Annotated in this window: 47 protein-coding genes and 1 riboswitch (1 of these 48 running past the window's edge); of the genes, 33 read left to right on the forward strand and 14 right to left on the reverse strand. The window is 36.5% G+C overall.

Annotation, left to right across the window (positions count from 1 at the left end; genetic code table 11):
* Positions 1 to 137 precede the first annotated feature (137 nt).
* A complete protein-coding gene (locus tag D0T53_RS02450) occupies positions 138 to 494 on the forward strand; it encodes a hypothetical protein (RefSeq protein ID WP_163264726.1) in 357 nt (118 codons plus the stop codon).
* Between the two features lie 7 nt (positions 495 to 501).
* Here the strand turns inward: D0T53_RS02450 and D0T53_RS02455 are convergent, their stop codons facing one another.
* Positions 502 to 1,995, reverse strand: a complete 1,494-nt coding sequence (locus D0T53_RS02455) for a lipopolysaccharide biosynthesis protein (RefSeq protein WP_163264728.1) — start codon at positions 1,993 to 1,995, stop codon at positions 502 to 504.
* 201 nt (positions 1,996 to 2,196) lie between these two features.
* On the opposite strand from D0T53_RS02455, the gene D0T53_RS02460 reads away from it, so the two are divergent.
* The 3 genes from D0T53_RS02460 to D0T53_RS02470 all read left to right on the forward strand — a co-directional run bounded on the left by D0T53_RS02460 (position 2,197) and on the right by D0T53_RS02470 (position 4,885).
* Complete coding sequence (locus tag D0T53_RS02460; RefSeq protein ID WP_163264730.1) at positions 2,197 to 3,390, forward strand: pyridoxal phosphate-dependent aminotransferase; 1,194 nt, start codon at positions 2,197 to 2,199, stop codon at positions 3,388 to 3,390.
* 150 nt (positions 3,391 to 3,540) lie between these two features.
* Positions 3,541 to 4,323 carry a threonine/serine exporter ThrE family protein gene (locus tag D0T53_RS02465; RefSeq protein WP_163264732.1) on the forward strand — a complete coding sequence of 261 codons (783 nt, stop codon included), beginning with the start codon at positions 3,541 to 3,543 and terminating at the stop codon, positions 4,321 to 4,323.
* Between the two features lie 13 nt (positions 4,324 to 4,336).
* A complete protein-coding gene (locus D0T53_RS02470; RefSeq protein ID WP_163264734.1) occupies positions 4,337 to 4,885 on the forward strand; it encodes a threonine/serine exporter family protein in 549 nt (182 codons plus the stop codon).
* A 40-nt stretch (positions 4,886 to 4,925) separates the two neighbouring features.
* Here the strand turns inward: D0T53_RS02470 and D0T53_RS02475 are convergent, their stop codons facing one another.
* On the reverse strand, positions 4,926 to 5,528 hold the full coding sequence (locus D0T53_RS02475; RefSeq protein ID WP_163264736.1) for a SagB/ThcOx family dehydrogenase: 603 nt from the start codon (positions 5,526 to 5,528) through the stop codon (positions 4,926 to 4,928).
* Between the two features lie 148 nt (positions 5,529 to 5,676).
* Here D0T53_RS02475 and D0T53_RS02480 point away from each other — a divergent pair, with 148 nt between their 5' ends.
* The 12 genes from D0T53_RS02480 (at position 5,677) to D0T53_RS02535 (ending at position 26,199) form a co-directional block, all read left to right on the forward strand.
* Positions 5,677 to 6,876: a DUF4105 domain-containing protein gene (locus D0T53_RS02480; protein ID WP_163264738.1), complete on the forward strand. Its 1,200-nt coding sequence runs from the start codon at positions 5,677 to 5,679 to the stop codon at positions 6,874 to 6,876.
* A gap of 21 nt (positions 6,877 to 6,897) precedes the next feature.
* Positions 6,898 to 8,487, forward strand: coding sequence for an alkaline phosphatase family protein (locus tag D0T53_RS02485; protein WP_163264740.1), 1,590 nt, complete (start codon positions 6,898 to 6,900; stop codon positions 8,485 to 8,487).
* A 25-nt stretch (positions 8,488 to 8,512) separates the two neighbouring features.
* A complete protein-coding gene (secA, locus tag D0T53_RS02490) occupies positions 8,513 to 11,812 on the forward strand; it encodes a preprotein translocase subunit SecA (protein ID WP_163264742.1) in 3,300 nt (1,099 codons plus the stop codon).
* Between the two features lie 268 nt (positions 11,813 to 12,080).
* Positions 12,081 to 13,391 carry a Na+/H+ antiporter NhaC family protein gene (locus tag D0T53_RS02495; RefSeq protein WP_163264744.1) on the forward strand — a complete coding sequence of 437 codons (1,311 nt, stop codon included), beginning with the start codon at positions 12,081 to 12,083 and terminating at the stop codon, positions 13,389 to 13,391.
* A gap of 149 nt (positions 13,392 to 13,540) precedes the next feature.
* Complete coding sequence (gene gyrA / locus D0T53_RS02500; protein WP_163264746.1) at positions 13,541 to 16,090, forward strand: DNA gyrase subunit A; 2,550 nt, start codon at positions 13,541 to 13,543, stop codon at positions 16,088 to 16,090.
* Positions 16,091 to 16,131: 41 nt separating this feature from the next.
* Positions 16,132 to 17,403 carry a lipopolysaccharide assembly protein LapB gene (locus tag D0T53_RS02505; RefSeq protein WP_163264748.1) on the forward strand — a complete coding sequence of 424 codons (1,272 nt, stop codon included), beginning with the start codon at positions 16,132 to 16,134 and terminating at the stop codon, positions 17,401 to 17,403.
* Between the two features lie 187 nt (positions 17,404 to 17,590).
* Positions 17,591 to 18,283, forward strand: a complete 693-nt coding sequence (locus tag D0T53_RS02510) for an NUDIX domain-containing protein (RefSeq protein WP_163264750.1) — start codon at positions 17,591 to 17,593, stop codon at positions 18,281 to 18,283.
* Positions 18,284 to 18,448: 165 nt separating this feature from the next.
* A complete protein-coding gene (gene araD / locus D0T53_RS02515) occupies positions 18,449 to 19,132 on the forward strand; it encodes an L-ribulose-5-phosphate 4-epimerase (RefSeq protein WP_163264752.1) in 684 nt (227 codons plus the stop codon).
* Between the two features lie 18 nt (positions 19,133 to 19,150).
* Positions 19,151 to 21,142: a glycoside hydrolase family 127 protein gene (locus tag D0T53_RS02520; RefSeq protein WP_163264754.1), complete on the forward strand. Its 1,992-nt coding sequence runs from the start codon at positions 19,151 to 19,153 to the stop codon at positions 21,140 to 21,142.
* Between the two features lie 40 nt (positions 21,143 to 21,182).
* Positions 21,183 to 22,688, forward strand: coding sequence for an L-arabinose isomerase (gene araA / locus D0T53_RS02525; RefSeq protein WP_163264756.1), 1,506 nt, complete (start codon positions 21,183 to 21,185; stop codon positions 22,686 to 22,688).
* An 86-nt stretch (positions 22,689 to 22,774) separates the two neighbouring features.
* Positions 22,775 to 24,442 (forward strand): ribulokinase, encoded by a 1,668-nt coding sequence (locus tag D0T53_RS02530; protein ID WP_163264758.1) that lies wholly within the window; start codon positions 22,775 to 22,777, stop codon positions 24,440 to 24,442.
* 11 nt (positions 24,443 to 24,453) lie between these two features.
* Positions 24,454 to 26,199: a sodium:solute symporter gene (locus tag D0T53_RS02535; protein ID WP_163264759.1), complete on the forward strand. Its 1,746-nt coding sequence runs from the start codon at positions 24,454 to 24,456 to the stop codon at positions 26,197 to 26,199.
* Between the two features lie 124 nt (positions 26,200 to 26,323).
* On the opposite strand, the gene D0T53_RS02540 is transcribed toward D0T53_RS02535, so the two are convergent.
* The 3 genes from D0T53_RS02540 to D0T53_RS02550 form a co-directional block, all read right to left on the reverse strand.
* Complete coding sequence (locus D0T53_RS02540) at positions 26,324 to 26,629, reverse strand: hypothetical protein (RefSeq protein ID WP_163264761.1); 306 nt, start codon at positions 26,627 to 26,629, stop codon at positions 26,324 to 26,326.
* Positions 26,630 to 26,784: 155 nt separating this feature from the next.
* The gene (locus D0T53_RS02545) at positions 26,785 to 27,432 is read right to left on the reverse strand and encodes a hypothetical protein (protein ID WP_163264763.1); all 648 of its coding nucleotides are present in this window, start codon (positions 27,430 to 27,432) and stop codon (positions 26,785 to 26,787) included.
* Positions 27,429 to 28,004 carry an RNA polymerase sigma factor gene (locus tag D0T53_RS02550; protein ID WP_163264765.1) on the reverse strand — a complete coding sequence of 192 codons (576 nt, stop codon included), beginning with the start codon at positions 28,002 to 28,004 and terminating at the stop codon, positions 27,429 to 27,431. The genes D0T53_RS02545 and D0T53_RS02550 overlap by 4 nt, the downstream gene beginning before the upstream one ends.
* Before the next feature lie 205 nt (positions 28,005 to 28,209).
* Here D0T53_RS02550 and D0T53_RS02555 point away from each other — a divergent pair, with 205 nt between their 5' ends.
* A complete protein-coding gene (locus D0T53_RS02555; RefSeq protein ID WP_163264767.1) occupies positions 28,210 to 28,551 on the forward strand; it encodes a carboxypeptidase-like regulatory domain-containing protein in 342 nt (113 codons plus the stop codon).
* An 87-nt stretch (positions 28,552 to 28,638) separates the two neighbouring features.
* Here the strand turns inward: D0T53_RS02555 and D0T53_RS02560 are convergent, their stop codons facing one another.
* Positions 28,639 to 30,090, reverse strand: coding sequence for an aminoacyl-histidine dipeptidase (locus D0T53_RS02560; protein WP_163264769.1), 1,452 nt, complete (start codon positions 30,088 to 30,090; stop codon positions 28,639 to 28,641).
* 272 nt (positions 30,091 to 30,362) lie between these two features.
* Here D0T53_RS02560 and D0T53_RS02565 point away from each other — a divergent pair, with 272 nt between their 5' ends.
* The 4 genes from D0T53_RS02565 to nhaD all read left to right on the forward strand — a co-directional run bounded on the left by D0T53_RS02565 (position 30,363) and on the right by nhaD (position 34,573).
* Positions 30,363 to 30,971, forward strand: coding sequence for an OmpH family outer membrane protein (locus tag D0T53_RS02565; protein WP_163264771.1), 609 nt, complete (start codon positions 30,363 to 30,365; stop codon positions 30,969 to 30,971).
* Between the two features lie 145 nt (positions 30,972 to 31,116).
* Positions 31,117 to 31,848: an HAD family phosphatase gene (locus D0T53_RS02570; protein ID WP_163264773.1), complete on the forward strand. Its 732-nt coding sequence runs from the start codon at positions 31,117 to 31,119 to the stop codon at positions 31,846 to 31,848.
* 392 nt (positions 31,849 to 32,240) lie between these two features.
* Positions 32,241 to 33,182 carry a type I pantothenate kinase gene (coaA, locus tag D0T53_RS02575; protein WP_163264775.1) on the forward strand — a complete coding sequence of 314 codons (942 nt, stop codon included), beginning with the start codon at positions 32,241 to 32,243 and terminating at the stop codon, positions 33,180 to 33,182.
* A gap of 47 nt (positions 33,183 to 33,229) precedes the next feature.
* Positions 33,230 to 34,573: a sodium:proton antiporter NhaD gene (gene nhaD, locus D0T53_RS02580; RefSeq protein WP_163264777.1), complete on the forward strand. Its 1,344-nt coding sequence runs from the start codon at positions 33,230 to 33,232 to the stop codon at positions 34,571 to 34,573.
* Positions 34,574 to 34,599: 26 nt separating this feature from the next.
* On the opposite strand, the gene cobC is transcribed toward nhaD, so the two are convergent.
* The 8 genes from cobC to D0T53_RS02620 all read right to left on the reverse strand — a co-directional run bounded on the left by cobC (position 34,600) and on the right by D0T53_RS02620 (position 42,491).
* Positions 34,600 to 35,130 carry an alpha-ribazole phosphatase gene (cobC, locus tag D0T53_RS02585; protein ID WP_163264779.1) on the reverse strand — a complete coding sequence of 177 codons (531 nt, stop codon included), beginning with the start codon at positions 35,128 to 35,130 and terminating at the stop codon, positions 34,600 to 34,602.
* The gene (gene cobS, locus D0T53_RS02590; protein WP_163264781.1) at positions 35,127 to 35,882 is read right to left on the reverse strand and encodes an adenosylcobinamide-GDP ribazoletransferase; all 756 of its coding nucleotides are present in this window, start codon (positions 35,880 to 35,882) and stop codon (positions 35,127 to 35,129) included. The genes cobC and cobS overlap by 4 nt, the downstream gene beginning before the upstream one ends.
* Positions 35,883 to 35,891: 9 nt before the next feature.
* Positions 35,892 to 36,929, reverse strand: a complete 1,038-nt coding sequence (cobT, locus tag D0T53_RS02595; RefSeq protein ID WP_163264783.1) for a nicotinate-nucleotide--dimethylbenzimidazole phosphoribosyltransferase — start codon at positions 36,927 to 36,929, stop codon at positions 35,892 to 35,894.
* Between the two features lie 18 nt (positions 36,930 to 36,947).
* The gene (locus D0T53_RS02600) at positions 36,948 to 37,460 is read right to left on the reverse strand and encodes a bifunctional adenosylcobinamide kinase/adenosylcobinamide-phosphate guanylyltransferase (RefSeq protein ID WP_163264785.1); all 513 of its coding nucleotides are present in this window, start codon (positions 37,458 to 37,460) and stop codon (positions 36,948 to 36,950) included.
* Positions 37,445 to 38,392, reverse strand: coding sequence for an adenosylcobinamide-phosphate synthase CbiB (cbiB, locus tag D0T53_RS02605; protein ID WP_163264787.1), 948 nt, complete (start codon positions 38,390 to 38,392; stop codon positions 37,445 to 37,447). The genes D0T53_RS02600 and cbiB overlap by 16 nt, the downstream gene beginning before the upstream one ends.
* Complete coding sequence (locus D0T53_RS02610) at positions 38,374 to 39,390, reverse strand: threonine-phosphate decarboxylase (RefSeq protein ID WP_163264789.1); 1,017 nt, start codon at positions 39,388 to 39,390, stop codon at positions 38,374 to 38,376. The genes cbiB and D0T53_RS02610 overlap by 19 nt, the downstream gene beginning before the upstream one ends.
* Positions 39,391 to 39,396: 6 nt before the next feature.
* Entirely contained in the window at positions 39,397 to 40,881 is a 1,485-nt protein-coding gene (locus tag D0T53_RS02615; protein ID WP_163264791.1) for a cobyric acid synthase, read from the reverse strand.
* Positions 40,882 to 40,916: 35 nt separating this feature from the next.
* Positions 40,917 to 41,132, reverse strand: a riboswitch (cobalamin riboswitch).
* Positions 41,133 to 41,162: 30 nt separating this feature from the next.
* The gene (locus D0T53_RS02620) at positions 41,163 to 42,491 is read right to left on the reverse strand and encodes a glycoside hydrolase family 28 protein (protein ID WP_163264793.1); all 1,329 of its coding nucleotides are present in this window, start codon (positions 42,489 to 42,491) and stop codon (positions 41,163 to 41,165) included.
* A gap of 221 nt (positions 42,492 to 42,712) precedes the next feature.
* Between D0T53_RS02620 and D0T53_RS02625 the strand changes: the two genes are divergently transcribed.
* The 12 genes from D0T53_RS02625 to D0T53_RS02680 all read left to right on the forward strand — a co-directional run.
* A complete protein-coding gene (locus tag D0T53_RS02625; protein WP_163264795.1) occupies positions 42,713 to 43,969 on the forward strand; it encodes a PLP-dependent transferase in 1,257 nt (418 codons plus the stop codon).
* Between the two features lie 2 nt (positions 43,970 to 43,971).
* The gene (locus tag D0T53_RS02630; RefSeq protein ID WP_185152964.1) at positions 43,972 to 44,481 is read left to right on the forward strand and encodes a mechanosensitive ion channel family protein; all 510 of its coding nucleotides are present in this window, start codon (positions 43,972 to 43,974) and stop codon (positions 44,479 to 44,481) included.
* Between the two features lie 59 nt (positions 44,482 to 44,540).
* The gene (locus D0T53_RS02635; RefSeq protein WP_163264797.1) at positions 44,541 to 45,020 is read left to right on the forward strand and encodes a single-stranded DNA-binding protein; all 480 of its coding nucleotides are present in this window, start codon (positions 44,541 to 44,543) and stop codon (positions 45,018 to 45,020) included.
* 13 nt (positions 45,021 to 45,033) lie between these two features.
* Positions 45,034 to 45,648 carry a hypothetical protein gene (locus tag D0T53_RS02640; RefSeq protein ID WP_221411484.1) on the forward strand — a complete coding sequence of 205 codons (615 nt, stop codon included), beginning with the start codon at positions 45,034 to 45,036 and terminating at the stop codon, positions 45,646 to 45,648.
* A gap of 191 nt (positions 45,649 to 45,839) precedes the next feature.
* On the forward strand, positions 45,840 to 47,234 hold the full coding sequence (locus D0T53_RS02645; protein WP_163264801.1) for a family 43 glycosylhydrolase: 1,395 nt from the start codon (positions 45,840 to 45,842) through the stop codon (positions 47,232 to 47,234).
* Positions 47,235 to 47,418: 184 nt separating this feature from the next.
* Positions 47,419 to 48,567, forward strand: coding sequence for a glycoside hydrolase family 88 protein (locus D0T53_RS02650; RefSeq protein WP_163264803.1), 1,149 nt, complete (start codon positions 47,419 to 47,421; stop codon positions 48,565 to 48,567).
* A gap of 129 nt (positions 48,568 to 48,696) precedes the next feature.
* On the forward strand, positions 48,697 to 49,485 hold the full coding sequence (locus D0T53_RS02655) for a family 16 glycosylhydrolase (RefSeq protein WP_370457778.1): 789 nt from the start codon (positions 48,697 to 48,699) through the stop codon (positions 49,483 to 49,485).
* 16 nt (positions 49,486 to 49,501) lie between these two features.
* Positions 49,502 to 51,958, forward strand: a complete 2,457-nt coding sequence (locus D0T53_RS02660; RefSeq protein WP_163264807.1) for a glycoside hydrolase family 2 TIM barrel-domain containing protein — start codon at positions 49,502 to 49,504, stop codon at positions 51,956 to 51,958.
* Between the two features lie 113 nt (positions 51,959 to 52,071).
* The gene (locus D0T53_RS02665; protein WP_163264809.1) at positions 52,072 to 54,399 is read left to right on the forward strand and encodes a beta-galactosidase; all 2,328 of its coding nucleotides are present in this window, start codon (positions 52,072 to 52,074) and stop codon (positions 54,397 to 54,399) included.
* A gap of 11 nt (positions 54,400 to 54,410) precedes the next feature.
* Positions 54,411 to 55,457, forward strand: coding sequence for a glycoside hydrolase family 43 protein (locus tag D0T53_RS02670; RefSeq protein WP_163264811.1), 1,047 nt, complete (start codon positions 54,411 to 54,413; stop codon positions 55,455 to 55,457).
* A gap of 671 nt (positions 55,458 to 56,128) precedes the next feature.
* The gene (gene miaB / locus D0T53_RS02675) at positions 56,129 to 57,490 is read left to right on the forward strand and encodes a tRNA (N6-isopentenyl adenosine(37)-C2)-methylthiotransferase MiaB (protein ID WP_163264812.1); all 1,362 of its coding nucleotides are present in this window, start codon (positions 56,129 to 56,131) and stop codon (positions 57,488 to 57,490) included.
* A gap of 153 nt (positions 57,491 to 57,643) precedes the next feature.
* Positions 57,644 to 57,671: the 5' portion of a YtxH domain-containing protein gene (locus tag D0T53_RS02680; RefSeq protein WP_163264814.1), read on the forward strand. The gene runs 179 nt beyond the window's last position; 28 of the gene's 207 nt are visible here — the first part of the coding sequence; the start codon lies at positions 57,644 to 57,646; its stop codon lies off the right edge, out of view.

Below are 57,671 nucleotides of genomic sequence, written 5' to 3' on the forward strand. Positions count from 1 at the left end.
GATAGACTAAAGACTACCGATTCTTATTATATTTTAGTATAAATCCTGTCAACCTATATTAGGACGGGACAGTATATAAATACAATATATAACCATTTGATCTCGTTTCTTAAATATAAATCTTAAACGGGATGAATATGAAAAGAGTTAAACAGATTTTATCTTACTTACCGGAAGCTTCTATTATAGTAATGGCTACGTATTGGTTTCTGGAAAACCTATTGTCATCACCCTCTTTTGTAAATTATGTTATGGTAGGTATTGTTGGACTTGTCTCGATTCTTCTGATTTGGAAAAACAAAATAATGGCACTGCTTTTGTCAATAATTATGGGGTTGGCCTGTTTTTACATGCTATTAGCTGTGTTTTCAGAATATAAGAAGTTTCTAAAAGGTGACCCTGATGGCTTAAACTTATTATTAACAGGCTCTCTTATATTTGTAACTTTGATTGTGTTTTCGTTTGTAATGCCTGTAAAATATCTTCGCAAATAATTAAACTCTACTTTCTAAAATGTTTACCTATTACAGGCAATTCCGATAGCGGTAAATCTTTCTTCACAATGTAGAATAGGAAGATAAAGAATAAAATTGTACGGAACGATAATCTCAGAAATATATTTTCGATAGGCACATATGCTCCTATGAGGTACAAAGCAAGAGCTATAACAAAGTATGACAAAATTCGTCTTTTTTCGTAATAAATAGGGAATTCACGTTGCTCAAATATATACGATAACAACATCATCACTACGTTACATATAAGCGAAGCCCAAGCACTTGCTATATATCCATAGCGTGGCACAAATATAATATTGATGGCAAAAGTTAATATACATCCCACTGATGAAAAAATTGCTCCGTAGTATGTCTTGTCGGCCATTTTATACCAAAAAGAAAGATTGAAATATATGCCATAAACAATGTATGATATCATTACAATAGGTACTACCCTTATTCCGGCAAAAAATTCTTCTCCCACAAAGAACTTTAAGATATCGATATAATACATTACTCCGAGAAATATAATCAACGAGAATATCACGAAATATTTCATAGCATCGGAATACGATTGCAGGTCGTTTTTATTTTTTTTGCCAAAAACAAAAGGTTCGTAAGCAAAGCGGAATGCTTGTGTAAACATCATCATAACGACAGCGATACGGGTACATGCGCCATATATGCCCAATTCGGACATAGCCTCTTCTCTGTTGTCGAACAGAAAAGGATATATTATTTTATCAATATTCTGGTTTAACATACCAACTAAACCTAACAGCAACAAAGGCATGCTGTATTTCAACATCCGTTTTAGTAAGTTAAAGTCGATGTTTAGTTTTATGTTCTTTATATAATATGGCGAAAGTAACACTAGTTGGAAAAATGAACCGAAGATATTAGATAGAAAAACATATCCGGCCTTGTAATCGGTATCATAAAACCAGTCGATAGTATAAGCATAGGCCGATTTATGTATTTGAGGGCATACTACAAGAAAGAATAGGTTTAGGAATATAGTAAAAAATATATTCGACATTTTGATAATCATAAATGTCTTGGCTTTCTTCTTATAACGTAAATAAGCGAACGGAATACTCGAAAATGCATCAATAGCTATAACAATTGCCATTATCAAAACAAAATCGCTATTGTGCTGATAACCTATCGCCGTACTGACAGGCGACAAAAAAATAAAGCTTAAAACGATAAATATAATAGATGTTATAGCAATAGATCCTAAAGTTGTGGAATATACAGTCGAAGGTTTTTCTTCTTCTTTATTTATAAACCGAAAAAATCCGGTTTCCATTCCATATGTTAATATAACGCCTAATACGGCTACATAAGCATATATGTTAGTTGTAATTCCAAATTCGGCGGTAGTAAGTATACGTGTATACATTGGTACTAAGCACCAATTCAGAAATTTACCGACAATGCTGCTAAGACCGTATATTGCAGTTTCCTTAGCTAATAATTTCATTCCACTTGCCATCAGGAAAATCGTTTTTTATGTAAGTGGAGCAAAGGTAATAAATTCATTATGTTTTAGCTTTTTGTTTTATCAATGTTTTGGGTTAAAGTATTAGAATTTGTTATAATAGCAAAATATCAGTAGTAAGTGTATATTTTGTGTCGAGAAGTATTTGATAGCGGATTTTTATTTACATTTGCATATTGAAAAATAGAAGATAATATGCCAAACATTTCGGAACGTGGCAATGAAATGCCCAATTCGCCAATCAGAAAACTTGTACCATTGTCAGACTCGGCAAAGGCAAGAGGCTTAAAAGTATATCATTTGAATATAGGACAGCCCGACCTGCCAACTCCCGATGTCGCGTTGGATGCCGTTCGTAACATAGATCGCAATATTTTAGAGTACAGTCCCAGTGATGGGTTTTTATCGTACCGAAAAAAGTTAGTTAATTATTATGCAAAGTTCGATATAAATGTATCGGCCGACGATATAATAATAACAACAGGAGGTTCCGAAGCTGTTCTGTTTGCATTTTTGGCGTGTTTGAATCCGGGAGACGAGATAATAGTTCCCGAACCTGCCTATGCTAATTATATGGCTTTTGCCATATCGGCGGGCGCAATAATAAAAACAGTACCGTCTTCGATAGAAGAAGGTTTTGCTTTACCTCCTATCGAGCGTTTTGAAGAGTTAATAACCGAACGCACGAAGGGTATAATGATATGTAACCCCAATAATCCTACAGGATATTTGTATTCGCGTGCCGAGATGAACCAGATTAAACATTTGGTACAAAAATACGACTTGTATCTTTTCTCCGATGAGGTGTATCGTGAATTTATTTATACCGGATCGCCTTACATATCGGCTTGCCACCTTGTTGGTATCGAAGATAATGTAGTATTGATTGATTCTGTATCGAAACGTTACAGCGAATGTGGTATAAGAATAGGGGCACTTATAACTAAAAATAAAGAACTGCGTAAAACTCTTATGAAGTTTTGTCAGGCAAGATTGAGCCCTCCCTTGTTAGGGCAAATTGTAGCCGAAGCATCGCTCGATGCCGATTCTGATTATTTAAGAGATACATATGAAGAATATGTTGAGCGTCGTAAGTTTCTGATAGACCGTTTAAATCGCATACCGGGAGTATACTCTCCAATACCTATGGGCGCATTTTATACGGTGGCCAGACTTCCTGTTGATGATGCCGATAAATTCTGCGAGTGGTGCTTGTCCGATTTCGAATACGAAGGGCAAACAATATTTATGGCTCCTGCTTCGGGTTTTTATACAACACCGGGTTTGGGTAAAGATGAAGTACGTATTGCATATGTATTAAATAAGGAAGATTTAGGTAAAGCTTTAATTGTATTGGAAAAGGCACTTGAAGCGTACAATAATATGTGATATTCGGGATATTTATATTTTCTATCGATTATTATAACAAACCATTTCAACATTGAAATGGTTTTTGTTGTTTAAATGTATAATCAGATAAAATAAATATATATACTTTTTAATTTTGCAAAGCCATTTTAAACAGAGCTTTTATTCGTTATGAAAAATAAAGAAAACACAAGATTGGTAAGATTTGCCAATTTAATATTAGATATTGGTACATATTTGTTAGCATCGGGCGCACATTGCGGACGCGTAAATTCAAATATAAAGCGTATCGCAAATGCTTGGGGTTTTAATGTAGATATGCAACCAACCTTCAAAGGTTTACTGGTTTCTGTATATAACCGGAATAACCCTTCGGATAATGTAACGTTGTACAAAGAAGCTCCGCCATATAATGTTCATCTCGAAATATTGACGAAAGTGAGTAAGCTATCGTGGTCGGTGGTCGAAGATGGTTTAAGTATGGAAGATACCGAAAAAGAACTTGAAAAAATAAAAAACACAACTCATTATAAGCCTTGGATTGTATCTGTTGCTGTCGGGCTATCTTGTGGTGGGCTATGTTTGCTTTCGGGGGGCGACTTGTTTAATATGTTGGTTACTATTTTGGCAGCTTTTGTGGGGTCGTTGTTAAGATTTCAAATAGTGAAAATGAATTTTAATGGTATGATTTCGGTAATCATAGCTGCTTTTGTTACAACAATGATTACGGGGATAGGCACTATTGCCAATATAGGTGTAAGTCCGCAAGCGGCAATGGCCACCGCTGTTCTTTACCTTATACCGGGTGTTCCGTTAATAAATTCGGTAATAGATTTGATAGAAGGTTATTTATCGGCGGCAATGAACCGAATGCTTTTTGCAGGTTTCTTTTTGTTGTGTATAGCCGCAGGTATGACTCTAAGCATAACGCTTATAGGTATCCGTAATTTTTAAAAGAGTATTGTTTATGGAATTTTTGCTTATAGTTTTGCGTGATTTTATAATCGCATTTATTGTTGCTGTTTGTTGGGGTATTTTGTTTGGTACGCCCAAAAAGATATTGTTAGTTGCCGGATTGTTAGGTGGCATGGGGCATTCTATCCGTTTCATAATGCTTCAGCTCGACATGGGACTTATAACAGCCACTCTTATAGGATCGGTATTTATCGGGCTGATTGGTATTTTTATTGCACATAGGGTACATAATCCTCCCGTAGTGTTTACAATGCCGGCCTGTATAACAATGATTCCGGGTATGTTTGCTTATCGGACTATGTTGGCCGGTATAAAAATTACAGATTTAGATACAGTAGCGTCTTCTCCGGGAATTGTTACAGATATGCTGCACAATTTTATGCTCACCGTATCGCTGTTGTTTACCTTAGCAATAGGCATATGTATTGGTGCATTGCTTTTCAGGAAAGGTAGTGTTAAAGAAATTTCGTTGGTCGAAGAATTTAATAAGGTAACATCGTTTCATCTTATAAAGAAAAAAGAAGAGGAGCAAGACTCTTGATGAATCTTGCTCCTTTGACATCTATTTTAATAATAATTTCTTACTTAAGAACGCCAACAGGTTGAACAAGTGTAACTTCTTGTTTATCGGTCAATCCAATCATTTTGGGCAACAACTCCCTGTTGAATGAACCTCTGGCAACTGTGCCTAATTTATTTGCTGCGGCAAATAAATAAACATTCTGACTGATATATCCGGTATCGGTATATGCAGCTTGTCGGTTCGAGGCTTTGTCCAGATTTGCTACATAAACAATTGATAATGCAGCCTTAGATGTTATGTGTGGTTGTCCCAAAGCTTCTGAAAAATCTCCTTTTTTATGTAATTTCAATAAATTTGTTTTTGCGTCGTAAAAATACATAGCATTTTTTATTACTACATAAACGTCAATCTCCTGCCTGTTTTGAGAAGATGGAACTGTTCTTTTATCTTCACGATTGAAGCCATAAGCGGCCCAAAGCAAGTTCGATAAGGTTTGTTTATCTAATTCAGCTCCGGTATATTCCCTTTCTGTTTTTCTTTTCGACAGAACATCCATAAGGGGGGCTCCTCCGGTTTTTATAGGCGTAGGCAGTTTAATATCCTGTGCAAAAAGCGAAACACTAAAACACACTAAAAAGGCGGCAAATGCAAACTTTTTCATATCTGATGATTTTTAATGATTTTCTAGTGGTTAAAATTACGAATTAATCTCTAATAAACTGTATTTTGAAAAAGTTACTCCCTTATATTTTATTTTTTTAGTTTTTATATAGCTATTTTTGTAGCCTTATGAAATACTTATGTGTGTGATGAAATTAAAAAAGCTGTATATACTATTTTCTTTATTGTTTATTTCCGTTAACACTTTTTCGCAGCAGATACAATTGTCCGATTCGGCAAAAATAAGTTTGCTAACCAATTATCCTTGGGATAAGCAGGTTTATGCATTGTTTGGACATACAGCCTTAAGAGTGCAAGATGAGGTTAATGGCATAGATGTCGCCTTTAATTATGGTATATTCGACTTCGATAGTTCTGATTTTTTATATAGGTTTGTTAAGGGAGAAACCGACTACATGGTTGTGCCCATTAAGTATAGTTACTATATTGGAGAATATAATAATCGAGAAGTATCAACTTTCGAACAGGCGTTAAACCTCACACATCCCGAAAAGCAAGCTGTTTGGGATGCGTTGTGCATAAATGCACTTCCCGAAAATCGAGTGTATCGTTACAATTTCTTTTTCGATAATTGTTCAACCCGGCCACGCGATATTATAGAGAATAACCTATTGGGAACAGTGCAATATGGATCGACGGGCGATGATATGACTTTTAGAGATTTATTGTATACTCATTTGATAATGCATCCGTGGACTAGGTTTGGTATTGATTTGATTATAGGAAATGGTGCCGACAGGATAGCTACAGAAGATGAAAAAATGTTTCTTCCTTTATTCTTGAAAAAGTCATACGAAAATGCCGTGATTATTGATGATGAAGGATATGAACGCCCTCTTGTTGAGGACCAGCATTTTGTAAGCCGATTTAATGAATCGGGCGATAGTTTCAGAACACCTGACTATCCGTTTATAACCGGATGCTTTGTATTTGCTGCATGCCTTTTACTTCTAATGTGTGTATGTTGCAAAGAAAAGCCCTCGCCCATAGGTCGGATATTCGATGTTTTACTGTTTGGGGTTGCGGGAGTAGCAGGATGTATAATATTCTTTTTAATGTTTTTTTCGGAACATCCGGCTACTTATCCTAATTGGAATATAATATGGCTAAACCCTATGCAGTTGCTATTAGCTCCATTATTTTTTGTAAAAAAATTATCGAAGTATATAAGTTATTATCATTTTATTAACTTTGCGCTCCTAAGCTTGTTTTTGTTGGGTTGGTGGTTTATCCCTCAATCTTTGGAATTAGCCTTTGTACCATATATTCTTAGCCTATGGTTACGTTCTGGTACGAATTTTGTACAATACCAAAGATGGAAATTATAAACGTAGTTTGATATTTAGATAATGCTGAGAATAATAACATCACTTGTCGCTGTATTAACAGTTGCTTCGATACAATCGCAGACAACTTTAAAAGAGACCCCTAAATTGGTTATCGGTATAACTATCGATCAGTTGCGAGGTGATTATCTTGACCTATTTCAGCACACATTTACAGATAAAGGATTTAAACGGTTATTGAACGAAGGACTTGTTTATCAAAATATGTCTTTCGATTATGCAAATGTATCCAGTGCATCTGCAATTGCAACAATATACACAGGTACAAACCCTAATTATCACGGAGTTACAACCGATAAGAAATATTCGCCATCAAAAAACCGAGAAGTTTCTTCGTTCGACGATGAAGCCTATTTAGGTAATTATACTAAAGAAAAACTGTCTCCGTTGGTGTTAAAGGTTTCGTCTGTTGTTGACGAATTAAAACTTGCATCTCAAGGCTATTCCGAAGTATATTCATTTGCCCCCAATGCAGAGCAGGCCTTAGCTTCGGGCGGACGTATGGCTAATTGCGCATTTTGGCTTGAAGAATATTCGGGACGATGGGCTACTTCTACTTTTTATAAAGATTTTCATTGGTCTATCGATCAGGAAAATCGAAGTAATGCATATTCGAACGATGTAGCGTCGTTGGTATGGAAGCCAATAATGGATGTTAGCAATTATAAGGCGTTCCCTTATACGGTAAGCAATGCTTCGTTTCAGCATACATTTCCTTCGTTTTCGTATCTGAAAAAGTCGCCCTTAACTAACAGTCATATAAGCGAATCGAGCTTAAAATTAGTTGAAAAGGCTGATTTAGGAAAACGTCCTAATCCTGATTTTTTGGCATTAACTTTTTATTTGGGAAACTATCCCGGAGCAGCCGATAAAAACTACTCTTTAGAAATACAGGATGCTTATGCACAGCTTGATCGTACTTTAGGCGATTTTCTCGACAAGATTGATAAAACAGTAGGTCTTAAAAATACACTGATATTTGTTACATCAACAGGCTACTTTGATGCTGAAGAAATTTATCCTGCCGATAATAAAATGGCGGGAGGTGTTTTTTATACCAATAGGTGCGAAGCTTTACTCAATATGTTCCTTATGGCTATTTATGGCGATGGACAGTGGGTCGATAAGTTATATGATAACCAGATATACCTGAACCGCAAATTAATAAAGGATAAAAACCTTAATTTGGCAGAAGTTCAGGAAAAAGCGGCCGAGTTTATTGTCGAATTTACGGGAGTACAGGATGCCGCAACTTCGTCTCAGCTATTGAACGGTAAAGCGAATGACAATATGACACCTTATAAAAACATCTATACCAAAGATGTGTCAGGTGATATATTTATTGAAATTCAGCCCGGATATAAGATTGTTGACGAGCAACTGGCGTCTACTGCCAAGGAGGAAAAACGAGTTAGGCAAAATGCTATAACTGCTCCTGTCATATTTTTCGGTCATCATATAAAAGCCGAGAAAATAAAACGTACTATAAAAGCTACAGAAATAGCTCCAACAGTGAGTTCTGTTTTACGTATACGCTCTCCGAATGCAGCACGTATGCAGGCACTGCCTGAGTTTTTACAGATAAATTTTTAGTAAAGAAAAGAAATAATAAAAATATATGGGATTAAATGATTTTATAGCCAAATTATTTGGTGGAAATAAAGCTGATAGGGACAGTAAAGAGATTGCCCCTTATGTCGAAAAAATAAAAAAAGCATACGAAACAATGCAAGGTTTGTCGAATGACGAACTTCGGGCAAAAAGTTCGGAACTGAAACAGAAAGTTCAGGATTATATTTCGGAAGAAAAAGCTAAAGTTGCAGAGTTAAGAGCCGGAATAGAGAGCATAGAAATAGATAAAAGAGAAGCAGTTTGGGCTGAAATAGATAAAATTGAGAAAGAAATAACCGATAAGATAGAAGTTGTTCTTGAAGAAATTTTACCCGAAGCTTTTGCTATAGTAAAAGATACAGCCCGCCGATTAACTGAAAATGAAGAAGTAGTTGTTGCTGCTACCGATTTTGATAGATTGTTAGCCGAAACTCACGATTTTGTTACAATAGATGGCGATGAAGCTACATATTACAATCGTTGGCTTGCCGGAGGTAATGAAATCACATGGGATATGGTTCATTACGATGTACAGTTGTTTGGTGGTGTAGTATTGCATAAAGGAAAAATTGCGGAAATGGCAACGGGTGAAGGTAAAACATTGGTTGCAACGCTTCCTGTGTTTCTTAATGCCTTGGCCGGAAACGGAGTACATGTGGTTACGGTGAACGATTATCTGTCGAAACGTGACTCGGAATGGATGGGACCTCTTTATATGTTTCATGGACTATCGGTTGACTGTATAGATAAACATCAACCAAATTCCGATGCTCGCCGTAAAGCTTATTTGGCAGATATAACCTTTGGTACGAATAACGAATTCGGGTTCGATTATTTGCGCGATAATATGGCTGTTAGTCCATCGGATTTAGTGCAACGCAAACATAATTATGCTATTGTCGATGAGGTTGACTCGGTTTTGATTGACGACGCCCGTACACCGCTTATTATATCGGGACCTACTCCAAAAGGAGAAGAGCAAATGTTCGATGAGTTTAAACCAAGAGTAGAACGTTTGGTAAAGGCTCAGCGCGATATGTGTAATAAATTGCTGGTTGACGCCAAAACAAAAATAGCATCGAGTGATAAAAAAGAACAAGAAGAAGGTTTTCTATTGTTGTTTCGCTCGTTTAAAGGTTTACCTAAGAGTCGCCCGTTAATTAAATTTTTGAGCGAACCGGGAATTAAAGTGGCTATGCTTAAAACCGAAGAGCATTATATGTCAGAGCAAATGCGGAATATGCATATTGTAACCGATCCGTTATACTTTGTTATTGAAGAGAAAAACAATAGTATAGAGCTTACCGATAAAGGTATCGATTTGATGACTGGTAATTCTGACGACCCTCAATTCTTTGTATTGCCCGATATTGGTGCTCAAATGGCAGATCTTGAAAATTCAACATTGCCGTTACAGGAAAAGGCTGAGAAAAAAGACGAGATTACTCAGAATTATTCAATAAAATCCGAGAGGTTACACACCGTAAATCAATTGCTAAAGGCATATGCTTTGTTCGAAAAAGACGATCAGTATGTTGTAATGGACAACAAAGTTATGATTGTGGACGAACAAACAGGCCGTATAATGGATGGACGCCGTTATTCTGACGGATTACATCAGGCAATTGAGGCTAAAGAAGGAGTGAAGGTTGAAGCGGCTACCCAAACATTTGCATCTATTACGCTTCAAAACTATTTCCGGATGTATAATAAACTGTCGGGGATGACAGGAACTGCGGAAACAGAAGCAGGTGAGCTTTGGGATATCTATAAATTAGATGTTGTGGTAATCCCAACAAACAGGGCTATTGCTCGCAACGATATGAATGACCGTATTTATAAAACGAAGAAAGGTAAATACGATGCGGTTATACAAGAAATAGAAAATCTTATAAGTCAAGGTCGGCCGGTGTTGGTTGGTACAACCTCTGTTGAGATTTCGGAATTATTAAGCCGTCAGCTTAACTTCCGGAAAATTAAACACAATGTGCTGAATGCTAAGTTGCATCAAAAAGAGGCAGAAATTGTAGCACAGGCCGGACATCCGGGAACGGTAACAATTGCAACAAATATGGCGGGGCGTGGTACCGACATTAAGTTGACACCCGAAGTTAAAGCTGCCGGAGGTTTAGCTATTATAGGTACAGAAAGACATGAATCGCGCCGTGTAGACCGTCAGTTACGGGGACGTGCTGGTCGTCAGGGAGATCCCGGGTCTTCGGTGTTCTTTGTTTCTCTTGAAGATAACCTGATGCGTTTATTTGCCGCCGATCGTATTGCTCGTTTTATCGACGATCAGGAAATGCTTGAGCATAAGATGTTGAGCCGGTCGATAGAAAGAGCGCAAAAGAAAGTAGAGGAAAATAACTTCGGTATACGTAAACGCTTATTAGAATATGATGATGTAATGAACTCTCAGCGTGAGGTAATTTACAAACGTCGTCGTCATGCACTTATGGGCGAGCGTATTGGTATTGATATATTGAATATGATGTACGATGCTGCTACTGCTATTGTTGATGAATATACCGAGTCGGGCGATTTTGAAGAGTTTAAAATAGAACTTCTACGTACATTGGCTATTGAAAGTCCATTTGATGAAAATACGTTTAAGTCTTCTCGGGTAGAAAAATTGGTCGACATGGTTTACGACCGCACAATCCAATATTTTAAAGAAAGAATGGATCGTCTGGCAGAGGTTGTAAATCCAGTAATCAAAGATGTTTTTGAAAAACAAGGCGACAGATATGAGAATATTCTTATACCTATAAGCGATGGAAAACGAGTATACAACATCTCATGTAATCTTAAAGAAGCATACGAAACCGAATCTAAAGCTGTTATAAAAGGATTCCAAAAATCTATATTGCTTCATACGATAGACGAAGAATGGAAAGAGCATCTAAGAGAAATGGACGACTTGCGCCATTCGGTTCAGAATGCAAGTTACGAGCAAAAAGATCCATTGTTGATTTATAAATTCGAATCGTTCAATTTGTTTAAAGCAATGGTAAATACAGTAAACCGCAAGGCTGTTACTATTTTGATGAGAGCTCAGATACCGGGACAGGCTCGCGAGGCCGATCAGGTTAAAGAAGCTGCACCGGAAACAAAAACCGATTACAGTAAATATCGTACCGAAAAATCGGATGTTATTTCTAATTCAGGACAGCAAGGGGGACAGCCACAGCAGGAAAAACCAAAACCTATGCCTGTTCGTGTAGATAAAAAGCCGGGACGTAATGATCCTTGTTTCTGCGGAAGTGGTAAAAAATACAAAAACTGTCACGGACGTAACGAAGAATAATATTTAGTTACTATGTAATTATAGTATTGGAGAAGGTAAGCTGTTAATCAAGTTTTACCTTCTTCTGTTTTTATCTTTATAGAAAAGACACTTGGCGATAGAGGATTGGAATAATATTCGAAAAATAGATATAAGCTGTCAGATGTGTCAGGTTTTCTTAAAATTGAGTATCTAGAGGTGTGTTAGATAGTAGGTGTTATTCTGTCTTAATAGTATAATAGCATTGAAATTTAATTTTTAAATTTGTCAACTTTGTCAGGTTTTATAAATGGAATCAAAAGAAATATTAGCAACAAATCGTCCTAACTTTGTGGCTTTATTGCCTCTGCTGTGCTTTTTTGTACTGTATGGTTTAACATGGTTGTTTACGGGTAGTTTAAGTGCGCTTCCTATATCCGTAGCTTTTTTAATAACTTCGGTTTTGGCAATCCTTTTATCCCGCCACGATAAAATAACAGTACGTGTAGGAGTATTTTGTAAAGGAGCAGCTAATGACACAATCATGTTGATGGTTCTTATATTTGTGTTGGCAGGAGCATTTGCCGGAACAGCCAAATCGATGGGTGCTGTTGATGCTACTGTAAACCTGACACTTTATTTATTGCCCGAAAATCTTGTGGTAGCAAGTGTTTTTATTGCAGCATGTTTTATATCCATGTCGATGGGAACATCCAGCGGTACTATTGCGGCATTGGCTCCAATTGCTGTAGGTATATCGGGGACAACAGGTTTAGGTTTACCTCTTATGCTTGGGGTAGTAATAGGCGGGGCTATGTTTGGCGATAGTTTATCTTTTATATCGGATACAACTATAGTTGCTACGCGCACACAAGGTTGTAACCTGAAAGATAAGTTTAAAGTAAATGTACGCATCTTATTTCCTGTAACAATTTTGCTGCTTTTTTATTATTTACATATAGGATGGGAGTTTAAAGGTACTAATTCGACCTCGATTAATGATATAGAATGGATAAAGGTAATACCTTACTGTGTAGTGCTGATTTCAGCTTTGGCTGGTATGAATGTTATTGCAGTACTTATTTTAGGCATTGCACTGTCGGGTGTAATAGGTTTACTTGCTGGTAGCTTTTCTGTATGGGATTGGGCTTCGTCGATGCAATCGGGAATAGTGTCCGATATGGGCGAATTGATAATCGTGTCATTATTGGCTGGAGGTTTGTTTGGGGTTATTCACCATAATGGAGGTATAGATTGGCTGATAAATAAACTGTCGAAAAATATAAAAAATAAACGGCAGGCCGAATTTAGAGTCGCGGCACTTGTTTGTTTTACCGATTTTTGTACAGCAAATAATACTGTAGCCTTGATAATAACAGGACCTATTGCCCGAAAAGTTGCCGATCAGTTTGGCATTGACAAACGTAAAATGGCCAGCATTATTGATACTTTTTCGTGTGCAGTTCAGGGGATATTGCCATATGGAGCACAATTGCTAATAGCATCAAGTTTATCGGGAGTAAATCCGATGCAAATAATACCATATTTGTACTACCCGTTTTTAATGGCATTAGCTTCAATTGTAGCAGTATTTTTCCGACTCCCTCAAAAATATAGCTAAAAGCTTTATATAGGCTGTATTTTAGAGGTTTTTAATTTCAGAAATACAAATAAAATTAGTATCTTAGCACAGTTTTTTTGCTTCTATTGCAAACAAAATTACAGAACTGATAGTTAAAGTATTATATAGAAACTTATCTACAAAAGATAATGACGGATAAAGAAGACAGAATTATTAAGATTAACATTGAGGATGAGATGAAATCGGCTTATATCGACTATTCTATGTCGGTAATAGTGTCAAGAGCTCTTCCAGATGTTAGAGATGGATTTAAGCCTGTTCATAGGCGTATTTTGTTTGGTATGAGTGAGTTAGGTAATGCGTCTAATAAACCTCACAAAAAATCGGCGAGAATTGTCGGAGAGGTATTAGGTAAATATCACCCTCATGGCGACTCTTCTGTATATTTTGCCATGGTACGTATGGCTCAGCAGTGGAACATGCGTTATATGCTTGTAGACGGACAAGGTAATATGGGTAGTGTGGACGGAGACTCTCCGGCTGCTATGCGTTATACTGAGGCCCGGTTGAGTACTTTGGCCGAGGAAATGTTGAGGGATATAGAGAAAGATACTGTAGATTTCCAACTCAATTTCGACGATACCCTAAAAGAACCAACTGTTTTACCAACACGTGTACCTAACTTGCTAATAAACGGCGGTGCAGGTATTGCTGTAGGTATGGCTACAAACATGCCTCCTCATAATATGACTGAGGTTATAAATGGAACAATAGCCTATATTGATAATCCGGAAATAGATACTGAGGGTTTAATACAATATATAAAAGCTCCCGATTTTCCTTCGGGTGGATATATATATGGTTATCAGGGGGTAAGGGATGCTTTTGAAACAGGACGCGGACGGATTATTATGCGTGGACGTGCCGAGATAGAAGTGTCGGGCAATCACGAAAAAATAATCATAACAGAAATACCTTATCAGGTTAATAAGGCTGAAATGATTAAGCATATTGCTGACCTCGTTGGAGATAAAAAAATTGAAGGAATCAGTAATGTTAATGACGAATCAGACCGTCAAGGTATGCGTATAGTTGTTGACGTGAAGCGTGATGCAAACGCCAATGTTGTTCTCAATAAATTATATAAACTAACAGCTTTACAGAGCTCTTTCAGTGTAAATAATATTGCACTTGTAAAAGGACGTCCTCAGATGTTAGTGTTGAAGGACATGATTTCGTATTTTGTAGAACACCGTCATGATGTGGTTGTACGCCGTACGAAATTTGATTTGCAAAAAGCCGAAGAGCGTGCACATATTTTAGAAGGTTTAATTATCGCATCGGATAATATTGACGAAGTTATTGCGATAATAAGAGGGTCGCAGTCGCCGCAAGAGGCTATCCAATCTTTAATCGATAGGTTCTCTCTTTCTGAAATTCAGGCACGGGCCATCGTTGAAATGAGACTTCGTCAGTTAACGGGTCTGGAACAAGACAAATTACGTGGCGAATACAATGATGTACAAAAGCTTATTGAACATTTAAAAGCAATTCTATCGGACGAAGGTCTTCGTATGCAAGTGATTAAAGATGAGCTTATAGAAATAAAAGATAAATACGGAGATGAACGTCGTACTGAAATAATATATGCAGCAGAAGATCTTAACCCAGAAGATTTTTACGCTAATGACGAAATGATTATTACCATTTCGCATATGGGCTATATTAAGAGAACTCCCCTTAGCGAATTTAAAGCTCAAAACAGAGGTGGAGTAGGGGTTAAAGGCTCCGAAACCAGAGACGAAGATTTTGTTGAACATATCTATCCGGCATCAATGCACAATTATATATTGATGTTTACACAAAAAGGAAGATGTTTCTGGCAACGGGTGTTTGATATTCCCGAAGGAAGTCGTAATTCGAAAGGCCGTGCCATCCAGAATATATTGAATATTGATTCGGACGATAAGGTTACTGCATTTATCAGAGTAAGAGGGTTTAACGATCTTGAATATATTAAGAGTCATTATCTTATATTCTGTACTAAGCAGGGAGTTGTTAAAAAAACAAGCCTTGAAGCCTATTCACGTCCTCGTCAAAATGGAGTTAATGCCATAACAATAAGAGAAGACGACCGCGTTATAGAAGTTCTTATGACTGATGGCGATCAGGAAATAATAATTGCAAACCGTAATGGCCGTGCTATTCGTTTCCACGAAAAAGATGTTCGCGAAATGGGACGTACAGCAACAGGTGTACGGGGTATGCGAATAGACGAAGATGGCGCAGACGAAGTTGTTGGTATGATTACTGTACCTAAAGACACTATGGAACAAACTATTATGGTGGTTTCGGAAATGGGTTACGGAAAGCGTACATATCTGAATGAAGAAGAAAACGGAGAAATTATACCGGTATATCGTATAACAAGCAGAGGTGGTAAAGGTGTTAAAACCCTGAATGTAACGGATAAAACGGGTAAGCTTGTTTCGATAAATAGTGTAACCGATGATAATGATTTGATGATAATAAACAAATCGGGTATTACTATCAGGGTAAAAGTTGCTGACCTACGTGTAATGGGGCGTGCCACTCAGGGAGTACGTCTTATAAATCTGGGAAAACGTAATGACGAAATAGCTTCTGTTTGTAAAGTCGAATCAGAAAAGGACGAAGAAATAATAGAGGAAGATATTCAGAACGAAAATATAACTGAAGAAAATAATAGCGAAAATTAAATAAACAACTAAATAATTATAACCCTTAATTGGACTAGATTATGAAACGGATATTATCGACTGCAATATTGTGTATGCTGGTAGGCGTATCATTTGCACAAAAAAAAGCTGTTAAGGAGGCTAAAAAAGCATTTGAATCAGATAAATTAACAGATGCTCGTGATTTTATAAAACCAGCATTGGCTGACATTGAAACAAAGGATAATCCCGAAACGTGGAAGCTTGCGGGTGATATTGAAAATAAAATATTTGACGGAGAGCGTGCTAAGCAAGCTCTGAGGCAGTCTTTTAATGAAGAAACTATGTATGTTAGTTTATATAATACCTATCAGCCATATGTGACTACCGATTCGTTAGGTCAGCTTCCTGATAAAAAAGGTAAGGTTAAGAATAAATATCGTAAAGATATTGCTGCTATAATGAAGGCTAATTATCTTTATTTTATAAATGGTGGGGTGTATTTTAACAACCTGAAGAAACCGGAAATAGCTGTAAATTATTTCGAAAAATTCTGGGATATTCCGAATCTTTCATTATTTGACGAGCTCTTACCTGAAGAAAAATTAAAAACAGAAAATGATACTACTTATCAGATTGTGAAGTATTATGCATTTTTATGTGCTAAAGAAGCAGGTCAATCAGACAGAGCTATCGGTTATTTGAAAAGAATACTTGCTGAGCCATTTTTTGAGAATAACGGAACCTATACAAAACAAAATGTATACGAACTGATGGCTAATCAATATTTAGTAGAAGGAGATTCGGCTAAATTCATCAAGGTATTGGAAGATGGAGCTGAAAAATATCCAAAGAGCAACTATTTTATGACAAACCTTGTGAATATAATGATTCGCAACAAGGAGTCAGATAAAGCTTTAAGCTATCTTGATCAAGCAATAAAGAATGATCCGAATAATGCTTGTCAGTTTTTTAGTGTAAAGGCTAACATATATACCGATCAGGCTAAATATGATGAAGCTTTTAAAACATATGAAGATGCATTGAAAGCTGATGATGGCTGTGAAAGAGCCTTGGAAGGTTTAGCTATTTCATACATTCTTAAAGCACAGGATATAAAAGAAGTAGCATCTAAAGCTAAAACAAGAAAAGAACAGAGTGACTTAGATGCAGAAGCTGCTGAATTTTATAAGAAAGCTTTACCTTTGTTATTGAAATTCAAAGAAGTTCTGAAAGGGCGTGATGCCAATTCTTCAGATATTAAGCAAACAGTTTATAAACTTAGAAATGTATATTATAATCTGAATATGAATGCTGAATACGAAGCAGCAGAAAAAGAGTACGAAGCAATGTAATACATTTCGTTTCAAATAAATAAAGGGGTTTTTCATCGCGAAGAATCCCTTTGCTATTTATCTATATAAGTGAATTATTGACTGAATGTTTTAATCTTGCGAATAAAAGTATTAATTTCGTCCCTTTGTTTCGAAAATATATAATTAGAATTGCCCTTATAAGGTAATCCATAATAAGATTTATAGAATGACACCAGGTTTTTATAAAGATCAGGAAAAATTGCATGTTTCGGTAGACTGCATTATTCTGGGATTTAAAAACGATAAATTATATTTATTACTCATTAAACGTAAATTTGAGCCGTTAAAAGGACAAGAATCTTTGATGGGGGGATTTATCCGTTCGAACGAGAATTTGACTGATGCTGTATCACGAACTGTTTATGAATATACAGGAATTACTGATATGTTTATGGAGCAAATTGGTGCTTATGGCGATATAGGCCGAGATATAGGAGAGCGCGTTATTTCTATTGCATATTATGCATTAATAAACATAGAGTCATACGACGAAGAATTAAGCAAAATACATAATACAAGGTGGGTTGAGCTGGAAGAGGTTGGAGATTTGATTTTTGACCATAAGAAAATATTAGATGACACTATAACAATGCTAAGGAAACAAGCCATATCGCAACCTATAGGTCTTAATTTATTACCCGAAAAATTTACATTACCACAATTACATTCTTTATACGAAGCTATTTATCAAAAAACTCTTGATAAGCGAAATCTGCGTAAAAAGATTGCCGAAATGGATATTCTTGAAAAGTTGGACGAAAAAGACAAATCGAGCTCAAAGAAAGGAGCATACTACTATCGTTTTAACAAAGATAAATACAATCAACTTATGGAACGAGGATATTATATTTCGCTCTGACAGAGATATAATAAAATCCAAATTATAAAAACAAAGTCGAATATTTTGTTTTTTATGTTATAAAACATATTAGGTGTAGGTATACAATCCTGCACTTATTTGTAATATTGCATATAAAAATAAGTGTAGAAGTGTACACTTATTACAATGCAATCAATAAGTAATATGTTAGAATCATTAAAGAAAGAAGTGTTCGAAGCTAATCTTGATTTGGTTAGCCACGGGTTGGTTATATTTACATGGGGCAATGTTAGTGCTATAGACCGCAGTTCAAATTTAGTCGTAATAAAACCATCAGGAGTGTCGTATGACGAAATGAAAGCCGAAGATATGGTTGTCGTTGACTTGGATGGCAACGTAGTAGAAGGGCGCTTAAAACCTTCGTCTGACACAGCTACACATCTTGTATTATATAAAGCGTTTCCCGAAATAGGAGGTGTTGTGCATACGCACTCTACTTATGCAACATCATGGGCGCAGGCCGGATGCGATATTCCTAATATTGGCACCACTCATGCCGATTATTTTAAAGATGCAGTTCCTTGCACACGTCAGATGACAAAAAATGAAATAGAAGGTAAATACGAACTTGAAACTGGAAACGTTATTGTTGAGCGTTTTAAGGATATGGATGCTTCATTTACGCCGGGGGTATTAGTTAATAATCACGGACCTTTTTCGTGGGGAAAAGATGCTCATAATGCTGTACATAATGCAGTAGTGTTGGAGCAAGTAGCTAAAATGGCTTTTATTTCATTCAATATTAACCCACAGTTAAAGATGAATGAAGAACTTATAAAGAAACACTTTTTTAGGAAACATGGTCCGGATGCTTATTACGGACAATAACTATAAAAGGTGGGCAATATGAAAAAATTCGCGATTACTGTATTGACAATTTTGTTTATTATCAATTGTTATGCCCGTACAGGGAACAACAGTGGATACCCTATTACACCAGTACCATTTACATCGGTAAAAGTGACTGACGATTTTTGGGGTAAACGCTTACAGGCTAGTCGTGAAGTAACAATTCCTTTGGCTTTCAGTAAGTGCGAAGAAACAGGTCGTTATCTTAATTTTCAGAATGCGGCAAACCCTAGTGCCCATTATAAAGTAGGAGGCTTGTCTTTTGATGATACGGATGTTTATAAAACTATTGAAGGTGCAAGTTTCTTATTGCAAACCTATCCTGATAAAAATCTCGAAAAATATATCGATAGTGTATTGACAATTGTTGCTGCAGCTCAGGAATCTGATGGTTATCTTTATACATCGAGAACAATGAATCCTGAACATCCGCATGAATGGGCAGGAAAAACTCGCTGGGAAAAAGTTGAAGACCTAAGTCATGAATTCTACAATCTGGGACATCTGATAGAGGGGGCAGTAGCTTATTATCAGGCAACAGGAAAACGAAATTTTCTCGATATTGCAATTAAATATGCAGATTGTGTAGAGCGTTCAATTGGATCCAAGCCAGAACAAGTAGAACGTGTACCCGGACATCAAATTGCAGAAATGGCTTTAGCAAAATTGTATTTGGTTACAGGTAATAAGAAATATCTGGATTTAGCTAAATATTTTCTGGATAAACGAGGTTATACCTCACGTAAAGATACATATTCGCAGGCACATAAACCAATACTAGAACAAGACGAAGCTGTAGGACATGCTGTTCGGGCAGGTTATATGTATTCGGGTATTGCTGATGTAGCAGCATTAACCGGCGATACGGCTTATATTAATACTATTGGTCGTATATGGGAGAATGTGGTAGATAAAAAGCTTTATATAACAGGAGGAATTGGTGCACGTCATCAGGGCGAAGCCTTCGGGAATAACTATGAGTTGCCCAATTTGACGGCATATAATGAAACTTGTGCTGCAATTTCGAATGTATATTGGAATCACAGAATGTTCCTTTTGCATGGCGATTCTAAATATTATGATGTTCTTGAAAGAACTTTATATAATGCTGTAATCTCAGGTGTATCAATAGACGGAGGGACTTTCTTCTATCCCAATCCGTTAGAATCAGATGGGAAATATAAATTCAATCAAGGTTCATGTTCTCGTCAGGCTTGGTTTGGTTGTGCATGTTGCCCTTCAAACCTTAGTCGATTTATTCCGTCTATCCCCGGCTATGTATATGCAGTTCATGATAAAGATTTATATGTAAATCTTTTTATGAGTAATACATCTGAAATAGAAGTCGGAGGTAAAAAAGTTAAACTTTCCCAAACGACCTCATATCCATGGGAAGGAAATATAAAACTAGAAGTTTCGCCCAAAAGCAAACAGCTATTTTCATTAAATATACGGATTCCCGGATGGGTACAAGGTAGGGTATTGCCAAGTGATTTATACACATATGCAAAAAATAAAGATTTGCCGTATGTTATAAAAGTAAATGGAATACCTGTTGAAAGCACTTTATATAAAGGATATTGTTGCATTTCGCGTACGTGGAAAAAGGGCGATATTGTTGAAATAGAATTCGAAATGAAGTCACGTTTGGTTAAACCAAATGAAAAGATTGTGGAAAATCGTGGAAAAGTTGCTGTAGAGCGTGGCCCTATAGTATATTGTGCAGAATGGGCTGACAATGATTTTAATATTTTTAGTGCATTGCTTAATGAGCAGTCGGTATTTACAGTTGAGAAATCTTCAGATTTATCTGGCATAAACAAGATTCAAACTGAAGTTCAGGTGTTAGACTATGATTCGCAAGGAGGTTTACAGATAAAAAAAGAAAAATTATCAATGATTCCTTATTATGCATGGAATCACCGAGGCATAGGAAAAATGATGGTTTGGTTACCACAAGATGTCTCTGCAGTACGAATAAATGATTAATAAATAATAATTTAATTAAACTCATTAAATATAAATAGTTATGGAATATTTCAAAGATTTAGAAGTTTGGTTCGTAACAGGAGCACAACTATTATACGGTGGCGATGCCGTTGTTGCAGTAGATTCACATTCGAATGAAATGGTTAAAGGCTTGAACGACTCAGGAAAGCTTCCTATTAAAGTTGTTTATAAAGGTACAGCTAATTCATCGGCTGAGATATCGGCAATTATGCGCGAAGCTAATGGCGATACAAAATGTGTGGGAATGATTACTTGGATGCATACATTTTCGCCTGCAAAAATGTGGATACATGGTTTAATGGATTATAAAAAGCCATTACTTCACTTTCATACTCAATATAATAAAGAAATTCCATGGAGCGAAATCGATATGGATTTCATGAACCTGAATCAATCAGCTCATGGCGACCGTGAATTCGGACATATAACAAGCCGTTTGCGTAAGCCTCGCAAAGTTGTAGTTGGTTATTGGAAAGATGAAGATACTCAAGGTAAAATAGCATCTTGGATGCGTGTTTGTGCAGGATGGGCAGATTCACAAGATATGCTTATTATTCGTTTTGGCGATAATATGAATAATGTTGCTGTAACAGATGGAGATAAGGTAGAAGCTGAAATCCGTTTAGGATATCATGTCGATAATGCTCCTATTGCAACATTGGTACCTTATGTTAATGCTGTAACAGATGCTGAAATTGATGCTTTGGTTGCCGAATATGAAAAAATATATGATTTTGCAGACGATTGTAAAAAAGGTGCCGAAAAGCATCAGTTTGTTCGCGACGCCGCAGCTCAGGAGATAGGGCTTCGTCGTTTCCTTCAAGATAAGGGAGCTAAAGGTTTTACTACCAGCTTTAACGAATTGGAAGGCATGAAACAATTGATGGGATTTGCTTCTCAACGTTTGATGGCTGAAGGTTACGGTTTTGGAGCTGAAGGAGACTGGAAATCAGCTGCTCTTGTTCGTACAATGTGGGTTATGGGACAAGGTTTACCTGGAGGACAATCGTTCCTTGAAGATTATACATTGAACTTTGACGGAGAAAACAGCACTATTCTTCAATCGCATATGTTAGAAATTAATCCTGACATAACAGGATCAAAACCTCGTATCGAAGTACACTTTTTAGGAATTGGTGATGCAAGCACATGCGCTCGTCTTGTATTCCAAGCACATAAGGGCGAAGGTGTTGCTGCAACAATTGTAGATATGGGTAACCGTTTCCGTATGATTGTGAATGAAGTTGAAGTAAGAGAGCCTAAACCACTTCCAAAGCTTCCTGTAGCATGTGCATTATGGAAACCTATGCCAAACTTCGAAATCGGAGCAGGAGCATGGATTCTTGCCGGAGGAACTCATCACTCAAGTTTCTCTTATTCAGTTACAACAGAAATGCTGGAAGATTATGCCGAAATTGCGGATATCGAAATGTTGATTATCGACAAAGACACAACAATTCGTCAATTCCGTCAAGACTTACGTAACAACGAAGTGTACTATATGTTAAATAAAGCTTTAAGATAAATAATCTCAAACAGGAATATCGGGAATATGAGCAGATAAATCATATTCCCAATATTTGTGTTTAAATTAACGGAAAGTAAATACCAATGAAATATACTATTGGATTGGATTACGGTTCAGACTCATGTAGGGCCGTGATAATAGAAGTAGAAACTGGAAAAGAAATTGCTTCTTCAGTAAAGTACTACAAGCGTTGGATGAATGGCAAGTATTGTATTCCATTAAAAAATCAATACCGTCAACATCCCCTCGATTATGTAGAAGCTCTTGAAGAATCGGTAAAGGAGGCCTTAAGTAAATCACCTCAAGGTGTTGCTGAAAATGTTATAGGTATGTCTTTTGATACAACAGGTAGTACTCCTGTTCTAATCAATAAAGACGGATTACCATTGGCTTTAATGCCTGAGTTTGCCGAAAACCCAAATGCTATGTTCGTTTTGTGGAAAGACCACACTGCTATTGAAGAGGCTGCACGTATTAATAAACTAGCTTCGACATGGGATGTTGATTATACTGCTTACGAAGGAGGTATTTATTCCAGCGAGTGGGTTTGGGCCAAAATGGCACATGTGTTGAAAGAAGACGAATCTATCCGTAAAGATGCATACAGTTGGGTAGAACATTGCGATTGGATGCCGGCTCTTATTACAGGAGTAACAAAACCTGAGGAAATTGTGCGTAGCCGTTGTGCAGCCGGGCATAAAGCTATGTGGTTGAAAGAATGGGGTGGATTGCCATCCGAAGAATTCTTGGAAGCAATAGATCCTCTTTTAAAAGGATTCAGAGCAAGATTATTTGAAGAAACTTACACCAGCGATGTGAAAGTAGGTAATCTTACACCTGAATGGGCTAAACGTTTAGGTTTAACAACCAATGTAGCTGTAGGGGTAGGAGCGTTCGATTGCCATATGGGTGCTGTTGGTGCCGAAATTGTTCCGAAAGCATTTGTTCGTGTAATCGGCACATCGACTTGTGATATCATGGTTGTTCCTTACAAAGAAATGGAGCATAAACTTATACCGGGTATCTGTGGACAAGTAGACGGTTCTGTTATTCCCGGAATGGTAGGTTTGGAAGCCGGACAATCCGGATTCGGAGATATTTATGCTTGGTTTAAATCGGTTCTAGCTTGGCCAATTCAAAATATTATTGGCGAATCGTTACTACTTGATAGCGAAACCAAAGAAAAATTGATAGAGGAAACTCTTGATAAAATTATACCTGTTCTTTCGAAAGAAGCGATGGAAATACCAGTCTCCGAAAGTTCTGTTTTGGCTATTGACTGGATGAATGGTCGTCGTACGCCTGATGCAAACCAGCTAGTGAAAGGAACAATTACCGGATTAAATTTGGGTAGTTCAGCTCCTCTTATATTCAAAGCATTAGTCGAAGCTACAGCATTTGGTTCGAAAGCTATTGTTGATCGTTTCATAGAAAATGGTATCGAAATAGATACTGTGATAGGTATAGGCGGAATTTCGTTAAAATCGCCGTTTGTAATGCAAACCTTAGCCGATGTATTGGGTATGCCTATAAAAGTAGCTAAATCGGAACAAGCGTGTGCCTTTGGTGCAGCTATGTTTGCAGCTGTTGCAGCTGGCGTATATCCAAATGTTGAAGCAGCCCAAAAAGTGATGGGACAAGGCTTTGCCTTCGAATACACACCAAACAAAGAAAATCATAAAACATATATGGCTTTATATGATAGATATGTGACGCTTGGAAAGTTTACTGAAAACAAATTATTTTCTTAAATCTATAAAAAATGAATTGGAATTCACATGAATTTATTTGGCTCGACTGGGTGATTATTGCAGTCGGGATATTAGCTGTGACATGGGCTGTTTGGCGTTCGGTACAAAAAGACAAACGTTTACAACAAGGAGCCAGCAGTGAAGATTACCTGTTTGGTAAAGGTGAACCATGGTATATTATCGGTGCGGCTATCTTTGCTGCAAATATTGGTTCGGAACACCTTGTAGGTCTTGCCGGAACAGGAGCAAAAGCAGGTGTGGGTATGGCACACTGGGAAATGCAAGGTTGGATGATACTTATTCTAGGATGGTTATTTGTTCCTTTCTACCAGCTTATGAACAATAAGATGGGAAAGATCATTACAATGCCCGACTTTCTAAAAACACGTTACACACCAGCTACAGGTTCGTGGCTGTCAATTATCACTCTTATAGCATATGTACTGACAAAAGTGAGCGTTACGGCGTTTACCGGAGGTATCTTTATGCAGAGTCTTCTTGGTTTGCCATTCTGGTACGGTGCAATAGGTCTGATAGTTTTAACTGGTGTCTTTACCGTTCTTGGAGGAATGAAAGGTGTGATGACACTGTCGGCTATCCAAACACCTATATTAATCATTGGTTCATTCCTTGTGCTTTTCTTAGGATTGTCGGCACTTGGAGGCGGCAGTATTGCTGAAGGTTGGACTGCAATGATGGAATATTCTAAAACGCTGAATGTAGGAGAAGATGGTGTTGCATATGGAACAAACCATATGTTCCATTTTAATACCGGTGACCCATTATACGACGATTATCCTGGCTTTTGGGTATTTATCGGAGCATCAATCATCGGTTTCTGGTATTGGTGTACCGACCAGCACATTGTTCAACGTGTGCTTGGACAACGTAAAGGAGAATCAAATGAAGTGGTAATGAAACGCGCTCGCAGAGGTACTATTGCTGCCGGTTATTTTAAATTACTTCCTGTATTTATGTTCCTTATACCGGGTATGGTAGCTGCAGCATTGGCTGCACGTCCCGATAGTGGTTTTACATTAGATGATCCAGATACTGCCTTTGGGTCGATGGTGAAATTTGTATTGCCTGCGGGCGTGAAAGGTATTGTTACCATCGGATTTATATCGGCATTGGTTGCTTCTTTAGCGGCATTCTTTAATTCTTGTGCTACATTGTTTACAGAAGACTTCTACAAGCCTAAGTTCAAAAACAAAAGTGAAGCTAACTATGTGTTAGTAGGTCGTATTGCAACTGTTGTTGTTGTTGTACTTGGTATTATCTGGATACCTGTGATGATGAGCCTTGGTAGTTTATACGATTATCTGCAAGGTATTCAATCGCTTCTTGCACCTGCAATGGTTGCAGTATTTGCGCTTGGTATATTCTCTAAAAAGATTACGCCTAAGGCAGGAGAAGTTGGAATGATAGTGGGCTTTATTCTTGGTATGGTACGTTTGTTAACTAATATCTTTACAAATACAGGTAAAGATGTTATGACAGGCTGGTATTGGGAGTATACATCATGGTTCTGGCAAACTAACTGGCTTATCTTCGAGATATGGCTACTTGTCTTCATCATGTTATTGATGGTTGTAGTATCATTCTTTACACCAAAACCAACAGCTCAACAAATAGAAGCTATTACTTTCACAAGTGATTATAAGAAACAAATTAAGAATAGCTGGAGCAAGTGGGATGTTATAGCATCGCTTGGTGTTGTTGTTCTTTGTGCTTTGTTCTATTGGTATTTTTGGTAATAGATAATATTCCTTTTTAAAATTGTATTGTTATTAGATTTAATACCCGTTATGTACTCATTTAAGAGTTTCATAACGGGTATTTTTCAACAAAGTATTTTAAGAAAATTCTTTGTAAATATTCTTATTGAGCTTTAGCCCTTGCTTTAGCTTCAAATTCAGATAGGTTTTCTGCTAATTTACCAGCAATATCTCCAGCAGTTTCGTTTACTTTCTTTTTACTTTTTCTTACTTCTTGCCTGACAACAACCCCGGCGCGCATAGATTTACCTTTTACAGTTTTATAGCCTTGCTCTAATTTTGCTTTCGCTTTCTCTGCTGCATTTTCTAAATCTTCGTAAATCTCGTCCCTAGTTTCTTTGTCTGCTAATTTTATTGCTGCAAATGTACCTAGTGCACCAACAGCTAATCCTAATAAAAAACGACTCATATCTTTTCTTTTTTAAAGGTTAAACATTCATACTATTACTTATTTAGAACGAAGCAAATCGATTAAATGTTTTCACTAAAATAGTAAAAAAATATAAGAATACCGTTAATTTAAGAAAATATCAGCATTCTTACATTCAGTTACTCAATATTTTACTAGAGATCATTATTCCCAGCGTTTTGTATATTTGTTCTGGGAGATACATCTGTTCGTCTTTTTTCTGTAAAATCGGCGGGTAAATAGATATCCATAACCTCATTAGGAGTAAACAGATCATCTAAATTTGTAATAACAGTATTAACCTTTGCAGATTGGTGCTCTACTTTCTCTTTTTCTGATAATTCATTCTTTATCTGCTCAACATATTCAGCCGGAATAAAAATGTCTAATTCTTCTTCAGGAGTCAGAATTTCCATGTTTTTAATTTCAGCTGCAAAATTAGTTTGTGGCGAAACTGCCAGTTCCATTTTCTTTTGTTCTAAATATGTTTGAGGAATATATACATATAAATTATCATCATCAATTGATGTTTTATTAAACGGATTTTCGAAAAAAGTAATATAAGATATCAACAACAGTACTGCAGCTGCCGATGCATAAGGAATAAAATATCGTTTCTTCTGACCATAACTACGCATTGCTACTTGTTTTTGCAGTTGAGCAATATTAGTTAAATGATCACCTTTTATTAAATCATAACCATCAATGGCTTCAGACAAAAAAGGATCGCTCATCGCTTCTATTTCTATGCGACGGGCTTCTTTTCCTTTTCTTAATCCTTTTATATAATCTAACAAGCTCATTTTCCTAAGTTATTTTCAATACATATTTTCAGGTTTCTTTTACCGTTCTGTATATAGCTTTTTACCGATTTTAAAGAATATCCTGTAAACTCAACTATATCGGCATACGACATGTCTTCAAAAAAGAATTTTTTTACCGATATTTTCTGAGGTTCAGGAAGTTTCTCTAAACATTTGTTCAACACAATTTCACGCTCTTCGCTTTCCTCGTTTTCATCTAATAGAGTCAAAATAGGATCAGATTCCATAAGTTGAGAATCATAATACAGCGGTATTTCACGTTTATTTTCTTTAAGAAGATGATAACAATGGTTTTTAACAACACTATATAACCATGTTTTAAATACTTTTATTTCGTAATTAGCTATCTTGGATAATAAATTTTCAAATATTTCCATAACCGCATCTTGTGCTTTATCTGTATCCTGCAGATATTTTAAACACAAACCATATACTAAGGGAATATATTTATTATACAGTTGCCCAAAATATTCAGACTTACCACTTTTCTTAAAAAGGGCAAGTAGTTCATCATCAGTTAATTCTGTTTTATTTGATTTAAAAAATTTCAAACCTTTAATATCTGTTGTTTTGTTATAGTTGTGATATTTGTTATATATAACATATTTAAAAAAGCTCAAAATATAACTAATGTGCAAAACTACATTGAAATCGGAAAACAAAGTACAAAAAATATAATTAATTTTATGGAATTGATTAAAATATCGAATCTACATAGTAAAAACTGGAGTTTAAATATTTAAAAGAAGTAATATTATGAAAGGAAAATTGGCATTATTAATGGGCGTTTTCATTGTTATATCTTTTTTCTTGTACCAATATAAGGGAGACAAACGACTTGGTAGTAAGAATGATAAAACGCTGAATGTAACAGGAATTGTTGTTGACGAAAGTAACGATATGCCTGTATCTAGAGCAACAATTGAAATTCAGGACGAAAAAGTAAAAGTTTTGACCAACGAGTATGGAGAATTTAAAATACCAGCCCGAAGAGGACAAAAGTTATATGTATCGCACCCGTACTACAAAAGAAGGGTTGTTGAAGTTACAGGGATACAATTAGACATAAAACTAATAGAGAAAAAAGAATCAAATTAATTTTTGTTCTTGCAATATATAATAATAGCTAGTCCTTATATGTGAAAAGTGACTAGCTATTATTTTGTTTATAAAAGGATTGGATTCCTATTTAACCGGAATGTTTTTAAGAAACTCTAGTAAAAATGCCCACCATGCTGAAACCGATGGAATATTTACCTTTTCAGCCGGAGAATGTGCTTCTTTTATTGTAGGTCCACACGAAATCATATCTAAATTAGGATATTTCTCAAGAAATAGTCCACACTCAAGTCCTGCGTGTATTGCTTTAACTTCGGGTTGTTTATTATATAATTTTTTGTAGCATTCTATAGCAATACCAAGTATTTTTGACTCAGCATTAGGTTTCCATCCGGGATAACCCTCGCCATGAACAACTTTAGCTCCTGCTAATGTAAATACGGCATTAACCATATTTGCCGCATCTATTTTACGCGATTCGCTTGAGCTCCTTTGGCTTGTACTAATAACAATGGTATTACCTTCCTTCATCTTTATTGAAGCCAGATTGGTAGATGTTTCAACCAAACCGGGGATATCGTGGCTCATAGATAATACACCATGAGGGCAAGCATAAATAGCGTTAAGAAGGTTTTCTGACGTTTTTTGATCGATAATAAATGAAGGCTTTTCTGTCGACTCAATAGTCAATTTTACATTTGGATCTACTTTTTTTAGTTCGTCTTCAATCTGCGGTATCAGGTAGTTTAATTCAACAGCAACAAATTCTTTGTCTGCATAAGGTACTCCGGCTATAGTATAGGCCTCACGGGCAATTGCATTATGTAAATTACCCCCATCTATTTCAGCAATAACCAGTTTGTATTTTTTCGAAATAGTCCATAAATAGCGGTTCAATATCTTGTTTGCATTACCAAGACCGATATGTATATCGCTTCCTGAATGACCACCATTTAAGCCTCCTACTTTTATCTTAAACCAGAAATAGTTTGAAGGAATATCTTCTTTCTTATAACTAAAAGTTGCAACAGTACCTTTTCCTCCGGCACATCCTATATAGAATTCACCTTCTTCCTCTGTATCCAGATTAATAAGATAATTACCTGTGAGAAAATCTTTCTCAAGAGCAAAAGCTCCGGTTAATCCGGTCTCTTCGTCTATTGTAAATAAACACTCTAGTTTTCCATGCTCAATATCATTAGATGCCAATATTGCTAATTGCGCTGCTACTCCAACACCGTTATCTGCACCAAGGGTTGTTTCATTAGCTCTAACCCATTCTCCATCTATTATAGTTTCAATAGGGTCTTTGTCAAAATCATGTATTGTTCCTGTATTTTTTTCGCAAACCATATCAACGTGTGACTGAAGAATTACAGTTGCCAAATTAGTGTTAGTAGCTTCTTTAGTTATTAATACATTTCCTATCTTATCTTTTTTTGCATTTAACCCATGTTTTTTTGCAAAGTCTATTAAGTAAGCTGTTATTCTTTCTTCTTTTTTCGAAGGATGCGGAATTTGGCATATTTCGTAAAAATAATTCCAAACTAGAGCCGGGTTTAGATCTTTTATTGTCATATAATCACAATTTATCTTTTATTATTAATAATTATTTATCTTACTAAACATTTTGAAAAGTACTTTAGTAAGTTAAAAATACATATATATAGGGGCTAGGCAAATTTTTTTCACATCTTTTAAATATACTAGTATGTTTTTGTTTTAACATAAAGAATATCTTTGCTCCGTCCAAAAATTGAGTATACATTATAAATATGAAAATGCGAGCTTATAATTAGAGCACACATTTTTGTAGCTTGTTAGAAAATATAAATTATTCTTAATATAATATGAAAAATATTTCTTATGTAGTAAATGGCGTACTTGCTGTCGCTATAATCATTTTGTTTATTTTGCATTTTAGTTCTAAAGGAAATAATCAAACCGATCCGGCGTCTTTAAAATTCGAAAATGATACTACGGTTACATTGCCTATAGCTTATGTAAACGTAGACTCGTTGCTTATAAAGTATAATTATGCAAAGGATATTAATGACCTTTTAATGAGTAAGTCAGAAAGTTCCAAAGCATCGTTAACGCAGAAACAAAAAAGAGTAAATTCGGAACAGCAGGAGTTTCAAAGAAAATATCAGAATAATGCTTTTTTAACTCAGGAAAGAGCAGAGCAAGAATATGAGCGTATACAAAAACTGGCTTTAGATTTAGAGCAAACAGCTTCTCGTCTTGATAATGAGTTGGCTATGGAGCAAATGAAATACAATGGACAGTTGGCCGATTCGGTTCGTATTTGTATTAAAGAATACAACAAAACAACAAATTATCATATAGTTTTTAGTAACACAGGTTTAGATAATATACTTTTGGCTGACGAAAAATATGATATAACAAATAACATTCTATCTTTATTGAATAGTCGTTATAAATCCGAGAAAAAATAAAAAAAACATTTATATAAAATCAGAGGCTATCCCAAATTTGGATAGCCTTTGATTTTTTGTGTCTAAATAGATTTTCAAGTTTATGCAGATGGGCCTCAATAAACTCAAAATTGTGTATCTTTGATCGAATTTTATAAAATTATAGATGAAAGAGTATATAAAGAAGTTTTTGGCAGAGAAAGGGTATAATAAACTTGACTTGAAGGCTGTGTTATTTGATATGGATGGAGTTTTGTATGATTCGATGAAAGCTCATGCTAAATCGTGGCAACAAACCATGGAAGAGAATAATTTGGCTTCAACTCCCGAAGAATTTTTTCTGCACGAAGGCAGGGTAGGTAGCAATACTATTGATTTGATTATAAGACGAGAGCTAGGGCGTCCTGCTACGGAAGAAGAAAAAGTAGAAATATATAAGCGAAAATCACAGCTATTTACTCAGTATAATAATGGAGAAATAATTCCTTGTGCTGACAAAGTTTTAGATAAAGTAAAAGAAAAAGGTCTATTGCCGGTATTAGTAACCGGATCGGGGCAAAAATCGTTATTAGATAATCTTGAGGAAAACTTTCCGGGAATTTTTAAGGCCGATCAGATGGTAACAGCATACGATGTGACTAAAGGAAAACCCGATCCCGAACCTTATTTGATGGGGTTGCAGAAAGGTGGTGATTTAAAACCTGACCAGGCAATTGTTGTAGAAAATGCACCTATGGGTGTTCAGGCGGCTGTTGCAGCCGGAGTTTTTACAATTGCAGTAAACACAGGTCCTATTCCCGATGAAGCATTATGGGATGCAGGTGCTAATATAGTATTGCCGTCGATGGAATTTTTATTTTTAAATTTAGATAATATATTTGCAGAACTAGGAGCCTGATATAAAAAACCATGCAATGAAAAAAGTTTCATTTGTATGGTTTCTTTGTCTATATATTATTCGTTTCACGCTAGCGTTTCAGATACACAATTAATAGGTTTGAGGGGTTAGGTTATAATAGCCGGAACAAAATAAAAGGTAAGATTTTCTTAAACTTTTCTTATAAAATATGGAACTCTACATTTATTGACGATTCGGGTTTCGACGAAAAAATAAAAGAAAATAAGTTTCGTTTTATTGGAACTATAAATCTGACCATAGTGTACTTAGCCTAAACGAAAAAACGGCATAAATTTATCATGTGCACATAAGAATAGTGCCAAAAAGTCTTTCAGATAGCGAGGTTTTAGTAAATTTGCAAGACTATTGTTAATAATGTTACAATCAGAATAATGGATACATCTGCAATAAGTCCATATATATATTTTAATAGGGAAGAGTGGGCCGCTTTACGTGATTCGGAACCCCTGACCTTAACCGAAAGCGAAATAAAGGAACTAAAGGGTATAAACGATGAACTTTCGATTGAAGAAGTAAGAGACATTTATTTGCCCTTATCGCGTTTATTGTACTTTTATGCAAGTGCTACTATTGGCAGACAAACACTATTAATGAAATTCTTGAATAAAGAACATCAAAAAATTCCATTTGTTATAGGTGTTGCCGGTAGTGTCTCGGTTGGAAAAAGTACTACATCGCGTGTATTGCAAGCTCTATTGAGTAGGTGGAAAGAAGATACAAAGGTTGCTTTGGTAACAACAGATGGTTTTTTGTATCCAAATGCTTATCTCGAAGAGAAAGGGCTTATGCTAAAGAAAGGGTTTCCTGAGTCGTACGATATACAACGTCTTATAAAGTTTGTGACCGATTTAAAATCGGGCGAAAAAGAAGTGCTGGCGCCCAAATACTCGCATCAGGTATATGATATTGTTCCCGATGAGTATGAGGTTATTAACCAACCCGATATTCTGATACTTGAAGGTTTGAATGTTTTACAAAGCGGCATGGACTACCCGCGTAATAAACCAAGGGTCTTTGTTTCCGATTACTTGAATTTTTCGATCTATGTAGATGCCGAAGAGAATATGCTGGAAAAATGGTATGTATCCCGATTCATGAAATTCAGGAAATATGCATTCGCCGATCCTTCGTCATATTTTCATCATTTTACAAATATGCCCGACGATGATGCCGAGAAAATGGCAAAAAGTGTTTGGCGCGAAATAAATTGTAAAAATTTGCGTAAAAATATTTTACCTACACGCGAAAGGGCTAGCTTGGTGTTACATAAGGGAGCCAATCATGCGGTAGATAAAGTAAGATTGAGAAAGTAAATCTCACTCGTATTTGAATAAAATAATCGTTCAAAATATATTTTGCTATGTTTTTATTGATGACTATTCTTTTTGTTTTAGGTTATATATGCATAGCATTAGAACACGTTATTCATATTAATAAGTCGGGAACAGCTTTAGCACTAGGTGCAACTATGTGGGTGTGTGTTGCATTGAGCATACCTTCCGAAATGTTTGTTTTCACTGAGTTTGAAAACTACTTGGCAAGTCATCCCGATAGTACTTTCATATCGTGGCTTACACATCATCCATTATTAAACCATTTAGGGGAAACTGCTGAGATACTATTTTTTCTGATGGGGGCTATGACTATTGTCGAGCTCATAGATTCGCATCGAGGCTTTTCTATAATAACAGATCGTATACAGACCACAAAAAAGAGAACTTTACTGTGGATTATATGTATACTAAGCTTTTTTATGTCGGCAGCATTGGACAATATGACAACAACTATTGTAATGGTTACTTTAATCCGAAAATTAATAGCCGATCGGGGAGATAAATGGTTGTTTGTCGGGATGGTTATTGTTGCTGCAAATGCTGGCGGTGCATGGTCTCCGATAGGAGATGTAACAACAATTATGCTTTGGGTAGCAGGTAAAGTTAGCAGTCTCAATATAATAAAAATGACATTCTTAGCGAGCCTTGTTTCGTTAATAGTTCCTCTTGTTATCTTATCCTTTATGCTTAAAGGAAATATACAGAGACCCGGTATTCAAGATAAAATATATAGAAGTCCTATTCCTGAATGGCAAAGCAGGTTAGTACTATTTGTTGGCGTTGGAGCTTTGTTATTTGTTCCGGTTTTTAAAACAATAACGCATTTACCCCCTTATTTGGGTATGTTAGGAGGGCTTGGGATTCTTTGGGTATTGACCGATTTTATGCATAAGAAAAACGAAGAAAGAAGAAACTATAATACAGTTGCTGCAATGTTGCAGAAAATTGATACTTCGAGTATACTATTCTTTCTAGGTATATTAATGGCCGTTGCGGGGTTACAAACATATGGGCATCTAAACATGTTGTCTATGTCGTTAGAATCGATAAACTTGCCGGAACCAGACAAGTATTACCTGATAACCATTGTTATAGGGGTTTTGTCAGCGATAGTTGATAATGTGCCACTAGTTGCAGGTGCAATGGGAATGTATAACTTTCCCGTAGATCATTATTTCTGGGAATTTTTGGCTTATACAGCAGGAACAGGAGGCAGTATACTTATAATAGGATCGGCTGCCGGAGTTGCTGCGATGGGTATGGAGAGGATAGATTTTATTTGGTATGTTAAACGTATATCGTGGCTTGCATTTGTTGGCTATATTGCCGGATGCGGAGTGTTTATATTACAAAAAATGATTTTTTGTTAGCTTCAGGTATAATAAAGAGTGTGGATTTATATATCTAAAACTTCAAACTCAATAATTTCACCATAACTTGCCAGATTATCGAAAGCTTCTTCAAAAGGGACTAATCCGAAATAAACTTTTGCACAAGCAATAATACCTCCATGTGTAAATGCGATAACTTTGTTGTATTCTTTTTTCTTAATTTCGTCCATAAACGATGAAAATCTATTATACATTTGCTTGAACGATTCTCCGTTTTTAGTTGGAGTGTCTATCCAGTTGTTGTACCAATGTTCAGCCTCTTTAATATTATCCCACTCTTGCATTTCCCAGTCTCCAAAATTTAATTCTTTCAGACGATCGAACATTCTGGCTCCTTCATAACCACAATACGCGGCTAAGCGGGTACATCGACTTAATGGGCTTGTACAAGCAATATCAAACTTTTCGTCTTTTATTTTTTGCCTGACTATCTCGGCTTCATTTTCAAAGCTGTCTTTTAGCGGAACATCTGTTTGTCCATAACATACCGATTTAGGAACATCGACAGATGTGTGTCTGACAAGATAAAGTTTCATAGGCAACTGTTTTGTATTACTAGAATCCCCAAATAAAAAGCTATTTCGCACATCAGAAAAGTTGCACCGCAACAATCGCCGGTATAGCCTTCTATTTTCTTTTTCATCAAATATACCAATAAAAAGAAAACAGTCAAAGGAAAAACAATTGCAACCCAATAACAATTGTTAAGAAGAGAAATAGGCAATATGCCTAATATTACCGAAAATAGCAATGTCCCTAGCGAGGGTTTACTGTAAATTGTTTTTGCTTTGCTGGTTTCTTCAGTTCTGGCATATGGTAAAAATCGTATTATTTGTGAAGCTACTAATTTACACAAGGGGTCGCCTGCGAGGATGGCTATACAGGCTAGATGGAGACTCATATTTGATAATATGCAGAAGAACAAAACGAAATAAGAGATAAGACTGATAACTCCGTAAGTACCAATGTGGGAGTCTTTCATTATTTCGAGGATACGTTCTTTTTTATTTCCACCTCCGAATCCGTCAAAAAAGTCAGCGAGCCCGTCTTCATGCAATGCTCCGGTAACTAAAATACGACTTAATATAGCAATAATAACAGCTACAGGATAAGGCAGTATTTGTGCAGCACTAAATAAAACACCAGCCATAACGGGAGCTGTAAGCCACCCTGCTACAACCCAATAATTAACTACTTGCTTATAATATTCGGCTGGCACATTAAATATTTTCAATCGCCAAAAGGGTAGGCGGGTAAAAAATACAAGGGCTGCTGCTATATTTTTCATATCCGAGGGTTAGAAATATTTAGTAACTTCTATTTCTTTAAACGAGTGCATCTCGTTTATCATTCTTATTGCTGAATCTAATATTGGATAAGCGCATAGAGCACCGGTGCCTTCTCCTAATCTGAAACCTAAATTCAGAATAGGTTTTGCATTAAGATATTGCAAAACAAGTTTATGTCCTGCTTCGTCTCCTTGATGTCCGTAAATAGCATAATGCAGAACATTAGGGTTTAATTTTGAAGCAGCTAAAAGGCAATTTGTCATAATAAAACCATCAATGAGTATTAACATTTTCAATTCGGCAGCTTTAAGCATTGCTCCTACAGTCATAACCATTTCGTATCCACCAAAATAACGAATAATATCTTCGGGCGAGTTGTCTCCTTTATAGTTATCTAATGATTGTTTCAAAACTTTATATTTATACTCCAATGTTTTTCCCGTATGGTCGCATCCTGCTCCAACACATTTGTCGAGGGGTATGCCTGTGAGGCAGGTCATCCATAATGCCGAAGAGGAAGTATTGGTTATTCCCATTTCGCCGAATCCTATAACATTACAACCATTATCGAAACATGTTTGTGTACATTCTGCTCCGTATTGTATTGCAAGAAGCATTTCTTCGTTGGTCATAGCTGCTTCGTGCAGATAATTACGGGTACTTTTTCTTATTTTTTTGTTAATGATTGGTATGTTAGCATCGAAATCGTGATTAACACCGGCATCAACAATATGGAGGTTAATATTGTGCTGACGGGCTAAGAAATTAATACCTGCACCACCATCCAAAAAATTCATTATCATCTGATAAGTAACCTCTTGAGGAGACGGGCTTACTCCTTCGGCTGCAATTCCGTGGTCGCCGGCAAAGACAATATGATGTGGATTTTTTAATTTGGGACTTAACGATTGTTGAACCCATCCGGCTTGCATTGCAAGGTATTCCAACATGCTAAGCGAGCCTTTGGGCTTGGTTAGGTTATCTATCTTTTCTTGGAGGTATGAACGTACGTCGTCGTTTGGTTTTTCGATATTAAACTGTATCATCTTATATTGTTTAAAGTGTTATTTTATTTTTACAGGAATCCCTGATACCATAAGGTATACTTCGTTTGCTTTGGCGACAATGTATTGGTTTAGCCAACCTTGTAGATCGGCAAATTTGCGTTGTATTTCATTTTGAGACATTTCGCCCATTCCTATTTCATTGGTTACGAATATGAAGTGTGCATTTTGCTCAGTAAATTTATCGAACTCAAGTTTTATATCGGCTAAAGCTTTGCTTACATCAGACTGATAATCGAAAAAAAAGTTTGTAGCCCAAAGAGTTACACAATCAATAAGAATAGTTTTTCCTGTAAGGTTATGTTTACTCAGTTCTTTTTCTTCTTCAATATTTATCCATTCATTGCCTCTGTCAGTCTTATGCTTTTCGATCCGTAAACGATGTTCTTCATCCCATACCCGGGAAGTTGCTAAGTAAACAGGATTAGCAGAATGTTTTAAGGCTAAACTTTGGGCATAGTTGCTCTTGCCCGAACGTTGTCCGCCTGTTATCAGTATTATTTTATCAGCCATTGTACTATTAATGTAATAATGATTATTGAAAATACTGTTAGAGCCTCTACCTTTCTGTTTATTGCAATAGATTTTTGCATGTCGGTATATGTAAGCTCTCTGTTATTGTTACCAATATAGGGCTTTTCAACTATTTGTCCGAAATAATTATTGGGGCCACCAAACCGACAATTTAATATTCCTGCCAGTGCTGCTTCGGGATATCCGGAGTTCGGGCTGGCATGCTGTGTGCCATATTTTCGGACAAAACTTAATAATGATGTTTTTCTGCTAACAAGAATCATAAAAAAAGCAGTAAGGCGAGCCGGTATATAGTTGACTAAATCGTCAGATTTTGCTGCAAACCAACCGAATTGTTTGTAACGCTCATTTTTATATCCGATCATCGAATCAAGCGTATTTACCATTTTGTATGTAAGTATTCCCGGAATACCTAACAGTGCATACCAAAAAAGAGGAGCAATAATTCCGTCACACAAATTTTCAGACAGCGTTTCGAGTGCGGCAGTTCTAATTTGTTGGTCTGATAGTTGTGAAGTGTCTCGTCCCACTATTCGGGCAACTTGTTGTCTGCCATCTTCTGTCGATTTATCAACAGCGATAAATACTTGTTTAACTTCGGTTATAAGGGTTTTACCGGCAATGCAGTAAAAGATTATTATACCTGAAAATACAATGTATATATATTTATTGAATATAATTAATTCTTTACAAACAATGTATGTTAGAACAAATATGCCCGTTATTAAAAGTAAAGAGAAAAACGAGCCTTTCATTTTTTTGCGTTGTTCTTTATTTAATGTCTTTTCTCCTAAAGAAATGAGTTTACCAAAGCCAACAATAGGATGGGGGAGCCATCTTGGATCGCCAATAACCATATCAATAATCCAACCAAGAAGTAATGGAATTATAATCAAGAGAGCTGCATCCATTGTTCTATAGCTTTTATAAGGAGGTTGTTTTCTTCTTTCGATTGAGTAGCAATCCGAAAGAACGAATCATCCAAACCCCTGAAGTTAGCAGCATCTCGTATAAGTATGCCGTGTTTTTTTATCAAATACTTTTTTAGTTCCGATGCTTTTCTGTTTATCAGTTCACACAAGAAAAAGTGTGTATTGGTAGGTAACACAATAAGACCATCAAGGTTACTTAGCTCAGTCATTAAGCGATTGGTTTCGGTAAGGTAAGCCTTTAGGTCAAAACCTGTTTTTTCTTCTTTTAATAAATACTTACCAGCTTCGATTGCCAGTTGATTAACTGACCATGGCATTCTAATTTTACTGATTGATTCTGTAAGTGCATAAAATGCCGTAATATAACCTAATCGCAAACCGGGTATGGCATAACTCTTAGTCATTGAATGTAATAGTATAACATTTTTGTGTTTTAAGCCTTCGGTAGCCGAAAAGGTGTATTGCTTATCAGTAAACGATTCGTATGACTGATCGATAATGAAATAAATATCAGGGTGTTTAGTTATATACTTATCCAAATATTGTTTGTGGTATACACTTCCGCTCGGATTGTTGGGATTGCATAGCCAGATTAGTTCGGTATCTTTATTTACTTGAGATAGTGAAGCTACAAATGAAAGCTTATGCCCGTTTATTTGGCAAGCATCTTCGTATTCGCTAAATGTTGGGGTTATTATTGTCGATTTTTTTCCTTTAAATACTTGCGCTATCAGGTAAATAGCTTCGGTTGCACCATTGGTTACACAAATATTATTTGCAGATATGTTATGATGTTTTGCCAATAGTTTTGCCAGAGAGTCAGCTTCGGGTTCAGGATAAGAGCGTATGTTTTTGATATGTGTGCAAAGGTGTTGCTGTAGACCGGAAAGATCGAATTGTGCGTAAACATTAGAACTAAAGTTACTTACTATTTCAGCTTCTAATCCATATATGTCGTCACCGTGTCCGTTTAGCATAATATATTATACCTTTTCGTTCATTATTTTGTAAACCAAATCCATATCTGTATGTTTTCTGACATGGTTAGCCAATTTATTATACTGCTCTTCCTTAAATGCTTTGAGATCGAAAGATTTACTCGTTGATTTGTCGGCATAGGGTTTTAATAAATATTCTATAACTTCGCTATTGTCGAGAATCCCATGTATATATGTGCCGAAGCACCTTGAATCGACAAAATAGCCATCCGTTGAGTTATCCGATAAAATATTTACAGGCGCCCCTTTAGCATTATTGAGTAGTGTAGTGGTTCCCATGTGTATTTCGTAACCTTCACAAACCTTTTCCGATTCAAGAAATGAGAATTTCACTTGCCGTGTAACTTTCTCTCCTTGCATTTTTGTTGATACAGGTAGTAGCCCTAATCCGGGCAAACGTTCTATATTACCTTCTACACCTAATGGATCGCAAACTTCTTGTCCCATAATCTGAAATCCGCCACATATTCCCATAACTGTTGCTCCCGATTTATAAGCTTTAGTAATGCTTTGGGCTACTCCGTTTCGCCGTAAATCATACAGGTCGGACAATGTGCTTTTGCTACCCGGAATCAGTATTATATCTGCTTTTTCTATTTCGTCGGTATTGTTTGTATAGTAAAGATGTACACGGGGGTCACGTTCCAATATATTGAAATCGGTGAAGTTGGACATTCGTTTGAGTAATACAACAGCTATATTTACTTTCCCTTGTGTAGCCTGAATATTCTTTGTCTGGAGCATTACAGAATCTTCTTCCTCTATATAAATATCTTTATAATAAGGTACAACTCCTATAACGGGTATTCCACATAGGTCTTCCAACATTTTTATTCCGGGTTCGAACAGCCGTATATCTCCTCTGAATTTATTAATCAAGATGCCTTTTACGTGCTTCCGTTCTTCTTCAGTCAGTAGCATAACCGAACCATAAACCGATGCAAAAACTCCACCACGATCTATATCGGCTACAATAATAACATTGGCTCCGGCATGAATAGCCATTGGCATATTTACCAGATCGAGTTTACGCAGGTTTATCTCGGAAACGCTGCCGGCTCCTTCCATGACAATTGGGTTGAATCGTTTTTCAAGCCTGTCGAAGGCCGAATTTACTTCTGTTCGGAGTTCGTCACGACCTTCTTCCCTGAAATATTCAAAAGCACTTTGGTTATTCATTGGTTTACCGTTAAGAACAACCTGACATATTTTATCGGTAGTGGGTTTCAACAGTAAAGGGTTCATGTCGGTATGGCAATCAATACCTGCAGCTTCTGCCTGAACAGCCTGAGCCCGCCCGATTTCGAGCCCCTCAGGTGTCGCATAAGAATTGAGAGCCATGTTCTGCGCCTTGAATGGTGCAGGGCAAAAACCATCTTGCAGAAAAATACGACAGAAAGCAGCCGAAATAATACTTTTTCCGACATCGCTTCCTGTTCCGACAAACATAATAGGACGAAGTCTTTTCATATAAGAATGTTACAGCCTTATTCTCGAAGGCATAATGAAACACATATCGGATTTGCAGGTCTTCTGACTTTCCCCATCTTTGGATTCCCTTCCCATTCTTACAAAAGAACAGTGGTTTGGAGCATTATCCAAAGACTCTTATTTAAATGGAGATTACAGCAGCGAGTCTGTTCAGGATTTTCACCTGATTCCCTTTTCATCCACACATCTAAATTGAAGATGCTTGCGGAACAAAGCCGGACACAAAGATAGTTATTTTGATCGGGTGTTAAAGTAAAGGTTTAAAAAACTTTTTCACCGTTGATTACTACATTTTTCAACGTAAAATCTTTTATGTAATCTTTATTTATTTTACCATTATTCGATTGTATATTCAAATTCTCAAATGTAAATCCAGACAATTTATATTGATCCGATTTTTTTACTCTGAATAATGTGCTACAATTAAAATCGATGTTGCGCATTGTTATGTTACTACCATAAGAGATTTTTATATCCTTTTCGCCTTGAAGATCGAAGAACTGAGTCCATGGGTTTATATCGATAAAATATGTTGCACTGCCTTTCAAGTTTTCAAGTAAAATATATTCGTAGTTTTGAGGAGTGTCGGGACGCATTTTTAGCCAGAATAAACGTTGCGCTTTATTTACACTACAACGTCTTAGAATAATATTGCGGTTGTGAATAGCTTCGCTACCACAGGTTAATGCGCTGTGGCAAAAGCCGAACGTGCAATCTTCTATTATAATATTATAATTGCCTCCGTTATTTTCGTCTTTATCTGCAAACGGACCTTTTCCTCCTTTTAAGGCTATAGCATCGTCATTTACCGACATATAGCAGTTCTTTATCAGTATATTCTTGCAGGCATCAATGTCTACTGCATCGGTACTTGGTGCTTTTACAGGGCTGGCTGGCGAATGTATATACAGATTTAATAATTTAAGATTTTCGCATTTGTATAAGTGAGTAGTCCAGAAGGGGGAATTAATTAATTTAACACCTGATAATTGTACGTTTTTGCTATTAGAAATATATACAAGACGAGGACGAAGTTCGTCCATGTTTGTGCATTTGGGATTTACTTGTCGGCGCACCCAAAATGATTTCCAGTAACGCAAACCATTGCCATTTATGGTACCCTTGCCCGATATAGTAAATCCGTCTACGCTATCGGCATTCACTAATGCGGCAAAATACTTCAGTGTCTGCCCTTCCATACGGGTAGTAAGCACAGTGAAATTTGTAATTTCATCACTACCTTTTAGAGTGGCGCCTTCCTCAAGATGTAAATGGGTTTTAGGTTTAAAAAATAACGAACCGCTCAGAAATGTACCTTTAGGTATGATAATTACGCCACCTCCTTCATTTTGGGCTTTATCTATAACAGCTTGTATCTTTTCGGTTTGTATTATGCAACTGTCATTAATTACATTATAATCGGTAATGTAAAAAGTTTTGCCAAGTGTTTTTATATCGGTTTCTTTGTATTGATTATACCAATCGGGAATTTTAGTTCCGTCAGGGAATAAATCTTGTCCTTGTGCGTTAAAACCTAATATAATTGCAACCAGTAGTAAAGCAGGCTTGAGCGCGTTTTTCAATATCATAATCAAAAGGTTAGTTCGTTGTTAAACTACAAATGTATCAATATTATCTATAAATAAAGATAAATGTTTCTGAATTTGTATTAAATGTTAAATCAATTTATATATAAGACAAAAGTTATTACGTGTCTGATTCTATTAATATAATATTTATAATTGTCTGTTTTAATTGCCGTTTTATTAACTTTGTTTCCTGAAGTTATTTTGTATTATAGCATAATGATATGGGAGATAAAGAAGAATATCAAAACAAAAAGTTTTCGACAAGAATTATATCGAACAGTTTTAGTAAAAAAGATGTACATGGTGCTATTAACATGCCTGTTTATCGTAATGCTGCATTCGAATTTTTTTCGTCGGAAGAGATCGCAAATGCTTTTCAGAATAAGATTGCAGCGCATACATATACCCGTATATCGAATCCCACAGTAGAAAATTTCGAGAATAAAATAAAAGAGGCCTCAGGTGCCGATATGGTAATGGCTATGTCGTCGGGGATGGCTGCGATATCCAATACCTTCTTTACTTTAGCTTATGCCGGTTGCAATATTGTAACCTCTCCTCATTTATTCGGGAATACATTTTCGCTGTTTAAGTTTACACTTGCCGATTTTGGAGTTGAAACACGTTTTGTAGATACAAATAACTTATCGGAGATAGAAGCCGCAATTGACGAAAATACTTGTGCATTCTTTTGTGAACTTGTTACTAATCCTCATCTTGAGGTAGCTGATCTGCCGGAAATATCAAAGATACTGAAAAAGAAGCATATACCGATGGTGATAGACACAACTGTAATCCCTTGGTGTGGTTTCAATGCCAGAGAAGCAGGCGTTGATATTGAAGTTGTTTCTACAACAAAATATATTTCGGGGGGCGCAACAAGTGTTGGCGGTGCTATTCTTGACTACGGAACTTTCGATTGGTCGAACAATAAACGATTGACAAAAGTAAAACCGACAAGCGATATGTCGGCTTTTGCATTTAAGCTTCGTCGTGAAATTGCACGTAATATTGGAGCACAAATGGATCCGGATACGGCTTCAATGCAATCGTTAGGTTTGGAAACCTTAGAGTTAAGGTTTAATAAAATGTCGGCTTCGGCATTCGAACTGTCTCGGTTTTTGTCAGAGCAAAGCAATGTAGTGAAAGTAGGTTATCCGGGAATCAGCTCATCTCCTTATTATGATTTAGTAAAAAAACTATTTAGAGGTAATCCCGGAGCTATGCTTACTCTGAATCTCGAATCGAAAGAAGCATGTTTCGATTTTATGAATAAATTGCAGATTATCCGTAGAGCTACAAACTTATTTGATAATAAATCGTTAATAATACACCCTGAGTCGACTATATATGGAACATTCAGTGCGGAACTGAAAAAGGCAATGGATATTGATGAAACACTATTGCGTTTATCGGTAGGTTTGGAAGATGTGAACGATTTGAAATCGGATATTATCAGAGCATTAGATATTTTATAGATATGTTGTTATACGATCATTTAATACAAATAATAATAACCGCTGTGGTATTAATAGCCACACCTGTTTCCAGACTCGTTACGGCGAAAATAATAAGAAGATATGCTTCTATAACAAAAAAAGCTGATTCGAGGACCAAACATATTGTTAAGGTGTTTTCCATCTTGATTAATATAGCGGCTTTGCTTATTGTTATTATTGTCTGGGGCGTAGATCCCCGCAATTTGCTAGTAGCAATATCATCGATATTTGCTGTTATTGGAGTGGCGTTTTTTGCACAATGGTCGTTATTGAGTAATGTGACAGCGGGTATATTAATTTACTTTTCGACACCATTCCGTATAGGTGATTTTATACGTATACACGACAAAGAATTTCCTATTGATGCTGAGGTTGTCGATATTTTGGCTTTTCACACCCATCTTAAAACAAGCGAAGGAGAAATTGTTATAATACCAAATTCATTATTGCTTCAAAGAGGTATATCTGTTATTAATCCGAATGAGGAATGAATTAAGCTAAAAAAATATCGTTATATTTGTGGTTATTAACTTGAAAAACGAGAACAAATATGTCTGTAAATAAAGTAATTCTGATAGGGAATGTAGGGAAAGATCCTGAAATAAGATATTTCGATAATGGTAGTGCTGTGGCTAATTTCACTTTAGCAACAACAGAGCGTGGATATACAGCTGCCAATGGCACTCAAATTCCAGATCGTACCGAATGGCATAATATTGTATGCTGGAGAGGCTTGGCTAAAGTTGCAGAGCAATTTGTGAAAAAAGGTACTCAACTATATATTGAGGGGAAAATACGCACCCGGACTTATGACGATCAGAATGGAGTGAAACGCTATGTATATGAAATATATGCCGATAATATGGAGTTACTGGGACGTAGAGGTGATAATAATAATACTCAGAATGGAGGAGAGTATTCTCAACCATATCAGCAACAGCAACCAGCTGCTATGCCAGAACAACAAAATCAGCAATCATCATCGACGCCTTTCCCTGTTGAGGATGAGTCGGATGATTTACCATTTTAATTTTAATAATATATTGAATATTAAAAGCGTAATAGATAAAATAGAATATGGCACGAAATTATTATTTCGTGTTGTATTCTTTTATAGCTTTCTTGTTCTGTTTGTTTCATGCAATAACGACTCTGCTCCTAAGCCTAAGGGATATAGCAGGATAGATTTGCCGGCGAATCAATATATAGAATACGCTACACCTCAATTTTCTTTTAATTATTCAACTTTTGCCAAAATAGAGCCTCTTTTATCGCCTCAAAGCGACGGTATTTGGTTCAATATTTTTTATCCTGCATTTAAGGCTCATATCCATTGTTCGTATTATAATATATCTGCACCGATTTTACCGGATATGATTGAAGATAGCTATCAGTTAGCGTATAGTCATTCGTTAAAAGCAAATGGTATAAACCAAATATTGGTACATAATGCCAATAAACAAACATCGGGTATTGTATACGAAATAGAAGGGAATGTGGCTACACCTGTTCAATTTTTTTTAACCGATAGTGTCTCTCATTTTTTCAGAGCATCATTCTATTACGACATTAAGGTAAAATCAGACTCTGTACAACCCATCAGCCAATACATAAAAGACGACATAGCTGAGCTTATCCGCTCATTTCAGTGGCGATAGTTGAGATATTGCTTTTTCTTCATTTTTCAAAGGTCTTGATTATTGGATCTTTAATATAAACCAGCTTCTGGATAAAAAAATCAATAATTGGTGTATAAAATACATTTATTGTGAGGTTTTTAATCAGAATATTGTATTTTTACTTTTTGTAATACAAACTGTATTTAAATGTAACCCTATTTTTAACAATCATGAAAAAGAACTTTGGTTTATTATTTTTATTTGTCGCTTTATTATCGGCTTGTAACAATCCTAAACAGGAGAGTGTAGAAGACGGGGATATGGTAAATATACAAAACCCCATAATACCCGGATATTTTGCCGATCCGTCTATTGTCGAACATGGAGGAAAGTTTTATATATATGCAACTGTAGACCCATGGGGCGCAAATTTTCTATCATGTTGGGAATCTACTGATTTTGTGAACTGGACATTTAATAAACTTAATTGGCCTACAAAACAAGAGTGTATATCGCCATCGTCGAACAATAATATGGTGTGGGCTCCTTCGGTCGTGAAAAAAGATGACAAATTTTATATGTATGTATCGATAGGCTCGGAAGTATGGTGCGGAAAAGCCGATCATCCGCTTGGACCTTGGGAAAACATACTTGGCGATAAACCTATGATATCTTTCGACGAGTCGAGATATTACCATGTTATTGATGCCGAAGCTTTTATTGATGATGATGGAAAAGCGTATCTATATTGGGGATCGGGTTGGGATTGGAAAAACGGTCATTGTTTTGCCGCAGAGTTAAATGACGATATGGCTACATTTAAAACCGAAAAAATAGAAGTGACGCCCAATCGTTATTTTGAAGCTCCATTTATGATAAAACATAATTCGAAATATTATTTAACATACTCCGAAGGTAAAACAATAGATGAAACATACGAGGTTCGTTATGCCGTGGGCGATTCTCCATTTGGTCCGTTTGAGGAAGCACCTAATAGTCCGATATTAAAAACGACTGATAGCTTAAAGGTTTATGGGCCGGGGCATCATACAATGTTTTCGTATAGCGGTAAAAATTATATGTTATACCATCGACACCGTTTACCTTTTGAACGGGAGGCTGCATATCGTCAGATATGTATGAATGAATTCTTTTTTGATGAAACTAATAGTCAAATAAAAAATATAGTACCAATAAATACTTTGAAATTTCCCAATTTAACATCAGAAGAGAGAGTATATGTGAAGCCTGTGTCAATTTTTGCGAGTTCGGAGAAAACAGTGTATACCAGAGCAGTAAATGTTTTAGACGGGAACTATTCAACACTTTGGGAGGCTGCTAAATACGACAGAGATGTACAGCTTACAGCAGAGTTTGCAGAAGCGGGACAATTCAATAATATATCAATACGTTTCGAATATCCACAAAGGATTTATCTTGTTAAAATTGAAGTGTCGTCCGATAATGAAGACTGGAGGCTTGCAGAAGATTACACTAAAGATGGGATATCAGGTTCGCCTGTAATTGTTACGGTTAAGGATAATACAGATGTCAAATATGTTCGGATATCTTTCGATGCAAAAGGTGATGAACGGCTGGCTATCTGGGACATTAGTTTTTATTGATAAATCATCATTTAACTTTTGACCTTAAACCGACGAAATGATCCAATTTATCAGTGTTTGTGATATGTCTATATACTCTATGAACTAAATACATACTGTTTTGATTTATATTTAAACTTATCTGTTTTTTTATTTTCACATCTTTGTTTGTCTAAATTATTAACAGTGTAATATCTCATTCTTCATGGAAATTAAAAAGTCATTAATCACATTGTGTATAATAACATGTGCTGTTTTTTTTGTTAGTTGTAAATCTGCAAAATCTTCGGAAGGTTCGAAAAAGACGGAAGCTTTGGAAGTATTGAATAAAGCGAATAGCTATTGGCAAACGAATAATAAAGCAGAGAGAGCAAATGCATTTTGGCATCCGGCTGCATACCATACAGGGAATATGGCAGCTTACGAAATAACAAAAAATGAAGCGTATAAGCAATATTCTGAAATTTGGGCCGAAAAGAATAAATGGACAGGAGCTAAATCTAATGATCGTTCGGGATGGAAATATTCTTATGGAGAGTCTGACGATTATGTATTGTTTGGCGACTGGCAAATTTGTTTTCAGGTGTATATAGACTTGTATAACCTTGATAAGGTAAAAGACGAACAAAAAGTAGCTCGAGCCAAAGAAGTCATGAAATATCAGATGTCTACATCCAAAGATGATTATTGGTGGTGGGCCGATGGTTTATATATGGTAATGCCTGTTATGACAAAAATGTATAAGCTTACAGGAGATCAACAATATCTTGATAAATTGTACGAATATTTTTCATTTGCACGTAATTTAATGTACGATACCGACAGCCATTTGTTTTTCAGAGATGCTAAATACGTATATCCAAAGCATAAAACAAAAGATGGTTTGAAAGACTTTTGGGCGAGAGGTAACGGATGGGTGTTTGCCGGATTAGCAAAAGTATTAAGTGATTTACCTGAAAATAATCTCCACCGTGCCGAATATATTCAAATATATAAAGATATGGCTCAGGCTTTAGCTGCATCTCAACAGGAAGAAGGTTTTTGGACTCGTAGCTTGCTTGACCCTAACCATGCTCCGGGATACGAAACCAGCGGCACAGCATTTTTTGTATATGGATATTTGTGGGGTGTAAATAATGGATTTCTTGATAAGAAAACGTATGCATCTGTAATCGATAAATCGTGGGAATATCTGACAAAGACAGCCTTACAACCTGATGGTAAAGTGGGTTATGTTCAACCTATTGGCGAACGGGCGGATCAGCACAAAAATGTAGGTCCCGATACTACTGCCGATTTTGGCGTTGGAGCATTTTTACTGGCTGCATCGGAAATGACTAAATATAAAGACTAATTTATACCTGATTTCTGCACGATTATGAAAAAGAAAACATTGATTTTAGTTGCATTGCTTTTTACAATCCACTCTCAGGCTCAGGATAATAAACAGGATTTATATCCCGATTTTTCGGAACCGAAAGATATTGATGGTTATAATTTAGTGTGGAGCGAAGAGTTTAATTATGCGGGGCAACCTGATACTCTCTTTTGGAATCATGAACATGGCTTTGTGAGGAATGAAGAATTTCAGTGGTATCAGCCTGCTAATGCTGTTTGTGGAGAAGGAGTGTTGACAATACACGGACGGAAAGAACAGATAAAGAATCCTTTATACCGATCTGATTTGGGTAGTAATTGGCGTAACAGGGAATATGCTAATTACACAGCGTCGTCTATAAAAACCGATGGAAAAAAAGAATTTCTATATGGGCGGTTCGAAGTTAGGGCACGTATTCCTGTTGCCGATGGTGCATGGCCAGCTATATGGACTTTAGGAAGCTCTATGGAGTGGCCTTCGAATGGAGAGATTGATATAATGGAATATTACAGGATCGATAACATCCCTCATATTTTAGCAAATGCAGCTTGGGGAACCGAAAGGCGTTACAACGCCAAGTGGAATTCAAAAGCTATCCCATTTTCTCATTTTTTAGAAAAAGATGCCCGTTGGGCTGATAAATTCCATGTGTGGCGTATGGATTGGGATGAAGAGGCTATCTGCCTGTATCTTGATGATGAACTGTTAAACGAAATACCCTTGTCTGAAACACAAAACGGATCGTTAGGCGATTTTCGGAATCCGTTTAAACAATCTCATTATATACTCTTGAATCTTGCAATAGGAGGTATGCATGGAGGAATACCCGACGATTCGGCTTTTCCAGTAAAATACGAAGTAGATTATGTGAGAGTATACCAGAAAAAGCAGTAAAAAGATTTTTATTACTATGAAGAATATATTTTTTACTTTTTTATCAGGTGTTTTTTTTGCCTTTATATTCAATGCGCAAACCATTGCTTCGGAACGTAAATCGAGTTTTAACGAAGATTGGCGTTTTCATTTAGGTAGTACATCTAATGCCGAACAACCATTGTTTAATGATAGTAAATGGCGAAAGTTGGATCTTCCTCACGATTGGAGTATTGAGCCTGTTCCTATTCAGAGAGAAGGCATCACTATAGGCCCTTTTTCTAAAATGACTGAAAGTGGAGCCGGAGGGGCTGATACCGGTCAGACTCTTGGTGGAGAAGGATGGTATCGTAAAATGTTTACCTTATCAGAGGAAGATGAAGGGAAAATTATATCGTTATACTTCGAAGGAGTTTATAATCAGACAGAAGTATGGGTGAACGGAACAAAGGTTAAATATAATCCTTATGGTTATACTTCCTTCAAAATAGATATAACAGATTATTGTAACAGTATTGGTAAATCTAATATAATAGCTGTAAAGGCTGTAAATGTTGGCGAAAATAGCCGTTGGTATTCAGGGTCGGGTATCTATAGGCATGTTTGGCTGATAAAAACAAATAAGTTGCACTTAGACGAATGGGATACGTATGTCGATGCATCTGAGTTGAAAGGAAAGGCTGCAGGTATAAAGTTGCAGACAATAGTATTTAACGCCAGCACAAAAACATCAGATACTCAACTGAATATTAAGATATATTCTCCTGAAGGAAAAGAAGTTTACTCTACGTTTCGGAATATAAATGTAGATGCTTCGGGGCAAGTTCCTGTTTCGCTAAATTTTGATGTAAAAAAGGCGGAATTATGGTCAGTAGAAAGCCCTAAATTATATAAAGCGGAAGTATCTCTGCGCTTCTTGGATGGTTCGGAGGCGGATAAAATAACAATTCCTTTTGGTATTCGGACAATTGAATTTAATGCTACAAAGGGATTTATTCTTAACGGAAAATCTGTAAAGTTGAAGGGAGGCTGTATACATCACGATAATGGGCTTTTGGGTGCTGTAGCAATAAACAGGGCCGAAGAGCGTAAAGTGGAATTATTGAAGGCTAATGGTTATAATGCCGTGAGATGTGCGCACAACCAAGTTTCGGAGGCTTTTTTGGAGGCTTGCGACAATCTAGGGCTATTAGTGGTTCACGAAACATTCGATCAATGGCAAGAGGCTAAACGGGCTCAGGATTACCATCAGTTTTTTGACGAATGGAGTGATAAGGATTTGGCAGCGTCGGTTCGTCGAGACAGAAATCATCCGTCTATAATAATGTGGAGCATAGGTAACGAAATAGCTCAAAGAGCAGATGATCCACAGGGGCAGGATATTGCAAAAAGATTGGTAAATACAGTAAAAAAATACGATAACTCCCGCTACACAACAGTGGGAGCGAACGATTTTTGGGACAGGCGTCATTTTAAATGGGATAATGATATATACAGAGCATTCAACAATGTAGATGTTGCAGGCTATAATTATATGTGGCAAAAATACGAGAGCGACCATGTTTCATATCCCGATCGAGTTATTTATGGTAGTGAATCGTTTCCAAAAGAAGCTGCGCAGAACTGGAATCTTGTAGAAAAATATCCTGCTATAATAGGTGATTTTGTATGGACTGCTATCGACTATTTAGGTGAAGCCGGGCTTGGGCATGCATTGGAGTTGGAACCGGGAGAACGTGATAGTCAGTTTATGGGTTGGCCTTGGTATAATGCTTGGTGTGGTGATATAGATTTCTGTGGAAATAAAAAAATTCAATCATATTATCGTGATATATTGTGGCGCGAGCGCGATATAACTTTGGCTGTGTCTCCACCCGTAACCGAAGGTAAAAAAGAGGTTGTTAATGGTTGGGGATGGACTGATGAACTTTTGAGTTGGAACTGGAAAGGCCTCGAGGGAAAACAAATGAGAGTAAATGTATACAGCCGTGCTCCAAAAGTAAAACTCTATTTAAACGATAGGCTAATCGGCGAAAAAAAAGTATCGCAAGATAATTATACAGCATCGTTTAGCGTTGCTTATGAACCCGGAGTATTGAGGGCTGTGAATGTATTCAAAAACAAAGAAAAAGCTTCAGCTGAGCTAAGAACGACCGGACAAGCTGCTGCTATCAGATTAACTGCAGACCGTGAGTCAATAAAAGCAGATAAAAATGACCTGTCTTATGTGAAAATAGATATTGTAGATAAAGACGGAAATATTATACCCGATACAAACATAGCTGTAGGTATTAAGTGCGAAGGTAAGGGTTCGGTTATAGCATCAGGAAATGCAGCCCCCGACGATATGAAAAGTTTTCGCTCTTTAAATCCGAATGTGTTTAGAGGCAGAGCAATCGCAATTGTTCAACCAAACGGAAAAGCAGGAGAAATAAAGCTGACAGTTTCGGCAGAGGGCTTAGATGATTCGACAATTATAATACAGAGTAATTGATCTATATAACAATATAAAATAAAAGAAGGTGAAAATCGAAATTAAGCACGGAGTATATAACATTGTAATGAAAGGATAGAACCCGAAAATTATTATAAATCAATAACAAAAAAATGAAAAAAACACTATTACTGTTAACTGTTGCAGTTTTGATACTGGGAAGTTGTGCAACTAAAGATAAATTTGAGATAGGAGATAAAACCTTTTTGTTAAACGGACAATCATTTGTTGTGAAAGCGGCAGAGGTTCATTATCCACGTATACCAAGAGAATATTGGGAACACCGTATTCAAATGTGTAAGGCATTGGGTATGAATACCGTTTGTTTGTATATATTCTGGAATTACCACGAAGAAGAGGAAGGGCAGTTTGATTTTTCAGGGCAAAAAGATATTGCAGCCTTTTGTCGTTTAGCTCAGGAATATGGAATGTATGTTATTGTACGTCCCGGTCCATATGTATGTGCCGAGTGGGAAATGGGTGGTTTACCTTGGTGGTTGCTTAAGAAAAAAGATATAAAGCTTCGCGAACAGGATCCGTACTTTATGGAGCGTACTAAAATATTTATGAACGAAGTTGGTAAACAACTGGCCGATCAGCAAATAACCCGTGGTGGTAATATTATAATGGTACAGGTTGAAAATGAGTATGGATCGTTTGGAACAGATAAACCCTATGTTTCGGAAATAAGGGATATTGTTAAAGGAGCAGGGTTTACCGATGTGCCATTGTTTCAGTGCGATTGGAATTCTAATTTCGAAAATAATGCTCTCGAAGATTTAGTTTGGACTATTAACTTTGGAACAGGAGCCAATATTGACGATCAGTTTAGACGTTTGTTAGAGCTACGCCCCAATACTCCGTTAATGTGTAGCGAATTTTGGTCGGGATGGTTCGATCATTGGGGTGCGAAACACGAAACACGCAGTGCTTCGGACTTGGTAAACGGGATGAAGCAAATGTTAGACAGAAATATATCGTTCAGTTTATATATGACACATGGCGGAACCAGCTTTGCACATTGGGCAGGCGCTAATTTTCCTAATTTTTCGCCCACTTGTACGTCGTACGATTACGATGCACCTATAAATGAGTCGGGAAAGACTACACCAAAATACTATGAAGTTCGTAATCTTCTGGCTCAATATTTATCTGAGGGTGAGGTCTTGAGCGAAGTACCCGATTCAATACCTACAATTGCTATACCTGCTTTTAACTTAACGGAAGTTGCTCCAGTGTTTGATAATTTGCCCGAAGCAATTTTAAGTGAAGATGTTAAATCTATGGAGTTTTTTGATATGGGGTGGGGGAGTATCATCTATCGGACAAAACTTAAAGCTTCTAGTGTAAATCAGACTTTAGTAATTACCGAAGCTCACGACTGGTCACAGGTATTTATTGACGGAAAAAGGATATCAACCCTTAGCCGCATGAAGGGGGAAGGTGTTGTTATGTTGCCACCTGTTGCAGAAGGTACAGTTCTTGATATTGTAGTAGAGCCTATGGGACGTATGAACTTTGGTAAGGGTATTTACGACTGGAAAGGTATAACCGAAAAAGTAGAACTTAAATCGCAGGATAAAGGCGAAGTTCTTAAAAACTGGGAAGTATTTTGCTTGCCTTCGAAATACTCGTTTACTAAAGAAAAGAATTATAAGACCGGTAATATAGCCGAAGGAGTTCCTGCATATTACAAAGGGACATTCAACCTTGATAAAACGGGAGATACTTTTCTCGATATGCGCACTTGGAGTAAAGGATTGGTTTGGGTAAATGGTCACGGTATTGGACGTTATTGGGAAATAGGACCACAACAAACCTTATATGTTCCCGGATGTTGGTTAAAAGAAGGGGAAAACGAAATAGTTATTATGGATATGGCTTCTCCATCGGATGCGAAAATAGCCGGACTTCGCCAGCCTATTTTGGATATGTTGAAAGGCAATGGAGCCTATACTCATCGTAAGTTGGGTGAAGAGCTAGATCTTTCGGGCGAAAAACCATTTTATAAAGGAACCTTTAAACCGGGTAATGGATGGCAACAAATTAAATTCGAAAAAAGCGAGAAAATTCGTTATTTTTGTATCGAAGCGCTAAATTCGCATGATGGAGGAAAATATGCGGCAATAGCAGAACTTGAACTTCAGGGCGAAGATGGCAAGAATATATCACGTCAGCATTGGAAAGTACTTTATGCCGATAGTGAAGAAACTAATAAGGCTAATAATATAGCCAGCAATGTTTTTGATTTACAAGAATCGACATTTTGGCATACCGATTATTCTACAATAAATCCTGCTTATCCTCACCAGATTGTTATTGATTTAGGAGAGGAAAAGGTAATTACCGGATTTTCTTATTTGCCCAGAGCTGAGCAAAATAAACCGGGTATGATTAAAGATTACTGTATTTATATGAATATGAAACCATTTAAAAAGTAAAAAGATAAAAAATGAGAAAGAACCTGTTTTTATTTATTGCACTATTTAGTTTACTGACTTTTAGTTGTGGGCAAAAAGCTGCAGATTCGAACAAAGATCTGAAAATGATTGTGTCGGGAGCCGAATGGTTCGATACCGATAGTAACCGGATAAATGCACATGGTGCGGGAATATTGTATCATGACGGTATATATTACTGGTATGGCGAATATAAGGGTGACTCTACTTATTGGAATCCGAAGGTTCCAAGCTGGGAATGCTATCGTACTGAGGCTGGTGGCGTTTCTTGCTATTCATCAAAAGACCTTGTTAACTGGAAGTTTGAAGGAGTTGTTTTAGAGTCTAATTTAACCGATACTTTGTCCGAATTACATCCCTCTAATGTTTTGGAAAGGCCAAAAGTGTTATATAACGATAAAACAAAACAATTTGTAATGTGGCTACATGTTGATAGTCATGATTATGCGAAGGCTGCGGCAGGAGTTGCTGTATCTGATACACCTACAGGGAGTTTCTCTTATTTGGGATCAATGAGACCTAACGACGCAATGAGCCGCGATATGACGTTGTTTAAAGATGATGACGGTCGTGCATATCATGTGTATTCGTCGGAAGAGAACAAAACATTATACATTAGTCTATTAACTGATGATTATCTGAAACCAACAGGAAATTTTACCCGTAACTTTATAGACCAATCGCGCGAAGCTCCGGCTGTATTTAAACGTAAAGGCAAATATTATATATTATCGTCGGGTTGTACTGCTTGGGATCCTAATCAGGCTGAAGTTGCTGTTGCCGACTCTATGATGGGTGCTTGGACTGTAAAAGGAAACCCTTGTACAGGAAAAGATGCTGAAATTACATTTTATGGACAAAGTACACATGTATTTCCTGTAGCAGGCAAAGAAGATGCCTATATAGCTATGTTTGATAAATGGAATAAAACAGACCTGATAAACTCGCGGTATATTTGGTTGCCTGTTGCCTTTGATGAAAATGGAGATATTGAAATTGCTTGGAACGAACAATGGAATCCCGATCAGGTATTTAAATAAATTGAAATAACCAATAATAGGTTTAAGCTAAAAAATATCCGAATGTGAAAACGTTCGGATATTTTGTTTTAAGTAAGTTCTTTTATAATGCTCTGTTTTTATCTATAATAAGGAAATAGCTATCAATAAAAATAGATAGTAAACAGATATTCAAAAAAAATATATTTTTTGTCAGGTATGTCAGGTTTTCTTATTATAAGCTTTTCAGTATTCTGTATAGGGGAGGTAATTCTATATTTGTAGAATTAATAAATATATAAGTGTTCTTTAAAATTGTACTACAGTTGCGCGGAATCGTAGATTCTTTACATACTTTTTGCCCCGTACTGACCTCGCCGTATGTGCGGGGTACCCGCTTAGCGAAGTGAACGCCCGGAACAATTACAAACGAGAAGTGCAGGCTACTCAAAATGAACGAAGGCAAGCATTGGCAAGATGCGCGGCAGTAAGAACTTAAAAAAACAATAAAACTGTCAGATGTGTCAGGTTTTATTATTAATGCAATTTGTAGAGTGTCACAACAAATGGTTAATTCTATGTGAGTAGAATTAATGGGCTTTTATTTCTAATTATAAAAAACACGACAAACTTATTCCATTAAATTTCTACCTTTGTGTTGCTAAATGGTTTGAGAAAACCAATATAATAATAACTTAGAAAGTAAAGTAACAATGAACGAGAACAAAGGACTGGACTTTAAATCCACGACTGACAAAAAATTGTTCATCGAGACATATGGTTGTCAGATGAACGTAGCCGATAGTGAAGTTGTAGCATCTATTATGGAAATGGATGGATATGCTATAACAGAAACAATGGACGATGCCGATGCCGTGTTTATCAATACGTGTTCGGTTAGGGATAACGCCGAACAGCGGGTTATTCAACGCTTAGAGTATATAAATGCTATTAAGCGTAAAAAGAAAAAAGATTTGATTATAGGTGTTTTAGGTTGTATGGCCGAACGGGTAAAAGATGAACTAATAGAAAAACACCATGCCGATGTAGTAGTTGGCCCTGATGCTTATCTTGATTTACCTAATTTAATTGGAGCTGCCGAAAAGGGCGAAAAAGCGATAAATGTACAACTGTCGAAAACCGAAACATATAAAGATGTAATACCCCTTAAGATTGGTGGCAATCATATTTCAGGGTTTATTTCCATTATGCGGGGGTGCGATAAGGTTTGTACGTATTGCATTGTTCCGTACACCAGAGGTCGGGAGCGTAGCCGCGATCCTCAAAGTATTTTAAATGAGTTAGCCAGCTTAAAAGATAAAAACTTTAAAGAAGTCACTCTTTTAGGGCAAAATGTAAACTCGTATCGTTTTGAAAACGAAGATGGAAGCATAACAGACTTTCCAGCATTGTTGAAGATGGTTGCCGAAGCCGCACCAAGTATACGAATACGTTTTACAACCTCGTACCCGACAGATATGACAGATGAGACACTTGAGGTAATAGCTGCATACGATAATCTGTGCAAGTTTATCCATTTGCCGGTGCAATCGGGCAGCACGAAGATGCTGGGAGTGATGAAACGTAAGTATAACAGAGAACAATATTTAGACCGTATAGCTGCAATAAAACGTATTATACCGGGCTGTGGTTTATCTACCGACATAATGTGTGGGTATCATTCCGAAACGGAGGAAGATCATCAGGATACATTATCTTTAATGCGAGAAGTTGGTTTCGATTCGGCTTTTATGTTCAAATATTCGGAACGTCCGGGTACTTATGCCGCAAAAAAACTAACAGATGATATTCCTGAAGAAGTGAAAGTAGCACGCCTGCAAGAAATTATAAATTTACAAAACGAATTATCGGGCGAAAGCAATAAACAGGATATAGGGAAGGTATTTGAAGTCTTAGTAGAAGGGTTTTCAAAAAGATCGAAAGAGCAATTGTTTGGACGATCGTCCCAAAACAAAGTAATAATCTTCAATAAAGGAAACCATAAGATTGGCGAATTGGTAAAAGTGAAGGTGACCGGAAGCACATCGGCAACTTTATTTGGAGACGAAATTTAAATTAAAATCCTTTATTGATACGTATTTCAGGAAAAATAACTAAATTGGAACAATAAACTTGTTTTTTAACTTAAACAAATCTGTGTCTATTATTGTTAAAGTTTTATACACTGTGAAATTTGTTAGAATACTAATTTTAAAACCTCAAGAGTTATGAAAAAGTCAAGTTCTAGTTTGTTGT

Source organism: Dysgonomonas sp. 216 (genome assembly GCF_010501065.1).
Classification (GTDB): domain Bacteria; phylum Bacteroidota; class Bacteroidia; order Bacteroidales; family Dysgonomonadaceae; genus QVMM01.

Bases quoted from the DNA above. Each gene is read 5' to 3' on its own strand.
- D0T53_RS02670 (WP_163264811.1), top strand. From the start codon at position 54,411: ATGAGAAAGAACCTGTTTTTATTTATTGCACTATTTAGTTTACTGACT.
- D0T53_RS02560 (WP_163264769.1), bottom strand. From the start codon at position 30,090: ATGACAATAAAAGATCTAAACCCGGCTCTAGTTTGGAATTATTTTTAC.
- D0T53_RS02665 (WP_163264809.1), top strand. From the start codon at position 52,072: ATGAAAAAAACACTATTACTGTTAACTGTTGCAGTTTTGATACTGGGA.
- D0T53_RS02645 (WP_163264801.1), top strand. From the start codon at position 45,840: ATGAAAAAGAACTTTGGTTTATTATTTTTATTTGTCGCTTTATTATCG.
- miaB (WP_163264812.1), top strand. From the start codon at position 56,129: ATGAACGAGAACAAAGGACTGGACTTTAAATCCACGACTGACAAAAAA.
- D0T53_RS02600 (WP_163264785.1), bottom strand. From the start codon at position 37,460: ATGGCTGATAAAATAATACTGATAACAGGCGGACAACGTTCGGGCAAG.
- D0T53_RS02460 (WP_163264730.1), top strand. From the start codon at position 2,197: ATGCCAAACATTTCGGAACGTGGCAATGAAATGCCCAATTCGCCAATC.
- D0T53_RS02495 (WP_163264744.1), top strand. From the start codon at position 12,081: ATGGAATCAAAAGAAATATTAGCAACAAATCGTCCTAACTTTGTGGCT.
- araD (WP_163264752.1), top strand. From the start codon at position 18,449: ATGTTAGAATCATTAAAGAAAGAAGTGTTCGAAGCTAATCTTGATTTG.
- D0T53_RS02545 (WP_163264763.1), bottom strand. From the start codon at position 27,432: ATGAGCTTGTTAGATTATATAAAAGGATTAAGAAAAGGAAAAGAAGCC.
- coaA (WP_163264775.1), top strand. From the start codon at position 32,241: ATGGATACATCTGCAATAAGTCCATATATATATTTTAATAGGGAAGAG.
- D0T53_RS02470 (WP_163264734.1), top strand. From the start codon at position 4,337: ATGGAATTTTTGCTTATAGTTTTGCGTGATTTTATAATCGCATTTATT.
- gyrA (WP_163264746.1), top strand. From the start codon at position 13,541: ATGACGGATAAAGAAGACAGAATTATTAAGATTAACATTGAGGATGAG.
- D0T53_RS02535 (WP_163264759.1), top strand. From the start codon at position 24,454: ATGAATTGGAATTCACATGAATTTATTTGGCTCGACTGGGTGATTATT.
- D0T53_RS02455 (WP_163264728.1), bottom strand. From the start codon at position 1,995: ATGGCAAGTGGAATGAAATTATTAGCTAAGGAAACTGCAATATACGGT.
- D0T53_RS02615 (WP_163264791.1), bottom strand. From the start codon at position 40,881: ATGAAAAGACTTCGTCCTATTATGTTTGTCGGAACAGGAAGCGATGTC.
- D0T53_RS02625 (WP_163264795.1), top strand. From the start codon at position 42,713: ATGGGAGATAAAGAAGAATATCAAAACAAAAAGTTTTCGACAAGAATT.
- cobS (WP_163264781.1), bottom strand. From the start codon at position 35,882: ATGAAAAATATAGCAGCAGCCCTTGTATTTTTTACCCGCCTACCCTTT.
- D0T53_RS02465 (WP_163264732.1), top strand. From the start codon at position 3,541: ATGAAAAATAAAGAAAACACAAGATTGGTAAGATTTGCCAATTTAATA.
- cobC (WP_163264779.1), bottom strand. From the start codon at position 35,130: ATGAAACTTTATCTTGTCAGACACACATCTGTCGATGTTCCTAAATCG.
- D0T53_RS02475 (WP_163264736.1), bottom strand. From the start codon at position 5,528: ATGAAAAAGTTTGCATTTGCCGCCTTTTTAGTGTGTTTTAGTGTTTCG.
- D0T53_RS02520 (WP_163264754.1), top strand. From the start codon at position 19,151: ATGAAAAAATTCGCGATTACTGTATTGACAATTTTGTTTATTATCAAT.
- D0T53_RS02505 (WP_163264748.1), top strand. From the start codon at position 16,132: ATGAAACGGATATTATCGACTGCAATATTGTGTATGCTGGTAGGCGTA.
- cbiB (WP_163264787.1), bottom strand. From the start codon at position 38,392: ATGGATGCAGCTCTCTTGATTATAATTCCATTACTTCTTGGTTGGATT.
- D0T53_RS02450 (WP_163264726.1), top strand. From the start codon at position 138: ATGAAAAGAGTTAAACAGATTTTATCTTACTTACCGGAAGCTTCTATT.
- cobT (WP_163264783.1), bottom strand. From the start codon at position 36,929: ATGATACAGTTTAATATCGAAAAACCAAACGACGACGTACGTTCATAC.
- araA (WP_163264756.1), top strand. From the start codon at position 21,183: ATGGAATATTTCAAAGATTTAGAAGTTTGGTTCGTAACAGGAGCACAA.
- D0T53_RS02555 (WP_163264767.1), top strand. From the start codon at position 28,210: ATGAAAGGAAAATTGGCATTATTAATGGGCGTTTTCATTGTTATATCT.
- D0T53_RS02610 (WP_163264789.1), bottom strand. From the start codon at position 39,390: ATGCTAAACGGACACGGTGACGACATATATGGATTAGAAGCTGAAATA.
- D0T53_RS02480 (WP_163264738.1), top strand. From the start codon at position 5,677: ATGAAATTAAAAAAGCTGTATATACTATTTTCTTTATTGTTTATTTCC.
- D0T53_RS02635 (WP_163264797.1), top strand. From the start codon at position 44,541: ATGTCTGTAAATAAAGTAATTCTGATAGGGAATGTAGGGAAAGATCCT.
- secA (WP_163264742.1), top strand. From the start codon at position 8,513: ATGGGATTAAATGATTTTATAGCCAAATTATTTGGTGGAAATAAAGCT.
- D0T53_RS02485 (WP_163264740.1), top strand. From the start codon at position 6,898: ATGCTGAGAATAATAACATCACTTGTCGCTGTATTAACAGTTGCTTCG.
- D0T53_RS02660 (WP_163264807.1), top strand. From the start codon at position 49,502: ATGAAGAATATATTTTTTACTTTTTTATCAGGTGTTTTTTTTGCCTTT.
- D0T53_RS02650 (WP_163264803.1), top strand. From the start codon at position 47,419: ATGGAAATTAAAAAGTCATTAATCACATTGTGTATAATAACATGTGCT.
- D0T53_RS02540 (WP_163264761.1), bottom strand. From the start codon at position 26,629: ATGAGTCGTTTTTTATTAGGATTAGCTGTTGGTGCACTAGGTACATTT.
- nhaD (WP_163264777.1), top strand. From the start codon at position 33,230: ATGTTTTTATTGATGACTATTCTTTTTGTTTTAGGTTATATATGCATA.
- D0T53_RS02510 (WP_163264750.1), top strand. From the start codon at position 17,591: ATGACACCAGGTTTTTATAAAGATCAGGAAAAATTGCATGTTTCGGTA.
- D0T53_RS02530 (WP_163264758.1), top strand. From the start codon at position 22,775: ATGAAATATACTATTGGATTGGATTACGGTTCAGACTCATGTAGGGCC.
- D0T53_RS02565 (WP_163264771.1), top strand. From the start codon at position 30,363: ATGAAAAATATTTCTTATGTAGTAAATGGCGTACTTGCTGTCGCTATA.
- D0T53_RS02630 (WP_185152964.1), top strand. From the start codon at position 43,972: ATGTTGTTATACGATCATTTAATACAAATAATAATAACCGCTGTGGTA.
- D0T53_RS02570 (WP_163264773.1), top strand. From the start codon at position 31,117: ATGAAAGAGTATATAAAGAAGTTTTTGGCAGAGAAAGGGTATAATAAA.
- D0T53_RS02620 (WP_163264793.1), bottom strand. From the start codon at position 42,491: ATGATATTGAAAAACGCGCTCAAGCCTGCTTTACTACTGGTTGCAATT.